This is a genomic window from Streptomyces sp. NBC_00273, from assembly GCF_036178145.1.
Lineage (GTDB): Bacteria > Actinomycetota > Actinomycetes > Streptomycetales > Streptomycetaceae > Streptomyces.
In genome coordinates, this window is the sequence record NZ_CP108067.1 from 7,765,001 (window position 1) to 7,822,457 (window position 57,457).

A 57,457-nucleotide genomic window follows, 5' to 3' on the forward strand; every position below is an offset into this window, starting at 1 on the left:
AGGAAAGTGGTGGAGCCGACGAACCAGACTTGTAGTAGGTAAGCGATGGGGTGACGCAGGAAGGTAGTCCAGCCCGGGCGGTGGTAGTCCCGGGGTAAGGGTGTAGGCCGAGGGGTAGGCAAATCCGTCCCTCATTAAGGCTGAGACCTGATGCCGAGCCGATTGTGGTGAAGTGGATGATCCTATGCTGTCGAGAAAAGCCTCTAGCGAGTTTCATGGCGGCCCGTACCCTAAACCGACTCAGGTGGTCAGGTAGAGAATACCGAGGCGTTCGGGTGAACTATGGTTAAGGAACTCGGCAAAATGCCCCCGTAACTTCGGGAGAAGGGGGGCCATCACTGGTGATCCGATTTACTCGGTGAGCTGGGGGTGGCCGCAGAGACCAGCGAGAAGCGACTGTTTACTAAAAACACAGGTCCGTGCGAAGCCGTAAGGCGATGTATACGGACTGACGCCTGCCCGGTGCTGGAACGTTAAGGGGACCGGTTAGTGACCTTTCGGGGTTGCGAAGCTGAGAACTTAAGCGCCAGTAAACGGCGGTGGTAACTATAACCATCCTAAGGTAGCGAAATTCCTTGTCGGGTAAGTTCCGACCTGCACGAATGGCGTAACGACTTCTCGACTGTCTCAACCATAGGCCCGGTGAAATTGCACTACGAGTAAAGATGCTCGTTTCGCGCAGCAGGACGGAAAGACCCCGGGACCTTTACTACAGTTTGATATTGGTGTTCGGTTCGGCTTGTGTAGGATAGGTGGGAGACTTTGAAGCAGCCACGCCAGTGGTTGTGGAGTCGCCGTTGAAATACCACTCTGGTCGTGCTGGATGTCTAACCTCGGTCCGTGATCCGGATCAGGGACAGTGTCTGATGGGTAGTTTAACTGGGGCGGTTGCCTCCCAAAGGGTAACGGAGGCGCCCAAAGGTTCCCTCAGCCTGGTTGGCAATCAGGTGTTGAGTGTAAGTGCACAAGGGAGCTTGACTGTGAGACCGACGGGTCGAGCAGGGACGAAAGTCGGGACTAGTGATCCGGCGGTGGCTTGTGGAAGCGCCGTCGCTCAACGGATAAAAGGTACCCCGGGGATAACAGGCTGATCTTCCCCAAGAGTCCATATCGACGGGATGGTTTGGCACCTCGATGTCGGCTCGTCGCATCCTGGGGCTGGAGTCGGTCCCAAGGGTTGGGCTGTTCGCCCATTAAAGCGGTACGCGAGCTGGGTTTAGAACGTCGTGAGACAGTTCGGTCCCTATCCGCTGTGCGCGTAGGAATATTGAGAAGGGCTGTCCCTAGTACGAGAGGACCGGGACGGACGAACCTCTGGTGTGCCAGTTGTCCTGCCAAGGGCATGGCTGGTTGGCTACGTTCGGGAGGGATAACCGCTGAAAGCATCTAAGCGGGAAGCCTGCTTCAAGATGAGTATTCCCACCTCCTTGAGAGGGTAAGGCTCCCAGTAGACGACTGGGTTGATAGGCCAGATGTGGAAGCCCGGTAACGGGTGAAGCTGACTGGTACTAATAGGCCGAGGGCTTGTCCTCAGTTGCTCGCGTCCACTGTGTTAGTTCTGAAATAACGAACAGCTGTGTCAACACCAGCGTTCAAATTTCATAGTGTTTCGGTGGTCATAGCGTTAGGGAAACGCCCGGTTACATTCCGAACCCGGAAGCTAAGCCTTTCAGCGCCGATGGTACTGCAGGGGGGACCCTGTGGGAGAGTAGGACGCCGCCGAACAATCATTGTGGGAAAGCCCCGCACCAACCCTTACGGGTTCGGTGCGGGGCTTTCCTGCGTTCAGGACAAGTGTGCGGTCTCCTGTAGGGTCAGGAGGCATCGAACGACCACATTTCTACAGTCACAGTGGAGGCCCCCGGGTGGAGGTCCAGGAGACTCGGGTTCAGACTGACCGAATTTTCACCATTCCGAACATCCTGAGCATGGCTCGCCTGGCCGGCGTGCCCCTGTTCTTGTGGCTGATCCTCGCAGAGTACGACGGGTGGGCCCTGGCCGTCCTCATGCTCAGCGGGATCAGCGACTACCTCGACGGGAAGCTCGCGCGGCGCTGGAATCAGATCAGCAAGCTCGGCCGGCTGCTCGATCCTGCCGCAGACCGGCTCTACATCCTGTCGACGCTCTTCGGTCTGACTTATCGCGGGCTTCTTCCGCTGTGGCTCACCGGAGCGTTGCTCGCGCGAGAGCTGATGTTGCTGGTCATGGTGTGGATCCTGCGCCGTCACGGATATCCGCCGCCGCAGGTCAACTTCCTCGGCAAGGCCGCCACCTTCAACCTGATGTACGCGTTTCCCTTGCTGCTGCTCAGTGACGGAAGCGGCTGGTTGGCCTGGTTGGCGTCAGTTTTCGGATGGGCGTTCGCTGTATGGGGTACAACCCTGTACTGGTGGGCAGGAATCCTTTACGTGGTTCAAGTCCGCCGTCTGGTGAAGGCTGACACCACGGCCGATTGAGCCCGCCCGGCGCCGGATGACCGCGGAGGAGTTGCGGAGTCACCGACCGAGACGGGTGAGGGTCGGCACGACCGTCGTCTCCCAAGGAGGACTCTTCCGACATGAAGGCCGTCGTGATGGCCGGTGGCGAAGGTACGCGTCTTCGCCCCATGACGTCGAGCATGCCCAAGCCGCTCCTGCCGGTCGCCAACCGGCCGATCATGGAGCACGTGCTCAGGTTGCTCAAGCGGCACGGGCTCAGCGAGACCGTGGTCACCGTGCAGTTCCTGGCGTCACTCGTCAAGAACTATTTCGGGGATGGCGAAGAGCTCGGAATGGAGCTCACGTACGCCCATGAGGAGAAGCCACTCGGGACCGCCGGCAGCGTCAAGAATGCCGAGGAGGCCCTGAAGGACGATGCCTTCGTCGTCATTTCCGGCGATGCGCTCACCGACTTCGACCTCACCGATCTGATCCGCTTCCACAAGGAGAAGGGCGCCCTCGTCACGGTGTGCCTGACCCGGGTGCCGAACCCACTCGAATTCGGCATCACGATCGTGGACGAGGAGGGCAAGGTCGAGCGGTTCCTGGAGAAGCCGACCTGGGGACAGGTGTTCTCGGACACCGTCAACACCGGCATCTACGTCATGGAACCCGAGGTCTTCAACTACGTCGATCCCGATGTCTCCGTCGACTGGTCCGGTGATGTCTTCCCCCAGCTGATGAAGGAAGGCCGGCCCATCTACGGCTACGTCGCCGAGGGCTACTGGGAGGACGTCGGCACGCACGAGAGCTACGTCAAGGCCCAGGCCGACGTGCTCGAGGGCAAGGTCCAGATCGAGATGGACGGCTTCGAGATCTCCCCCGGGGTGTGGATCGCCGAAGGGGCCGAGGTGAGCCCCGACGCGGTGCTCCGCGGGCCGCTCTACATCGGGGACTACGCCAAGGTCGAAGCCGGTGCGGAGATCCGCGAGCACACGGTCATCGGGTCGAACGTCGTCGTCAAGGGCGGGGCCTTCCTGCACCGGGCCGTCGTCCACGACAACGTGTACATCGGGCCCCACAGCAATCTCCGCGGCTGCGTCATCGGCAAGAACACCGACATCATGCGGGCCGCGCGGATCGAGGACGGGGCCGTCATCGGCGACGAGTGCCTCATCGGTGAGGAATCGATCGTTCAGGGGAACGTACGGATCTACCCCTTCAAGACCATCGAGGCCGGCGCCGTCGTCAACGAGTCGGTGATCTGGGAGTCCCGCGGCCAGGCGCACCTCTTCGGCGCGCGCGGGGTCTCCGGGATCCTGAACGTGGAGATCACTCCTGAGGTAGTGGTCCGGCTCGCCGGCGCGTATGCCACGACCCTGAAGAAGGGGGCGACCGTCACCACGGCCCGTGACCACTCGCGAGGCGCCAGGGCGCTCAAGCGCGCCGTGATCTCCGCGCTCCAGGCCAGCGCCATCAACGTACGGGACCTGGAGAACGTACCGCTGCCGGTGGCACGGCAGCAGACCGCGCGCGGCAGCGCCGGCGGGATCGTACTGCGGACCTCTCCGGGCGTACCGGACTCCGTGGACATCATGTTCCTGGACGAGCGGGGAGCGGACCTCTCGCTCCAGGGACAGCGCAAGCTGGACCGGGTGTACGCGCGCCAGGAGTACCGGCGGGCGTTCCCCGGGGAAATCGGAGACCTGCAGTTCCCGGGCAGCGTCTTCGACGCCTACACCGGCTCGCTGCTGCGGCGGGTGGACACCACCGGCATCGGTGACGCCGGGCTCAAGGTGGTCGTGGACGCCTCGAACGGAAGCGCCGGGCTGGTTCTGCCCAGCCTGCTGGGTCGGCTCGGGGTGGACGCGCTGACGATCAATCCAGGGCTCGACGAGTCCCGGCCGACGGAGACCAGGGAGTCCCGGCGGGCCGGTCTGGTGCGGCTGGGGGAGATCGTGGCCTCGGCGCGGGCGGCCTTCGGCGTGCGGTTCGACCCGGTGGGCGAGCGCATCTCCCTCGTGGACGAGCGCGGGCGGATCATCGAGGACGACCGGGCGCTGCTCGTGATGCTCGACCTGGTGGCCGCGGAGAAGCGCAGCGGCAAGGTCGCGCTGCCGGTGACCACGACCAGGGTGGCCGAGCAGGTGGCGGCCTACCACGGCACGCAGGTCGAGTGGACGACGACCTCGCCCGACGACCTGACCCGGGTGGGGCGGGCGGAGAACACCATCTTCGGCGGAGACGGCCGGGGCGGTTTCATCGTTCCGGAGTTCAGCAGCGTCTTCGACGGTTCGGCCGCCTTCGTGCAGCTGCTCGGGCTGGTGGCGCGCACGCAGCTCACGCTGAGCCAGATCGACGCCCGCATCCCGCGGGCCCATGTGCTCAGGCGGGACGTTTCGACGCCGTGGGCGGTGAAGGGGCTCGTCATGCGGCGGGTCGTGGAGGCGGCCGGCGACCGGCAGGTGGACACCACGGACGGGGTGCGGGTGGTCGAGGCCGACGGACGGTGGGCGCTGGTCCTGCCGGATCCGGCGGAAGCCGTCACCCACCTGTGGGCCGAGGGCCCCGACGACGGCACCGCGCAAGCCCTGCTCGACGAGTGGGCGGGCGTCGTGGAGGGCGCCGGGCAGTGACCGCCCGGCGTGCGATGACGTAGGGCGGAAGTCGGGTGGGCCGGGTGCGGTGAGTGCCGGCCCGGCCCACCGGATGGACGCATTGGGTGACTGCGCTGCCGACATGCGACGATGTGCGGCATGTCGCAGCCGCCCCACAACCGGACTCCGGCGTCTCCTGTGCCCGCGCGCCCGGACGCTTCCATGTCGCTGCTGACGCACGTGATGGACCACAGTCTCGACGAGGGCTACGCGGAGGCCGCGGCCCGGCGCGAGGCGGAGGGCACGGCGGGCCTGCCACGGACCCTCAAGGCCAAACTGGGGCTCGCCGCCGGGCTCGTCGTCACCGCCATGGTCGTCACGCTCGGTGCGGCCGAGGCGCAGATAGCCGCGCCGGTGCTGGCCAAGGAGCGTCAGGAACTGATCGACCGGGTGGAGCGGGCGGACGACCGCGCGCACGGCCTGGAGCGTGACATCGACCGCCTCAGGACCGATGTCGCGGGCCGCCAGCGTGCGGCGCTGAAGCAGCCGGGCGGGGGCCAGGGCGAGCTCGTGGCCCTGCTGGCGGGTGCCACGGAGGTCCACGGGCCGGGGATCAAGCTGGTGGTGGACGACGCGAAGGGCGCTTCGTCGGGCGGCGGTGGCAAGCCGCGCGAGAGCTCCGGTTTCTCGGACACCGGCCGGCTCCGCGACCGTGACATGCAGAAGATCGTCAACGGGCTCTGGCAGTCCGGGGCGGAAGCCATCTCCATCAACGGGCAGCGGCTGACGGAACTGTCGGCGATCAGAGCCGCGGGTGACGCGATACTGGTCGACAACAGGCCGCTGGTGCCGCCGTACGAAGTGCTGGCGGTGGGGGACAAGAAACGGCTCGGCACGGCCTTCCAGGACTCGGCGGACGGACAGTACCTGCACGTGTTGCAGGAGAGCTACGGGATCCGTTACTCCCTGTCCCCGGCGGACGACCTGCGGCTGCCGGCCGCGTCGAGCCTGACCGTACGTACAGCTACACCGGCAGAGCAGCAGAAGGGTGCATCGTGATCGCGGTACTGGGCCTCTTGGCCGGAGTGGTGGCCGGACTTCTGGTCCGGCCCGAAGTGCCGGCCGTGGTGGAGCCATATCTGCCGATCGCCGTGGTGGCGGCGCTGGACGCGGTGTTCGGCGGCCTCCGCGCGATGCTGGACGGCATCTTCGTGGACAAGGTCTTCGTGGTGTCGTTCCTGTCGAACGTGGTCGTGGCCGCGCTGATCGTCTTCCTCGGCGACAAGCTCGGGGTCGGCTCGCAGCTGTCCACGGGTGTGGTCGTGGTCCTCGGCATCCGCATCTTCTCCAACGCCGCGGCCATCCGCCGGCACGTGTTCCGGGCGTGAGGCCGATGAGTACGAACGACAGCCCCGAGGAGCAGGGGGGCGCGGGCCGGCCGCCTGAGCCCCCGAAGGCGCCCGAGACCCCGGAGCCCCCGAAGCCTCCGGAGTCCGTACGGCCGCCGCAGTCCTCGGAGCCCCCGGAGCCGTCGCAGTCACCGGAGCCCCCGAAGGCGCCGGCGCCCCCGCAGTCACCGGAGCCCCCGAAGGCTCCGGCGCCCCCGCAGTCACCGGAACCACCGGAGCCTTCGGAGTCGTCCAAGGAAGTACCGGCGCAACCCGAGGAGACCGGACGGCAGCGGCTCGCGGCCGGGCTGTGGCCGCCGCGGGTGAGCCGGGCCCAACTGATCGTCGCGCTGCTGCTGTTCGTCCTGGGACTGGGTCTGGCGATCCAGGTCCGGTCCAACAGCGACTCCAGCGCGCTGCGCGGGGCCCGCCAGGAGGACCTCGTGCGGATCCTCGACGAGCTCGACGGGCGGACCAAGCGACTAGAGGACGAGAAGCAGCGGCTGGAGGACCAGCGCAAGGAGCTGGAGAGCAGCTCCAACCAGGCCGAGGAGGCCCGCAAGCAGACGGTTGAGAAGGAACGCCAACTCGGCATCCTGGCCGGTACGGTGGCGGCCCAGGGGCCGGGCATCACGCTGAAGATCACGGATCCCACGGGTCAGGTGCAGTCGGACCAGCTGCTGGACACGCTCCAGGAGCTGCGGGCGGCCGGGGCCGAGGCGATCCAGATCAACGGGGTGCGCATCGTGGCGGGCTCGTACTTCTCGGACGAGAACGGCGGAGTCGCCATCGACGGTAAGAAGATCACACAACCCTATGAGTTCAAGGTGATCGGCAAGCCCCAGGATCTGGAGCCCGCGTTGAACATCCCCGGCGGTGTCGTCCAGACGCTGGAGAAGGAGCAGGCCACCGTCGCCGTCACACGGTCGGCGAAGATCGTTGTGGATGCCTTGCGGGCTGCGAAGCAGCCTGACTACGCTCGGTCGTCATCGTGATGAATCGGAGTGAAGGGTCGAGCGGCCCACGCGGGCGGATGCCTGCGGGGGGTCGGCGCACCGAAGTCGCGGTGCGTGGTGGAAACTGTCTGGTGGTTACGGACGTTGTCAGAATGTCCGGGTCGGCAGGTGTCTGCATTCGGAGTTCGTCCTGCCCCACGGGCGGGTCTGTTTCAGTCAAGGGGAATCGCCCGTGAAGTTGTTTGAGAAGTTGTTCGGCAAGAAGAACCGTGAGGAAGACGGCGCGGCACGGCACCGCGCCGGTCACGGTGAGGCGGAAGGGCAGGGCGACCGGCCGCTCTTCCGTGACGAGGTCGCCGGCGCGGGGGACGTTTCGGGTGCCCCCGGCGCGTCGGCTGTTGACCCTGCTGGTACCGGGCGCATAGGTTTCGGTGAACCATCAACCTCAAGTGCGGGTGGAGGGTTTGCCCCCGACCCGTATGCCACCAATGCATCCGCGGGGCATCCGCGGCGCGAGGAGCCGTCCATGTCGGCCGAGCAGATTTGCAGCAGGTGCGGACACCGCAGCGATGCGGCCAGTCGGTTCTGCTCGAACTGCGGTGCGCCGCTGCGGGCGGGTCTGACGCCGGAGCGTGCCTCGGAGACCACGTCCACGATCTCGATCTCGGGCCTCGAGGCCTACGAGGCCGAGGTGTCCGGACAACCGCACGTGTCGTCCTCCTCGCTGTCCCCCGAGGCGCAGGCCGCGGTGGAAGCACTGCCCCCCGGTTCCGCTCTGCTCATCGTGCGGCGCGGTCCCAACTCCGGGAGCCGTTTCCTGCTGGACGGTGAGCTGACCACGGCCGGCCGCCACCCGCAGAGCGACATCTTCCTGGACGACGTCACCGTCTCCCGGCGCCATGTCGAGTTCCGCAGGAGCCAGGAGGGCGGCTTCACCGTCGCCGATGTCGGCAGCCTCAACGGCACGTACGTCAACCGTGAACCGATCGACTCCGTCGCCCTGCAGAACGGCGACGAGGTGCAGATCGGCAAGTACCGGCTGGTCTTCTACGCGAGCCTGCGGGGCATCTGACCCTTTTAGGGAAGGTTCCATGCTGCGTACCCCGACCGGCGGTGCCCCGAGTAGTGGCGCCGCCGGCACCGCCGGCCCGGCCGGGCGGCTGGTGAGCATCGGCACGGTGCTCACCACGCTGCGTGACGAGTTCCCCGACGTCACCATCTCGAAGATCCGTTTCCTGGAGGCGGAGGGGCTCGTCGAACCCCGGCGCACACCTTCGGGATACCGCAAGTTCAGCACCGACGACGTGGAGCGGCTCGCCCGGATCCTGCGCCTGCAGCGCGACCACTACCTGCCGCTGAAGGTCATCCGCGAGCAGCTCGACGCGCTCGCCCGCGGGGAGCAGATCCGCATCCCGGCGCCGACCGTGCACGGGGACTCCGCCGATCCTGCCGGACCGGCGGCCGTCTACGGCGAAGTGGGGCGGGAGCGGCCCACCGTGGCCCGGGTGGGCCGGGCCGAGCTGCTCGCGGCCGCCGGGGTGGACGAGGCGCAGCTGGTCGAGTGGGAGTCGTACGGGCTGCTGGCCGAGGGCGCGGACGGCGGATTCGACGCCGAGGCGGTCACGGTGGCCCGCCTGGTGGCCGACCTGGGCCGTTTCGGGCTGGAGCCGCGGCACCTGCGCGCGATGAAGGCCGCCGCGGACCGCGAGGTCGGGCTGGTGGAGCAGGTGGTGGCACCGCTGCGAAGGCACCGCAATCCGCAGACGAGGGCTCATGCGGAAGCCACCCTGAAGGAGCTCGCGGGGCTCTCCGTACGGCTCCACGAGGCGTTCGTACAGACCGGTCTCGGGGTCCGACTGTCCTGAGGTGGGGGGCCCGACTACCCAAACCTGTCGAGCAGGTCCTAGGGTTACTGTGTGAACGAGCTCGACGTTGTGGGTGTCCGGGTGGAAATGCCCTCCAACCAACCGATCGTGCTCCTGCGTGAAGTGGGAGGCGACCGGTACCTCCCCATCTGGATCGGTCCAGGGGAGGCGACCGCCATTGCCTTCGCGCAGCAGGGCATGGCCCCTGCCCGACCGCTGACGCACGACCTGTTCAAGGACGTGCTGGAGGCGATCGGCGAGGAGCTCACCGAGGTCCGGATCACGGATCTGCGGGAGGGCGTCTTCTACGCGGAGCTCGTCTTCGCCAGTGGGGTAGAGGTGAGTGCGCGGCCTTCCGACGCCATAGCCCTCGCCCTGCGGACGGGGACGCCGATCTACGGCAGTGACGGCGTGCTGGACGACGCCGGAATCGCCATTCCGGACGAGCAGGAGGACGAGGTGGAGAAGTTCCGCGAGTTCCTCGACCAGATCTCACCGGAGGACTTCGGCACCGGCCCGCAGTGAGGTGTCGGCCGCGTCGTCCTCGGGGATCCTCAGGCCATTCGATTAGCCTTTCCCCGTAAAGGGATACGGGAAACCACTCTCAGGGTGATTATCACTCGGCGTGCCGAGTGTGGCGATCGTTGACGCACCCCTGGTGACTGCCTACCTTCGAGGTGGGCAGGTCAAGGACGGAGGGTCGGCGTGAGGATCACGGGCGACGGTACGACCGGGGGCACCCCCGCACGGAGTGAGGCTGGGCCGTACCCGCTGCACGGCGGTGCGGTCGGTTCCGCGCGCCGCCAGCCGGAGTCGACGCCGGTCGGACCGGTGGGCGCAGACCCGCAGCCCGAGCAGATCGGATACCGCGGGCCGACGGCCTGCGCCGCGGCCGGCATCACCTACCGGCAGCTCGACTACTGGTCCCGGACCGGGCTGGTGGAGCCCAGCGTGCGGGCCGCCTACGGGGCGGGGACGCAGCGGCTCTACAGCTTCCGCGACGTCGTGGTCCTCAAGATCGTCAAGCGCTTCCTGGACACCGGGGTGGCGCTGCAGAACATCCGCACGGCGGTCCAGCACCTGCACGACCGGGAGCTCTCGGACCTCGAGCGGATGACTCTGATGAGCGACGGCGCCACCGTGTACGAGTGCACCTCGCCGGACCAGGTCGTGAGCCTGCTCCAGGGCGGGCAGGGCGTCTTCGGCATCGCGGTGGGCGTGGTGTGGCGCGACGTCGAGAGCGCGCTGTCGCAGCTCCACGGGGAGCGCGTGGACACCGGCGAGACCCTGGTGCGGCACAACCCGACGGACGAGCTGGCCGCCCGCCGCAACCGCGCCGTCTGACCCGAGCCCGGGCATTGTCAGTGGCGTAGGGCAGCATCGGGCTGTGAGAGCCGCGCCGACCATCCTGCATCTGGACATGGATGCCTTCTACGCCTCCGTGGAGCAGGCGTCGAAGCCGAGCCTGCGCGGCAAGGCCGTCATCGTCGGCGGCCTCGGGCCGCGCGGGGTCGTCGCCACGGCCTCGTACGAGGCCAGGCGCTTCGGGGTGCACTCCGCGATGCCGATGGGGCAGGCGCGGCGGCTCTGCCCGAACGGCGCGTACCTGATCCCCCGCTTCAACCTCTACCGGCAGGTCAGCGACGTGGTGATGGCCATTCTGCGGGAACTGTCGCCCCTGGTGGAGCCCCTGAGCCTGGACGAGGCCTTCGTGGACCTGGAAGCGGGCGGGGTGGCCTTCGACTCGCGCAGCGCGCGGGAGACGGGGGAGCGGCTGCGGGCCGACATCCGGGCCGCCACGGGGCTCAGCGGGTCGGTGGGGCTGGCCGGGTCGAAGATGCTGGCCAAGGTGGCGTCCGAGGAGGCCAAGCCGGCCGGACTGCTGCTGATCGAGCCGGGGACGGAGCGCGAGCTGCTCGCGCCGATGTCGGTGCGGACCCTGCCCGGGGTGGGTCCGGCCACGGGCGAGCACCTGCGCCGGGCCGGGATCACCACGGTGGGGGAGCTGGCGGAGGCCGGGGAGGACGAGCTGGTCCGGATGGTCGGCCGCTCCGCCGGTGCAGGGCTGTACCGGATGGCGCTCGGGCTGGACGACCGGCCGGTGGTCGCGGAGCGGGACGCGAAGTCGGTGTCGGTCGAGGACACCTTCGACGTGGACCTGCACGACCGGGTACGGATCCGCGGCGAGGTGCAGCGGCTCGCCGACCGGTGCGTACAGCGGCTGCGGGGCTCGGGGCACTCGGGGCGCACGATCGTGCTCAAGGTGAGGCGGTACGACTTCTCCACGCTGACCCGGTCCGAGACCCTGCGGGGGCCCACGGACGACCCGGCGGTGGTGCGGGAGGCGGCGGCGCGGCTGCTGGAGGGCGTGGACACCACGGGCGGGGTGCGGCTGCTGGGCGTGGGGGTGAGCGGGCTGGCGGACTACACGCAGGAGGACCTGTTCGCGCAGTCACTCGCCGCTGAGCCGGACGGGGCTGACGGGACTGACGGGACTGACGGGACCGGCATGACTGACGGAGCGGACACGGCGGGCGGGGCCGCAGGGGAGGCGGTGGCTGCCGGTGCCACCGAGACGGCGGCCGAGGGGGCCCGGGGGGCCGCTGAGCCGCCCGGGGAGCCGGAGCCGGCCCCCGAACGGCGCTGGACGGCCGGGGGTGACGTACGGCATGCCGTGTACGGGCCCGGATGGGTGCAGGGCAGCGGCGTCGGGCGGGTGACCGTGCGGTTCGAGCAGCCCGGATCGGAGCCCGGCCGGGTGCGGACCTTCCGGGTGGACGACCCCGAGCTGGAGCCGTCCGATCCGCTGCCGCTCGTGGGGGAACGGCCCTGACGACCTAGGCACCCCCTAGCTCTCGTCAGCTCTCGTCACCCGCCAGGCGGCCGAAGTCGTGGTTGAAGTCCGACGGAAGGGTCGTGTCCAGCCCGTAGTGGTGGTAGAGCTGCAGCTCCTGTTCGGGGGAGAGGTGGCGCCCGACACCGAAGTCCGGGGCGTCCCTGATGAGGGCGCGTTCGAAGGGCACCCGCAGGGCGTCGCCCACCAGCTCGCTCGGCTCCAGCGGGACGAAGGCGTCCCGGCTGAAGAGCCCCGTCCGGACCGCGGCCCACTCCGGGACGCCCGTGGCATCGTCGAGGTAGACCTCGTCGATCGTGCCGATCTTGGTGCCATTGCGGTCGAACGCCTTTCGGCCGATCAGGCTGCGCGGATCGATGTCGGTCTGCACGGTCCCTCCAAAAGGTCGCAACTGCTCCGTAATGACTACAGAAGTGCATATCCGCAGCGGAGGCCACTCGGGGAGGGTTCAGATCCTCGCTGGTACGCTGGTGAACGGCTGTCGACCCTGTGCGGGAGAGTCCTCCGAGTGAACGAGACGGAGGCGCCGAAGGAGCAAATCCTCCCCGGAATCTCTCAGGCATACGTACCGCACGGACGAGGCCACTCTGGAAAGCAGGGCGGGTACCGGGCGTGCAGTGCCGGTCCCCCTCCTCACCGACGGTGAAAGCCGGAACAGCGGGATACCCCCGTGACTCCGGTGAAACTCTCAGGTGCAGATGACAGAGGGGGAGGCCGTCCGGGTGCCCGCGCCGTGGTGCCCCTCGCAGGTCATACGACCAGGAGGCCTCCGTACATGACCGCCAACCGCATTCCGCTCTCCCAGTTGGAGCGAGGCATCCCCTTCGAACAGCGCCACATCGGCCCGGATGCCGAGGCGCAGGCGAAGATGCTCGCCCAGGTGGGCTACGGCTCCCTGGACGAACTGACCGCTGCCGCGGTCCCGGATGTGATCAAGACCGCCGAGGCGCTCGATCTGCCCGAGGCGCGCACCGAGGCCGAGGTGCTGGCCGAGCTGCGCTCGCTCGCCGACCGCAACCAGGTCCTCTCGCCGATGATCGGTCTCGGCTACTACGGGACCTTCACGCCGCCGGTGATCCTCCGCAACGTCATGGAGAACCCGGCCTGGTACACGGCGTACACGCCCTACCAGCCGGAGATCTCCCAGGGCCGCCTCGAAGCGCTCCTGAACTTCCAGACGGTCGTCGCCGAGCTGACCGGGCTGCCGACCTCGGGCGCCTCGCTCCTCGACGAGGGCACCGCGGCCGCCGAGGCCATGACCCTGGCCCGCCGCGTGGGCCGGTCCAAGGGCAACGTCTTCCTGGTGGACGCCGACGCGCTGCCGCAGACGATCGCCGTCATCGAGACCCGCGCCGAGCCGATCGGCATCGAGGTCGTCGTCGCCGACCTGTCCGCCGGCATCCCGGCCGAGGTCGCCGAGCGCGGCATCTACGGTGTCCTGGTCCAGTACCCCGGCGCCTCCGGTGCCGTCCGTGACATCAAGCCCGTCATCGACCAGGCCCACGAGCTCGGCGCCATCGTCGCCGTCGCCGCGGACCTGCTCGCGCTGACCCTGCTGACCTCCCCGGGTGCGCTCGGCGCGGACATCGCCGTCGGCACCACCCAGCGCTTCGGCGTCCCGATGGGCTTCGGCGGACCGCACGCCGGTTACATGGCCGTCCAGGACAAGCACGCCCGCTCCCTGCCCGGCCGCCTCGTCGGCGTCTCCGTGGACGCGGACGGCAACAAGGCCTACCGCCTGGCGCTGCAGACCCGTGAGCAGCACATCCGCCGGGAGAAGGCCACCAGCAACATCTGTACCGCGCAGGTGCTGCTCGCCGTCATGGCCGGCATGTACGCCGTCTACCACGGCCCGGACGGCCTGCGGACGATCGCGAGCCGCACCCACCGCTACGCCACGCTGCTCGCCGCCGGTCTGACGGCCGGCGGGGTCGAGATCGTGCACGGCTCGTACTTCGACACGATCACCGCCCGCGTGCCGGGCCGTGCCGCCGAGGTCGTCGCCGCCGCCCGCGAGGGCGGGGTCAACCTGTTCCAGGTGGACGCCGACCTCGTCTCCGTCGCCTGCGACGAGACCACCCTGCGCGCCGACGTCGAGGCCGTCTGGGCCGCCTTCGGCGTCACCGCGGACATCGAGGCGCTGGACGCGACCACGGTCGACACGCTGCCCGAGGGCCTGCTGCGCTCGGACGCGTACCTGACGCACCCGGTCTTCCACCAGCACCGCTCCGAGACCGCGATGCTGCGCTACCTGCGCAAGCTCTCGGACAAGGACTACGCGCTGGACCGCGGCATGATCCCGCTGGGCTCCTGCACCATGAAGCTCAACGCGACCACCGAGATGGAGCCGGTGACCTGGCCCGAGTTCGGTCAGCTGCACCCCTTCGCACCGGTCGAGCAGGCCGAGGGCTACCTCACGCTCATCAACGAGCTGGAGGAACGTCTCTGCGAGGTGACCGGCTACGACAAGGTCTCCATCCAGCCGAACGCCGGCTCCCAGGGCGAGCTCGCCGGCCTGCTGGCCGTCCGCGCCTACCACCGGGCGAACGGCGACGAGCAGCGCACCGTCTGTCTGATCCCGTCTTCCGCGCACGGCACCAACGCCGCCAGCGCCGTGATGGCCGGCATGAAGGTCGTCGTCGTCAAGACCGCCGATGACGGCGAGGTGGACACGGCCGACCTGCGCGCCAAGATCGAGCAGCACCGCGACGAGCTCGCCGTGCTGATGATCACGTACCCCTCGACGCACGGTGTGTTCGAGGAGCACGTCGCCGACATCTGCGCCCAGGTGCACGAGGCCGGCGGCCAGGTCTACGTCGACGGTGCCAACCTGAACGCCCTGGTGGGCCTGGCCAAGCCGGGTCACTTCGGCGGCGACGTCTCGCACCTGAACCTGCACAAGACCTTCTGCATCCCGCACGGCGGCGGCGGTCCGGGCGTCGGCCCGGTCGGTGTCCGGGCGCACCTGGCCCCGTACCTGCCGAACCACCCGCTCCAGCCGACCGCGGGCCCGGAGACGGGCGTCGGCCCGATCTCGGCCGCTCCGTGGGGTTCGGCGGGCATCCTGCCGATCTCGTGGTCGTACGTGCGCCTGATGGGCGGCGAGGGCCTCAAGCGCGCCACCCAGGTGGCGGTGCTCGGCGCCAACTACATCGCCAAGCGCCTGGAGCCGCACTACCCGGTGCTCTACACCGGCCCGGGCAACCTGGTCGCGCACGAGTGCATCATCGACCTGCGGCCCCTGTCGAAGGCCACGGGCGTGAGCGTGGACGACATCGCCAAGCGTCTGATCGACTACGGCTTCCACGCGCCGACCATGTCCTTCCCGGTCGCCGGCACGCTGATGATCGAGCCGACGGAGTCCGAGGACCTCGCCGAGATCGACCGCTTCTGCGACGCGATGATCGCGATCCGCGGTGAGATCGAGCGGGTCGCGGGCGGCGAGTGGCCGGCGGACGACAACCCGCTGGCGAACTCCCCGCACACCGCGGCGGCGCTGGGCGGCGAGTGGAACCACCCGTACACCCGGGACGAGGCCGTCTTCCCGGGCGGGGTCACGGCCGCCGAGAAGTACTGGCCGCCGGTGCGCCGCATCGACGGTGCCTTCGGTGACCGCAACCTGGTGTGCTCCTGCCCGCCGCTGGACGAGTACGACGCCTGAGGTGTACCTCGTCGTACGACCGCCGTATGACGGTCGTACGACATGACGAAGGGGCCGGTCCGGGAGACTCTCCCGGGCCGGCCCCTTCGTCGTTCGCTACGGTCGGTCGGACGACTTCGCCTAGGCCGCCGCGAGCGGGCGGTGCGGGGCGATGATCTGGCCGTCCGGCAGCAGTTCACCGGTGTCCTCGAAGAGCAGGACGCCGTTGCACAGCAGGCTCCAGCCCTGCTCCGGGTGGTTGGCCACCGGGCGCGCGGCCTCCCGGTCGGCGGATTCGGCTGACGGGCAGGCTGGCTGGTGCTGGCACATGGATGCGTTCTTTCGCTGCGGTGTGGTCTGTGTGCTACGGCTCGATGCGTGATTCATGGCCGTCCCCCTGGGTCATCCCCGCACCCGCGGGGAGCGTGTCATCAGTCTTCCTCCATGGCAGCCGCTTCGCAGGTATTTCCCGGCAGCCGTCCTCACAGATTGATGACGCATCACTCGTGCGGGCGGTTCAGGCCAACTCCCCTGTCATTTCGGATGGTTCGCAAGTGGCCCGGGTGGACTAGGCCGGATGGGTGATTCGGGTCAGGCGGCGGGCGCGGCCAAGGAGGGAGGCGCCGCCGCCGGCGTCGGGGTCAGCCGACGGGTCAGTACGGGCAGCAGCTCGGAGACCGGATGCGGCCGGTACGCGGCGATGCCGGGCGGGGCCGGTGCGAGGGGCACCAGCAGGTCCTCGCCGGCCGGCAGCCCGGCGGCGGCGTCCGCGCCCACCGCCCCGTGCAGCCACAGGGTCAGCATGTAGAGCTCCGGAACCGACAGCAGCCGCGGCTGGTAGCCGGTGGTGAGGGACTCCGCCTGGCGCAGGGCGCGTTCGGTGGCCGCGACGTAGGGGCCCTCGAAGAAATGGGAGAAGACCCAGCCGTCGGGAGTCAGTCGGGTGTCGGCCGCCGCGACGTAGCGGTCCCCGCTGCGGATCAGGAACCGCCAGGCCGTGAGCCGGGTGCGCGGCGGCCTGCCGCCGGCCGCGAGGTTGGACATGCCCAGCCGGTCGAGGACGTGGACCGGAAGCGGGAGTTCGGCGGTCAGCGGCCCCTGGATCGCGCGCAGGGACGGGGTGTGCGCCTCGTGGACGGCGGTGGGGGAACCGAGTGCCGCGAGGACGCTGCGCAGGGCGGGCGCGGGAGCCGGAGGGACATGCAGCGGCATGGTGGGTCGCCTCTCACTTGGGAGACCGGTGGAACGGGGGCAGGTGCGGACTCGCATTCTGGGGCCAGAGGGGGGCCGAGGGGCAATGGCCGCGCGCCAACTCTCTGCCTCGTTTGCGGAGTTTATACGACATGTGTTCACGCAGTGTTTCGGCTAGCTGTCTCGCCTATTGCCGGCAAGGCGCTTACCGGACCCGCTGACATGGCTTTCATGCCGGATGCGCGCGAACATGTCGCGCTGACCTCGGAGGTTACCGGATGGGGGCTCGGCTGGAAAGCTTCGGTTATCTGAACGAGGCAAAGTCGGGGCGGAATTTGCGTAAAGCGACTTGCCAGGTGAATGTGCCGAAGCGCCCTTCGGCCAAACCGGCGCGCGCTCCACGTCGCGCACGCCGCCCGCGCGTTATGGATCACGCTGCCGGGGCATCATCGACCGTAACGCGCGCCTGGGTGTACCGGGCCAGGCCCACTCGAGGAGGGACGCTTCGATGGGGGAGAAGGTCGTGGCGGGCGGATTCGACCTATCCGATCGGCAGCGGTATCGAAGGAAGCTCCACGAGTGTCTGGAGGGACTGGAGCGGCTCCTGGCGGAGAAGAGGTTCGATCGCCCGAAGAACATGATGGGACTGGAGATCGAGCTGAATCTCGCGGGCGCCGACGGGTTGCCGAGAATGGTGAATGCGCAGGTGCTGGAGCGGATTGCGAGCCCCGATTTCCAGACCGAACTGGGAATGTTCAATCTGGAGGTGAACGTCCTTCCGCACCGGCTGGGCGGCCGAGTATTCGACCGGCTCGCCGAGGAACTCAGCGCCGGGCTGGGCTATGCCCACCGGAAGGCCGCGGAGATCGACGCCGGAGTGGTGATGATCGGTATTCTGCCGACGATCTCCCGCGCCGACCTGGTCACCGCGAACCTCTCGGCGGTGGACCGCTACTCGCTGCTCAACGAGCAGATCCTGATGATGCGCGGGGAGGACTTCACGCTCGACATCGACGGCGTCGAACGGCTGATCTGGACCTCCGGGTCGATCGTGCCGGAGGCCGCCTGCACCTCCGTACAACTGCACCTGCAAGTGACTCCGGCCCGGTTCTCGGCGGTGTGGAACGCGGCGCAGGCGGTGGCCGCGGCGCAGATAGCCGTCGGCGCCAACTCGCCCTTCCTGTTCGGGCGCGAGCTGTGGCGGGAGTCGCGGCCGCCCCTGTTCACGCAGGCCACCGACACCCGGCCGCCCGAGCTCCAGGCGCAGGGCGTGCGGCCCCGCACCTGGTTCGGGGAGCGGTGGGTGGACTCGGCGTACGAGCTCTTCACCGAGAACGTCCGCTACTTCCCCGCCCTGTTGCCCATATGCGACGAGGAGGAGCCGCTGCGGGTGCTCAACGAGGGCGGGGTACCGGGCCTGCAGGAACTGGTCCTGCACAACGGCACCGTCTACCGGTGGAACCGGCCCGTGTACGGGGTCGCCGACGGGGTGCCGCACCTGCGCGTGGAGAACCGGGTGCTGCCGGCCGGGCCGACGGTCGCCGACGTCGTCGCCAACGCCGCCTTCTACTACGGGCTCGTACGCACCCTCGCGGACGAACCGCGCCCGGTCTGGACCCGGCTGCCCTTCGCCGAGGCGGAGGCGAACTTCGACGCGGCCTGCCGGTACGGCATCGACGCGCGGCTGCGGTGGCCGCGCCGCGGCCGGGCCGGGGGGCTGGCGAGCGTGCCCGCCGTACGGCTGGTCCTGGACGAGCTGCTGCCCATGGCGGCGGCGGGGCTGGACGCCTGGGGCATCGAGCCCGCGGACCGGGACCACTACCTCGGCATCATCGAGGAGCGCTGCCGGCGTCGGGTGAACGGGGCGACCTGGCAGGTGGACACCTACCACCGGGCCCTCGCCGCCGGACTGGAGCGGGACGAGGCGCTGGCGGCGACGACCCGCAGGTACAGCGAGCTGATGCACAAGGGCGACCCGGTGCACACCTGGCCGGTGGGGCTGACGGAGGAGGTGACCGCCTCGGTGCCCGTCGTGCGCTGACCGGCTGCCCCGGCCCCGGCCCCTGCCCCGGCCAGGGCTGGGGCGCCCGCCCGGCGCCCGCCCACCGCGCTCCCGCCGTGCGTCCGACACCGTCCGGCGATCTTGCCGATGGCCCCGCAGTGATCCTTCCCGTCCGCCGAGGAGGCAGTATGGGGTGGTCACAACGGGATGGCAGGACGGAGTCGGGCGTGCGGACGGAGCCGGAGCCGGTGTTCTTGGAACTGGACGAGGACGGGCGGCGGCGCCTGCTGCGCACCGAGACGCTGCTCGTCCTCGCGCTGTCGCTGGGCGCGAGCGGGGTCTCGGCACTGATCAGCTTCATCGGCTCGCTCACCAAGCCCGGCGGCCTCAAGGACCAGGCGGCCACGCTCAACGGCTCCTACGCCCCGGGCCGGCCCTGGCTGGACCTCGCCTGGCAGCTGTTCGGCATCGCGAGCGCCCTGGTACCCGTACTGCTGGTCGCGCACCTGCTGACCCGCGAGGGCGCCCCCGGGCTGCGGGTGCTGGGCTTCGACCGCACCCGGCCCGGGTGGGACTTCGGCCGGGGCGCCCTGGTCGCGGCCGGGATCGGCAGCGCCGGGCTGGCCTTCTACCTGGGCGCCCGGGCCACCGGATTCAACCTCACGGTGGTGCCGGAGGCGCTGCCCGACGTGTGGTGGAAGTTCCCCGTGCTCATCCTCTCCGCACTGCAGAACGCCGTGGTGGAGGAAATCATCGTGCTGGCCTACCTGCTGCGCCGGCTCGGCCAGCTGGGCTGGTCGCCCATGGCCGCGCTGCTGGCCAGCTCCGCGCTGCGCGGGTCCTACCACCTCTACCAGGGCATCGGCGGCTTCATCGGCAACATGGTGATGGGCGTCGTCTTCGTCCTCGCCTACCGGCGGTGGGGCAGGGTCGCACCGCTCGTCGTCGCGCACGCGCTCCTCGACATCGTGGCCTTCGGCGGGTACGCCCTGCTCGCGGGCAAGGTGGGCTGGCTGCCGACCCCGTGACCGGCGGCGGCCCACCCGATCGGCCCTTCCGGGCGGTGACGGACGCGGGAGCGGTGCGACGCTGGAGGCCAGTGCTGTGACCGGCGAGGTCCACCGGGTCGCGGCGCCCGGCACGCCTGTCCGGCCACAGCACCAGTGAGGAGGCGCACCCGGTGGCTGTTATGGACTCCCTCGTGCCGTTCGCGCCGTTCCTGGTGCCCGTGGTCACCGGCCTGGTGGGCGGGATCAGCCTCCTCATCCGGGACCGACGGGAGGCGCGCAGCAGCGACCACCACTACCGCAGGCGCCTGGAGAAGGCCGCGCTGGAGATCCAGTTCCTCACCGGCTGGCTGCAGGCCAAGGAGCTGGCGCCGACCGATGCGCCGCCCCCGGATCCGGAACCCGGGCGCTGGCTGGACGAGTGCTACGCGTCGGTGCGCCGGGCCAAGGCGGACACGGGCGGCCGCCACCGGACCGGGCCGGTCTCGCTGCGCCGCCTCCTGCTCCTGGGAGAAGCGAGCGGCCCGGCGAAGAGCGTGCGGGTCGTCTACTGGCTCTCCCTTCTCCTGTTCAACGTCGCGCTCGCGTGGTGGGTGAACGCGCTCATCGCCGGCGTACCCGGCTTCATGCACGAGGACGGCGTCTCCGAGTCCGAGGAAATCGCCTCCTACCTGGGAGTGGCGGGCGTCCTCTTCGTCGTGTCGGCCCTCTTGTGGGTGTGGACGGTGCACCTGGGCGCGGCAGAGCCGAAGCAGGTGTACCGCAAGCGGATCGACTCGGCCGCCTGGGAGGAACACGAGCGGAAGCGGCGCAGTGCCGCACGCGAGAAGGCGGCTGCGAAGGCGCGATCGAAGGGGGACGCCGAAGGGGACGGCGAGGGGGACGCGGAGCGGGACGGGGGCGGGTCCACGGGCTGACCCGCCCGGACCGGCACGTCCGGCCCGGGTCGGCGTCCGCGTCCGCGCTCGCGTTAGTGTCCCGTGTGCTCACCCCGCCTGAACGGCCCCGGGCGGGGGCGCGAGGAGCTCGCCGTCGACGACCGTGACGGCCCGGCCGGTCAGCAGGGTGCGCTCGCCCGCCAGGGTCACCCGTACGAGCCCGCGGCGCGCACCGCCCTGGAGGCCGGTCAGTTCGGTGCGGCCCAGGCGCTCCGCCCAGAACGGGGCGAGCGCGGTGTGGGCGCTGCCGGTGACCGGGTCCTCGTCGATGCCGAAGGCGGGGAAGAAACCGCGGGAGACGAAGTCGTACCCGAGCGAAGGATCCTCGGCGGGCGCGGTGACGATCACCCCCCGTCGGGCGAAGGCGCGCAGGGCGCCGTGGTCCGGCTCCAGCTCGCGCACGGTCTTCTCGTCGGCGAGCTCGACGACGAGGTCACCGATGTGGTCGGCGGTGTCGTGCACGGAGAGGATCGGGGGACCGCCGAGCGCGTGGTCCACGGCGGCCGGCGCCGCCACCGGCGTCAGCGAGGACGTCGGGAAGTCCATGGTGACCGTGCCGTCCTCGGCCGTCTCGGCCGTGAGGATGCCGCAGCGCGCGGAGAAGCGGATCAGTCCCGTGGCGAGCCCGCTGGTGGCCAGTACGTGCGCGGTGGCCAGGGTGGCGTGGCCGCACATGTCCACCTCGGCGGCCGGGGTGAACCAGCGCAGCGCCCAGTCGGCGTCCCCGCCGGGCGGCAGGGGGTGGGCGAAGGCGGTCTCGGAGAGGTTCATCTCGCAGGCGACCTGCTGGAGCCAGGCGTCCGGGGGGAACGCGGCGTCGAGGAGCAGGACTGCCGCGGGGTTCCCCTGGAAGGGGCGGTCGGTGAAGGCGTCGACGATTCGGATGCGCATGCCCCGACGGTAGGGCGGTTCCTTGATCATCGACAAAGGTCAATCGGGGGTGACTGGCCCGGTCCGGTGTGGTGGCGGGTGCGCAGATCGGCCAGGTGGTGTGCAGGCGGAGCACGAGGCGGATGCGACGGTCGTCGGTGAGGAGGCGGTCGCCCGCCTGGAGCGGGGCCCGCGACGACCAGGCGCCGCCCGGTCGTGCCGAACACCGGTGCCCAGATCACTTCGGGCCCGCCGAGCGGTGCCATGTGCCGCCGGGCGACCGGGTACGGGGTGCCGAGCTCCGCCTCGAGCGGGACAGGGGCCGCGAGCCGGCGCGCAACGCCCCTTACCCAGGGCTCCGGTTCACCGTTGCCGCCGTGAACCGGATTGCCGGTACGCACTAGTGTGCGCAGTGTGCGCGTACTACTGGTGGAAGACGATGAGCCGGTCGCCGAGTCCCTGCTCCGAGGCCTGAGTCGCTACGGCTTCGACGTCGAGTGGGTCACCACGGGCGGCGCGGCGTTGGGCCACGGGGGCCCGTACGACGTCGTCCTGCTCGATCTCGGGCTGCCGGACACCGACGGCCTCGACGTGTGCAGGGCGCTGCGCGAGCGCAGTGCCGTGCCGATCATCGTGATCAGTGCCCGCAGCGACGAGACGGACCGGGTGGTCGGCCTGGAACTGGGTGCCGACGACTACGTGTCCAAGCCGTTCGGGGTCCGGGAGGTCATCGCGCGGATACGCGCGGTGATGCGACGCGTGCAGCCGCGCACCCCGTCGTCCCCGGAGAGCATCCCCGACCGGTACGGCTCCCGGCTCACCATCGACCGCAGGGCCGCCCGCGTCCGGCTGGACGGCCAAGAGGTGGCGCTCGCCCCCAAGGAGTACGACCTGCTCGCCTTCCTCACGGAGGAGCCCGGCGCGCTGATGTCCCGCGAGCAGATCATGGAAGCCGTCTGGGACGCGAACTGGTTCGGGCCGACCAAGACGCTGGACGTGCACGTGGCGGCGCTGCGGCGCAAACTCGCCGGGGCGATCACCATCGAGGCGGTACGGGGGGTCGGCTTCCGGCTCGAGGCCGCCAAGGGCGGGAACGACGACGCTCCGTGATCCGCCAGCTGATCCGCAGCTACATCTTGCTCGTCGCCGTGGCGATCCTGCTGTTCACCGTGCCGGTGGCCTTCACGCTCACGGCCCAGCTGCGCGACGACACCGAGGCGTTCGTCAAGCGCGAGGCGACCACCATGGCCCTGCTGCTGGGCAACGGCAACGCCAGCTCCTGTCAGGCGCTGGAGGAGGTGGTGCGGGCGTACGAGCAGGAGACCCACGACCGGGTGCAGGTGACCATCACCGACACCTGTGCGCCGGACATTCCCGCGCCGGCTTCCGACGCGGTCCTGACCCGGGCGCTGAAGGACGGGGAGACGACGACCGACTGGGGTTCGGACCTCATCTGGGGCCGTGACCTGGTGATCACCGTCCCCGCGAAGGACGGGGGCCGGATCGTCGGCGCCGTGCGCATCGTCTACTCGACCGGCAACCTCACCCACCGGCTGTGGACGATCTGGGGCTTCCGGGCCGGACTCGCGGTGGCGGTGCTCGGCGTGGCCGCCCTGATCGGTGCGGTGGTGGCCCGCCGGCTGACGCGGCCGCTGCGCCAACTCAACGACGTGGCGAGCAGGTTCAGTGACGGCGACCTGTCCGCACGCTCCCCGGTGGAGGGTCCGCAGGAGACCCGGACCCTCGCCCGCACCCTCAACCAGGCGGGCGAGCGGCTGGACACGCTGATCGCCTCGCAGCGCATCTTCGTCGCGGACGCCTCCCACCAACTGCGCACGCCGCTCACGGCGTTGCGGCTGTCGCTGGACAACATCGCGGACGGCGTCGACGACGAGTTCGTGCACGAGGACGTGGAACTGGCGACCGCGGAGGTCGTTCGGATGAGCCGCTTGGTCAACGGCCTGCTGGTGCTGGCCCGGGCGGAGGCCAAGGTGTCCGCGGCGGAGCCGCTGCCGCTCAGGGACATCGTGGAGGAACGGCTGTCGGTGTGGAGGCCGGCCGCCGACGAGCGCGGGGTCACCATTGCGTTCGGGGAGGGCGCCGACGGCCGGCCGGCCGTGCTGGCCAGCCCCGGCCATCTGGACCAGGTGCTGGACAACGTCCTCTCGAACGCGCTGGAGGTCTCACCGGACGGCGGCACGATCACCGTCCGGATCGACCTCCGCGGTGCCGAGGCCGTGCTCTCCGTCCTCGACGAGGGACCCGGCATGTCCGACGCGGAGAAGTCCCGCGCCTTCGACCGGTTCTGGCGCGGTCAGGGCCTGACCGGGCGCTCCGGTTCGGGCCTCGGCCTCGCCGTCGTCAAACAGCTGGTGACGGACGACGGCGGCACGGTGACCCTGCAGGACGCTCCCGGATCCGGCCTGTGGGTGGTCATCACCCTTCGGGCATCTTCGAGGAGTGGTGGTTGACGATCAGCCACTTGCCGTTCCGCTTCTCGTACTCGTACGTGTAGCGGGCTTTCACGGTGCTCTTCGCGCCGGTCTTCGGGTCGGTGAGCGTGAACGCGTAGACGCCGGTGTCGATGGCGGAGTTCTTGTCGAGGACGTTGACTATGGTCTCGACCTTCGCGCCGGCGGGCTCGTTCTGCAGGAAGTGCTCGAAGTAGTCGACGATCTCGGCACGGTCGGTACGGATCTTGTTGGAGACCGTGGGCAGGAGGACCGCGTCGCTCGCGTAGAGGTCGGCCACCTTCTTGGGGTCGCCGGTCTGCAGTGCCTTGTTCCAGGTGTCGAAGAGGCCTGCGATCTGGGCCTTTCCGGGTCGGGGGTCCCGGTGCTGGGGTCCGGCCGTCGCGGCGACGGTACCGACGGTACCTAGGGTCAGGACCGCGGTGCCGGCGACGACGGCTGCGCGCTTGCTGAGGGAACGACGGGTCAACGCATCTCCAGGGTGTGGTGGGTCGGAGCGTCTGCTTCCCGTCGGGCAGTCCCTGCCGGGAAGCCCTCGGGGGGAAGCGGCTCCAGACTCGCCGTCCACGGGCCAGCAACGGTGCAAGCGAGCTACAGCGCACGGCCAGGACACGGCCAACCCACGGGGAGTGGCCGTCGCGTCACTCCGTCCGCTCCGTACTGGCGCGCTTGACCTGTCTCGGCGAAGACGGGCGGGTGCCCGTGAGTTTCACCGACGTTGGGCCGATCGGTGTCTGATCTGGTGGGAGCGTCGTGGGGCGTCGTGGGGGCACCGGTGGGTGCGTTAGCTGCTGCTGGGCTTGAGGGATCTGAGCCGCGGAGCGGCAGTCGACGCCATGGGTCAGCAACTCCTCGTGCCCGGCGCGGGAAGGGCGAGAACGCGGGCGAGGGCGGCGGTCAGAGGAGCGGAGTGGTCAGGGAGGTGCTCGGAAATCCAGTCCGCTGCTGCCGCGAGGAACTCGGTCAGGTCGCGCTCGGCGCTGGCGAGCAGATGGCGGAGCTCGGTGACCGACAGCTCGATCACGGGACTGTCGATCCGGTCGGTGGCGACGGTGAGGCGGATGGTGTCCCCGAGGCGCTCGGCCAGCGACGGCTCCGGATCGTGGCCGTACCCGATTGCGCCGCTGCCGTCGACGACCTGGTACCAGTCGTGCCAGTCCTCCAGTCCGTCGCAGCAGCCGGGCGAGAAGGCGACGCCCGTGGAGTTGTCCGTGACGCGCAGGCCGCCCGCCGCGTAAAGGCTGTCGAGGTTCAGCAGTCCGTGGAGGAAGCCGCTGAGAGGCTCGGCCGGCCGTGGTGGGAGGTCGTCATCGTCTGCGGGGTCCACGTCGTTGCAAGCGGCGATACGCATGAGCGCCGTCCCGATCTCGGCGGGTGAGAGCCCACCGCTGAGCGGCAGGAAACTGAACTGTTCGGTCTCGGCGACGGGCCAGAGGTCGAAGCCGTCAGGGGTGTTCATCTCCAGGACGGGCTGCATCACGATCACCTGGCGAAGTGTTCCCCATCCGTCGCCGATCTCGCCTCCCGATTACGCCGAGCATGCGCGTCTTCGCCGGTCCTCGACCAGCTGGCGACTGTTCAGCGGCCAGGGGCGAGGCGTACGGGCAGATGCTGCCCAGGCCGGCTGGGGCCGGACAGTTCGGCCCAGCTTCGATGAGACAAGTCAACCCTTCCACCGGTCGTGGGCGCACTGTCGGCGACAGGTTCCGATATATCGTTGACACGTCGCGATCCGTCGCCGATAGTGGAGACATCGGACAACCGATGAAGCAACGACAACGTGACGAAAGGAGCGCAGTCATGCGTTCACACGGACAGCACGGACACGACCACGGCCATGACCACGGACGGGGCCACGACCACTGCGGGCCCGATCGTCGGGAGGGTTTCAAGGGGCGGCGAGCCGCCTTCGGCCCGTTCGGGCCGCCCTTCGGCGCAGGCCCCTTCGGTGGTCGCGGCGGACGTGGTGGACCGCGGGGCCGGGCCCGGCGCGGCGATGTGCGCGCCTCGATCCTGGCGCTGCTGGCCGACCGGCCGATGCACGGCTACGAGATGATCCAGGAGATCGGCGAGCGCAGCGGCGGGGCCTGGAAGCCCAGCCCGGGCTCGGTCTACCCGACCCTGCAGCTGCTCGAGGACGAGGGGCTCATCACGAGTGCGAGCGAGGGCGGCAAGAAGCTGTTCACGCTCACCGACGCCGGCCGCACCGAGGCCGAGTCGGGCCCGGACGCCCCGTGGGCGGACGCCGGGCGCGGCTTCGACTTCGAGGCGATGCAGGAGGTCCGGACGGCCGGCATCGGCCTGATGGAAGCCTTCGGGCAGGTCTTCAAGACCGGATCGCCCCAGCAGCGGGAGAAGGCCCTCGGGGTCATCAACGACGCCCGCAAGAAGCTCTACCTGATCCTGGCCGACGAGCACTGAGCCCGACCGGCCCCGGCACGTGGCGGCGCGCCCCGCGAGTTCCTCTCGCGGGGCGCGCCTTCGCTTGCGGGCCGGGCGGTCCGGAGGTCAGACGACCAGGCCGGCCAGCTTGCGCAGCGACTCGTTCAGTGCGGCGGTGGCCGAGTCCTTGAGCTTGCCCGCCATCAAGGAGACGGCGGCCCCGGTGAACTCGCCGTCGATGCGGACCGTGGTGGCCTCGCCGTCCGGGATCAGCGTGTACCGGGTGAGGACCGCCACGCCCATCGGGCCCTTGCCGGTGATGGCGAAGAGGCGCTCGGCCTCCAGCTCCGAGACGGTCCAGAGGACCTCGGCCGGGAAGCCCATCATCTTCATGTTCTCCGCGAAGGTGGCGCCCACCGCGAGGGTCTCGGGACCGCCCCCGGGGAAGTTCGTGTGGGTCATGCTCCACTGCCCGTACGCGTCCCAGTCCGTCAGCTGGGACCAGAGCAGCGCGGCGGACGCCTCGATGCGTGATTCCGCGGTGACTTCGGCCATGCGACCACCCCTTCTCGTCGGGTACGTGCGGCGGAAGGTAGCCCCGGCGGGCGGAACATTCAATACTGACGACCTGTCAGATGTGGCCGGCGTCGACGGGCCGTGATCTCGACTCCGTCTCAACAGGTGTCATCCCCGTGACGGTCCTGACCCGCCCTGTCATGATGGCGGGATGCAAGCGTCAGGGAGAAATGCCGGACTGGGCCTCGCCCTCGTCTCGGCGTTCGCGTTCGGTGGTTCCGGAGTGGCGGCGAAGCCGCTGATCGAGGCGGGTCTGGATCCCCTCCACATGGTCTGGCTCAGGGTGGCCGGGGCGGCGCTCGTGCTGTCCCCGCTGGCCTGGCGCCACCGTGACCTCGTATTGCGCAGGCCCGCGCTGCTCGCCGGCTTCGGGCTGGTCGCCGTCGCGGGTGTGCAGGCCTTCTACTTCGCCTCCCTGTCCCGCATCCCCGTCGGCGTGGCCCTGCTGCTGGAGTACCTGGGCCCGGCGCTGCTGCTCGGCTACATCCGCTTCGTGCAGCGCAAGCCCGTGACGCGCGGTGCCGCCGCGGGCGCGGCCGTGGCCGTCGTCGGACTGGCCTGCGTGGTCGAGATCTGGGCCGGGCTGAGCCTGGACCTGCTCGGCGTGCTCTTCGGCCTCGCCGCCGCCTGCTGCCAGGCCTTCTACTTCGTCTTCGCCGACCAGGGCGCCGACGGGGACGACGCCCCCGACCCGCTCGGGGTGATCGCGTACGGCATGCTCGTCGGCGCCCTGGTGATGACCGTGATCGCCCGGCCCTGGGAGATGGACTGGCAGGTGCTGGGCGGCGACGCCTCCGTGGGCGGCACGATGGTGCCCGCGCCGGTGCTGCTCGCCTGGGTGGTGCTGGTCGCGACCGTCTTCGCCTACCTGACCGGTGTGGTCTCGGTGCGCCGGCTGTCGCCCCAGGTCGCCGGCGTCGTGGCCTTCCTGGAGGCGGTCGTCGCCACCGTGTTCGCCTGGATCCTGCTGGGCGAGCACCTTTCCACCTGGCAGATCGTCGGCGGCGGCCTGGTGCTGGGCGGTGCCTTCATCGCGCAGTCCTCCCGGCCGGCCCCGCCGGCAGTGGCCCCGCCGGTCGTGGCCGGGCAGGCCGCAGCGGATCGTGAGCCGACCACGGTCGGCAAGGGCTAGGGTGGCGGTCATGCATTCGACCGTGCTTCCGCCTCCCGCCGCCTAGCGCGGGCGGCGCCACCACGACAGGTACCCGGCCCGGGAGCCCCGGGCGGGTCCGTGCTGCCCGCGAAGCGATGACCTGCTTCTTTCATCCTTCATGCATGCGCGGAGACATCTCGTGTCGAACCATTCGCCCGCTGCCGGGCGCAGTCTGCTGTACCTCGTCGTCGCCGGAGCCGCCTGGGGCACCGCCGGGGCGGCCGCCTCCCTCCTCTTCCTGGCCAGTGACCTCGGCCCGCTCGCCCTGTCCTTCTGGCGGTGCGCGGGCGGGCTCGTGGTGCTGCTCGGAGTGCTCGCCGTGCGCGGGTCCCGGCCCGCCCCGGGGCGGGTGCGGCCCTCGGTGGCCTCGCTGGTCGTCACCGGGCTCCTCTTCACCCTCTTCCAAGCCGCGTACTTCGCCGCCGTGCGCGATACGGGCCTCGCGGTGGGCACCGTGGTCACCCTCGGCGCCGGGCCCGTGATCATCGCGCTGGGGGCCCGGTACTGGATGGGCGAGCGGCTCGGTCGCGGCGGCGCGGTCGCCGTCGCGGGGGCGTTGGCCGGTCTGGCCGTACTGGTGCTGGGCAGCGGCGGCGGCGAGGTGCGGCCGCTCGGCGTCGGCTGGGCGTTGCTGTCGGCCGCCGGGTACGCGGGGATGACCCTACGGGCGCGCTGGCTCGGGCAGCGCGGGGCGGGCGGAGACCCGCTGGTGACCACCGCCTGGTCGGTGGCCGTGGGCACGGTGTGCCTGCTGCCGCTCGCCGCGGTGGAGGGGCTGCTGCCGCACACCGCCGATCTCGGACGGGTGCTCTGGCTGCTGGTGTACGTCGCCACCGTGCCGACCGCGCTGGCGTACGCGCTCTACTTCACGGGGGCCGCCGCGGTACGGGCCGCCACCGTGTCGGTGATCATGCTGATCGAGCCGGTGAGCGCGGCGGTGATTGCGGTCCTGCTGCTCGGGGAGCGGCTGACCGGCGCCGTGGTGCTGGGCACCGTACTGCTGCTGACGGCGGTGGGCGCGCTGATCGTGGCCGAGGCCCGTAGGCCGGCGGCCGCGCCCACCCCCGTGCGGCGCAGCCCTCAGAGCGCGCTGAGGTAGTCCGGGACGGCGATGCCGGGGGCCAGGTCCGCGGCGGGCACCGGGGTGCCGTACGCCGGGGCCACCGGCACCACGCCCGCCCAGTGGGGCAGGTCCAGGTCCTCGGCGTCGTCGTTCACCGGGCCGCTGCGGATCTTGGCGGACACCTCGGCGAGGTCCACGCGGATCACCGAGGTCGCGGCGAGTTCCCTGGCGTTGGCCGGCCGGGTGTCGGCGGAGCGGCCCGGGGCGACGGCGTCGACCATGGCGTCCAGGGCCGTGCGGCACTCCGCCTCGTCGGTGACCTGGTGGGCGGTGCCGTGCACGACCACCGAGCGGTAGTTGAGCGAGTGGTGGAAGGCCGAGCGGGCCAGGACCAGTCCGTCGACGTGGGTCACGGTCACGCAGACGGGCAGGCCCGGGTCGGTGCGGCGGGCGGCGAGCAGCGGGCGGGAGCCGGTCGAGCCGTGCATGTAGAGCGATTCGCCGACCCGTGCGTACAGCGTGGGCAGGACCACGGGCGCGCCGTCGCGGACGAAGCCGAGGTGGCAGACGTAGGCGCCGTCGAGTATCGAGTGCACCGTCTCGCGGTCGTAGCGCGCCCGGTCGCGGGAGCGGCTGGGGACGGTGAGGTCGGTGGGCTCGTAGCTTCCGGTCGATCCGTTCCTCGCGGGCCCCTCGGTCCGTGCGGGCGTCTCCGTGGTGGGCGTGGCGGTCATGGTGCCGACTCCATTGCACTAGTGCATACTGGTGTTTGTGCTAGGAGACTATCGAATCACAGGGCGTCGCGCAGCGGATATCGCCGCAGGCGTGGAGGCGGGCGTGGCTTCGGGCGCGCTCCCGCCGGGTTCACTGCTGCCGCCGATGCGGGAGCTGGCGGGCGAGCTGGGGGTGAACCCCAACACCGTGGCCGCCGCCTACCGGACGCTGCGCGAGCGCGGGGTCATCGAGACCGACGGGCGGCGCGGCAGCCGGGTGCGGGCCCGACCGTCGAGCACGCCGCGGGACGCGCTGCGCATGGTGGTGCCGGAGGGCGTACGGGACCTCGCGGAGGGCAGCCCGGACGTGTCCCTGCTCCCCGCGCTGGAGGGGCCGCTGGCGGCGGCCGCCCGCCGGTACGCGCAGGCGCCGACCCTCTACGGGGCGGACCCGGTCGCCCCGGAGCTCGCGGAGCTGGCCCGGGCCGGTTTCGATGCGGACGGGGTGCCGCCGGGGCCGGTGGCGGTGACCTCGGGTGCGCTGGACGGAATCGAACGGGTGCTCACCGCCCATCTGCGGGCGGGCGACGCGGTGGCGGTCGAGGACCCGGGATGGGGCGGGGCGCTGGACCTGGTCCCGGCGCTCGGGCTGCGCGTGCTGCCGGTGGCGGTGGACGACGACGGGCCCCGGCCCGAGGCGGTGGCCCGGGCGCTGGCGGCCGGGGCGCGGGCGCTGGTGGTGACCTCGCGGGCGCAGAACCCGACCGGGGCCGCGGTGGGCGCGGAGCGGGCGCGCCAGCTGCGGGCGCTGCTGGCGGACCACCCCGAGGTGCTGCTGATCGAGGACGACCACGGGAACGGGATCGTCGACCTGCCGCTGCATCCGCTGGGCGGGGTGACCCGGCACTGGGTGCTGGTGCGGTCCACGGCGAAGGCGTACGGGCCGGACCTGCGGCTCGCGGTGCTGACCGGCGACGCGGTCACGCTGGACCGGCTGCGGGGTCGGCAGCGGCTGGGGCCGGGCTGGGTGAGCCGGTTGCTGCAGTACGTGGTGGTGGAGCTGTGGGCCTCGGGCGCGGTCGACCCGGTGGCGGTGTCCCGCTCGTACGCGGCGCGGCGCGACGCGCTGGTCGAGGCGCTGCGGGAGCGGGGGATCCGCGCGCACGGGCGCAGCGGACTGAACGTCTGGGTGCCGGTGGTCGACGAGACGGTGGTGGTGACCAGGCTGCTCGCCGCCGGATGGGCGGTGTCCCCCGGGGCCGTCTTCCGGGTCGAGGCGGGGCCGGGGGTCCGGCTGACGGTCTCGCAGCTGTCGGTCGACGAGGTGCCGGGCCTGGCGGACGCGGTGGCCGCGGCGGCCAGTGTGGGGGCGGCGGGCGTGCGGTACGACTGACGGGCGCCCGGCCGCCCCGCGCCGCGGAGCCGGGCCTCGGACCCCGGGCAGGGGAACCCGCGCGGTGGAACCCGGGGCTCGGGAGTCGGGCTCGGACGGGATGTGCCCGGTCCTGCCGTGACGGCGCGCCGCGCGCCGCGGGCCGAAGCGGAAGGATCCGTCGGGCCCGACGGGATGCCGATTCCGGACGGGGTGGACACCGAGCCCGGCGTCGGCGGCCGCCGGGGGGCCTGCGTGCCGGGTGGACACCGGTGGGTCCGGTGGTCGGCCGACCCGTCGGGGTGGGGCACGCGCCACCCGGAGGGATCAGGGAAGGTCAGGCGGGCTTGCGGGCCCCGGGGCGGGTCTGGGTGAGGGCCGCGCCGGCCAGGACGATCGCGGCGCCGACCGGGGTGTTCCAGTGGAGCTGCTCGCCGAGGACCAGGACGCCGGCCGTGGTGGCGATGACCGGGATGAAGTAGGTGACCATCTGGGCGGTGGTCGGGCCGACCTCCGTCACCAGCCCGTACTGCATCTGGAGGGCCATGCCCGTACCGAGGGCGCCCAGCGCGATCACCGACAGGGTCGGCCAGAGCGGGAACGAGCTCGGGGCCGAGCTGAACGCGGCGCTCGCGAGCGCGAGCTGGAGCGTGGAGACCATGAGCTGTCCGCCGGTCAGGGCCACCGGGGAGCCGGGGGTCCCGGCCAGCGTGCGCCGGACGTAGATCCAGCCGACGGGGTAGCACAGGGACGCCAGCAGGGCGAACGCGGTGCCCTTGGCGTCGACGCCGGAGAAGCCCTGCCAGGCGCCGAGCACGGTCAGGACGCCGAGGAAGCCCAGGCCCAGCCCGGCGACCCGGCGGCGCGTCGGGCGGTCCTCGGACAGGGCGACCAGCGACAGCGCCATGCCCCACAGCGGCGAGGTGGCGTTGCAGATGCCGGCCAGACTGGAGGGGATGCTCAGCTCCGCGTACGCGAAGAGCGAGAACGGGGCGGTGTTGAGCAGCAGCGCCGCCACCGTGAGGTGGCCCCAGGTGCGCAGTCCCCGGGGGAGCGGCTCGCGGCGGACCAGGAGCACGGTGAGGAGGGCGAGCGCGCCGAACAGGACCCGGCCCAGCGCCACCTGGAAGGGCGCGTAGGCCTCCGTGCCGACCTTGATCAGGAGGAAGCTGAAGCCCCAGACGACCGAGAGGATCGCGAACCGGACCCGCCAGTCCAGGAGGCCGCCCCGGCGCCGGCCGGTGGTGGAGGCGGCGGCGGTCGTGCTGGGGGAGACCGCGGACGGGGAGGCGGCCGGGAGGGTCGGCCCGGGGGTGGTCGGTGCGCTCATGCCACTTACTGTGCTCGTATCAACTTCGTAGGACAAGCGAGAGTTTCTCGTGGTGACGCCGTAGCATTGCTTACATGTTGAACCTGGAGCGCCTGCGTACCCTGGACGCCCTCGCCCGCCACGGCTCGGTCAGCGGCGCGGCCGACGGCCTCCACGTCACCACCTCTGCGGTGTCCCAGCAGCTGGCCAAGCTGGAGCGCGAGGTCGGACAGCCGCTGCTGGCCAGGAACGGGCGCGGGGTCCGGCTCACCGACGCCGGCCGGCTGCTCGCCGATCACGCCGCCCGGATCATCTCCCAGGTGGAGCTCGCCCAGGCCGACGTCGAGGCCCAGCGGGGCTGCGCCGTCGGCGAGTTGCGGATCGGTGCCTTCCCGACCGCCATGCGCGGGCTGCTGCCCCAGGCCCTGGCCGCGTTGCGGGCCGGGCATCCGGATCTACGGGTCCGGGTGCGCGAGCAGGAGCCCGAGGAGAGCATGGCGGCCGTCGTGCGCGGGGACCTCGACCTGGCCCTGGCGATCGACTGGCACAACAAGCGGATGCCGGTGCCCGCCGAGCTGACCCGGACCCACCTGCTGGACGACACCGTCGACATCGCGGTCCCGGCCGGCCATCGGCTGGCCGACCGGACCGCGAGCTCCGGGAAGTCCGGGATCTCCCTCGCCGAATTCGGAGACGACGACTGGATCTCCTGGAACGAGGGGCAGTTCTGCTACGAGTGGCTGGTCTTCAGCCTGCGCGGTACGGGCATCGAGCCGCGCATCGCCCACATCGCCGAGGAGCACCACACCCAGCTGGCCTTCGTGGAGGCCGGACTCGGCGTGTGCGTGGCACCGAAGCTGGGCCGCGGCCCGGTGCCGCCGGGCGTGCGGCTGCTGCCGGTCGGCGACAGCGTACGCCGCCACGTGTACGCCGTCTGGCGCGCGGACGCCGACCGCCGGCCCTCCATCCGGGCCGCGGTCGACGCGCTGCGACAGGCGGCCGCCGGCCTCCGGTAGGTCCGCCGCTCCGCGGCCCGAGGCACCCCCTACAGCTTGCGGAAGTCCCAGGAGACGATCGAGTCGGGCGTCAGTCGGATCCAGGCGTGCCGCCCGTCGTGCGGCATCTCCTCGATGCCGAAGTTCTTGACCGGGAAGATCCGCTCGGCCTCCGCGAGCTCGGGGCAGGGCTCGCCCGTCCGCGGGGCTTCGCCCACGAAGACGGCGCTGCCAGACAGCTCCACCCCGCGCAGCTCGTCGTACGACTCGCCGGAGTCCACGACCACCGAGATCCGCGGATCCCTGCTCAGGTCGGACCAGCGGCGGCTGCGCGTGATCGAGTACAGCCACAGCGAGCTGCCGTCCCACGCGAACCACAGGGCGCCCACGTGCGGGCGCCCGTCGGGGGAGACCGTCGCAACCCGGCAGGTCTTCTGCTCGCGCAAGAAGGAGTCCACTTCCGCGTCGCTCATCATGATGCGCCGGCCCCGCCGCTGCGAGGTTCCGGTTCGTGCCCCGTCCACGTCCATCCGTCCTGCACCCCTTCACATCTGACTATGTGTCAGGAATCATGAGGGGTCTTCCGTCGCCACGCCAGGGGGAGCCATGCCGGATCTCGATCCCGCCACCACCGCGCTGCTCACCGTCGAGTGCCAGAACGGTGTCGTCGGCGAGGAGAGCGCGCTGCCCGAGCTGGCGAAGGAGGCACGGGACTCGGGGATGTTGGAACGGGTGGCCGCGCTCGTCGAAGCCGCGCGCGGGGCCGGCGTCCAGGTGCTGCACGCGGTCGCCGAGCGACGTGCCGACGGGCTCGGCGCGAACACCAACGCCCGGCTGTTCCGGGCCGCGGAGCGGCTGCCCGTGCGCCAGCTGACCGGGAGCCGTGCGGTGGAGGTTGCCGCGCCCATCGTCGTCGCCGACCAGGACCTGGTGGTCCGCCGGCTGCACGGGCTCTCCCCGATGGCCGGTACCGATCTCGACCCCTTGCTGCGCAATCTCGGCATCCGCACCCTCGTCGTCACCGGGGTCTCCTCCAACATCGCCATCCCGAACACCGTCTTCGACGCCGTCAACCTCGGTTACCGGGTGGTGGTCCCGGCGGACGCCATCGCCGGGGTGCCCGCCTCCTGCACCGCAGAGGTGATCCGCAACTCCCTCGCGCTGGTCGCGGCCGTCACCACCGCCGAAGAGCTCCTCGGTCAGTGGGCTCCCACGACCACGCTAGGAGACGACGGCCGGTCGTAGGGCGGACACCACGCTCGCGAACGTCTGCGCGGCGAACTCCGCCTCCTCCGTGGACATCGTCAGAGGAGGCATCAGCACGACGGTGTCGGGCGTGTAGTGGATCAGCAAACCCCGGCGCCGGCACGCCGACTCCAGATGGCTCCGGGCCTGCATCGAGAGCGGATTGCCGGCCTCGTCCACGAGGTCGATCGCCACGTACGCGCCGACGGCCCGCACACCCCCGAACGTCGGCACCCCCGTGAGCAGCCCGTCCAGCCGATCGCGAAGGAGCTCGCCGAGCACCCGGCCGCGGGCGACCAGATCCTCCGAGGCGTATGCACGGATGGTGGCGAGCGCCGCGGCGCAGGCGACCGGGTGGCCGTCCGTGGTCGACGCATGGGCGAACACCGTACTGCTGGTGCCGAACGCCTGGTAGATCCGGTCCGTCGCCAGGACGGCCCCCAGCGCCGAGTAGCCGGCGGTGATGCCCTTCGCTAGGCACATGATGTCCGGCGAGACGCCGGAGATGTCGGCCGCGAACATCTCTCCCATCCGCCCGAACCCCGTGAACGCCTCATCGAAGATCAGCAGGATGTCGTTCTTCGTGCAGTACTCGCGTGCGGCGCGTAGGTACGCGTCGGGGAGGGGCTGTCCGTTCCTGCCCTTCACCGGCTCGAGGATCACCGCCGCGATGCGCTCCGGCCCCAGCGCATCCAGCTGACCGGCGAACTCGGCGCCGGAGCTGTCGGTCGGCTCCGGAACATGGCAGAACCCTTCCGGCATCGGACCGAAGAGCCAGTGCATCATGCGCTGCCCGCTCGCCGCCATGGCTGCCATCGGACTGCCGTGGTAGCTGTCGCGGAGGCCTACGACGAGCCGTTTGGCCGGCCGGCCGCTGTTCCGGTGGTAGGAGCGGGCCATCAGGATCGCGCTCTCGACCGCCGCGCCGCCCGTGTGGCAGAACCGCACCCGGTCGAGGCCCGGAGGGGCGATGTCGGTGAGTGCCCGCGCCAGTTCGACGACCACGGGAGCAGGCAGTTCCCACCGCACCATGCAGACGTAGGGCAGCTCGCGCGCCTGCCGGCTCATCGCTTCCACGACGTCGGTCCGGCCGTAGCCGAGCACCATGTTGCCCACCCCGGCGCGGGCGTCGAGGGCGCGGTGTCCCGAAGCGTCGATCAGCCAGGACCCCTCGCCCTTGACCCAGAGGTCCTGGGGCCCGCTCTGGTCGAGGATCGTGGACGTGGGCACCGTCCCGTGCCAGAGGGCGTACGTTCCGTGGTCCCATGTGCTCGGCGTCATGGCCGTGCCTCCCCGGTTCCGCGTTACTTCTCGGGCGCCTGGACCACGGCACACGTGAACGTGTATCCGCCGGTGCCCTGGATGAGCATTCCGTACTCGCCGGGGTTCAGGCTGTCCTCGATGTCCACCAGGTTCGCCAGGAAGTCTCCGGCGCCGAGGCAGCCGGTCCCGTACTCGACGTAGCGGGGATCGCCTCCTATCAGCTCACTGATCGCGGGCTTGAACATGCCCTCGCGCATCGTCCGGGTGAGACGCGGCAGCGCGATGCTGCTGAGGTCCCCGGGCTCGATGCCCGCCGTGCGCAGAGCCCGCCGGATGAGATCGTGGAGTTTGGGAACGCCGAGCTTGACCATCCGCGCCGCCGCACCGGACTCCCTGAACTCCTTGTTGGCGGGACGGAGATCGATCGGAGCGCCGTGCCCCAGCGGAACGGAGGTGAACTCGGCACTCCCGCGGAGCTGGACCTCCCACTCGGAGTCCGTCACCATCTCCAGCGCACGGAGATGGAGGAAGTCGTCGCCCCCTCCCGTCCGGCCGAGCAGGACCGCCGTCGCCGAGTCCGAGTAGGCCGCGTCGTCGTCCGACGACCACCGATCGAACCCCGGTCCGGAGAACCGGTCTCCGCTCGTGACGAGAACCGTGCTCGTGGAAGGGGTGGAGCCCAACCACTTGGCCGCGATCTGCAGGGCCACGGCGCCACCGTTGCAGAGCTGCTGGACATTGATGGGAAGCCCGTCGACGATCCCGGCCTGATACGCGACGTAGTGCGCCGGCGACCACATGTCGAATCCCTGGTGGTAACTGAACGAATGGATCAGGCAGCCTATGGAGTTCGGCTCGATCCCACCCTTCTCCAGGGTGCTCTTGGCGGCCAGCACGGCCATCTGGGGCGGCGCGATGTCGTCCGGAGCGACGTGCAGTTCCGAAACACCGATGCGCTCGATATCCGCTGGGGTGAGCTCGCCGTCAGCGGGACCTTCCTTGCCCGGCGGAAGCCAGAGGGTCGCTGCCTTGATGCTCAAGCCGGTCGATGTCACTGGATCCGTGCCCTTCTCTCGTCTGCATTCGGGGTGTTGATGGCTGACAGGAGCGCCTTCCGGTCCACCTTGCCCGAGCCCGTCAGCGGCAGGCCGTCACGCACATGAATCTCTCCGGGCAGCATGTAGCGGGGAACCTTGGTGGCCAGGTGGTCGTGGCACGCCTGGGGTGTGCAATCCGCGTCGGCCGGCACCACGAAGGCCACCACGACCTTCTCGCCGGATTCCTTCTCGGTCGTGGTGACGTAACTCTGCTTGACGTACGGCACTTCGTTCATGAAGTGCGTGATCTCGCCGAGTTCGATCCGGAAGCCATTGACCTTCACCTGGTCGTCCAGGCGACCCTGGAAGACGACGTTGCCGTCTTCTCGGCAGAACCCGCGGTCTCCCGTGTGATAGAGGACGATCTTTTCGCCGTCGATGTCGTACTCGACGTACTTCTCCGTGGTCAGCTCGGGCATTCCCAGATAGCCCGGAGACAGTCCGGGGCCGCCCAGGCACACTTCGCCGGCCTCGCCGGGCGCGCACAGCCTGCCGTCCGAGACGACGTACAGGAGCGTATTCTGAATGGGCGATCCGATCGGCAGCGCGGATTGGCCCTGGACCGAACTGCGAACCGGATAGTACGTGGCGAACACGGAACACTCGGTCGGCCCGTAGACGCTGACGACCTTGCCGTCCCCGTAGTGGTCCCGTGCTCGTTCGATGTGCCCCAAGGAATGCGCTTCGCCGCCCGTGAGGATCGTCCGCACGCTGTTGAGCGTGCCAGGGGCTTCATCCACGATCACATTGAACAGAGCCGTCGTCACGAAGAGCACGGTGACGCCGTTCTGCTCCACGACGCGCTTCAGCTCCGAGAGCCGGACGTGGTCGGACGGGTAGAGCACGCATGTCCCGCCGTTCAGCAGCGCTCCCCAGATCTCGAAGGCCGCCGCGTCGAAGTACACCGAGGCCAGCTGCGGGATGACGGCGTCCGCGTCGAGGGGGGCGAAAGTGGCGTCGGACACCAGCCGGACGACGCCCCGATGCCGGATCGGAACGCCTTTGGGGGATCCCGTCGAGCCCGACGTGAAGACGATGTAGGCGAGGGAGTCCGGATCGACCCGCAAGGGCGGGTCCTTCTCGTCCGAGTCCAGCGTCCGCAGTTCGACGGGTACGACCCGCGCCCCCGCGAAACGCACCGTCAGCTCGTCGGGCGCGTCGGTCAGCAGGGCCGAGCAACTCGCCTGGTCGAAGATTCTCCTCAGCCGTTCATCCGGCCAGGTGCGATCGAACGGAAGGTACGTGGCGCCGCATTTGATGATCGCCAGCATGGCGACGATCATCTCCGGTGAGCGCTTGACGGACAGTCCCACGACGTGACCGGGTTCCACTCCGGCCGTGCGGAGCCGCACGCTCAGGCTGTTCGCAAGGCCGTTGAGCTCGCGGTACGTGAACCTCCGCTCCCCGTGGACGACCGCGACGGACCCCGGACGACGGCCGGCAGCGGCCTCGAAGAGCTCCTTCAGGCTCTCTGCCGGATACGCGGAACCGGTCCGGTTGATCTTCCGATGAATAGAGAGAGCCTCTTCCGAAACGGCGATCTTATTCATCCACATTCCTCAGACGTGTGTTGACGATTCTTGTCACGTGCTCCGGGTGGCTGTCCACGAAGAAATGTCCGCCAGGAACTTCGACCAGCTCGCAACCTTGCGTGGTGAACGCCCGCCAGCCGTGCATCGTTCTCCAGCTGTCAATCGCATCATCGATGCTGTATATGGCGGTGATGGGAACGTCCACACCCGAGCTGTGGCGGTGATCCCATGTCTCGGCGAGCTGGATTTCGCTGCGCACCGTCGGAAGGAGCAGCCGCAACAGCTTCTCCTGGACGAAGAGTTCCGCCGGCGTGCCGCCCATCTCAGCCACCGCATTCCGGAAATCCCTCTCCGTCATCCGGTGCATGTAGGGGCGCCTCTGCGGCACGTCCGGGCTCCGGCAGCCGGAGACGAAGAGCCGGCGCGTCATTCCGGGGTACGCGGCCGAGGCCAGGTGGGACAGCTCGTAAGCCAGCCGTCCACCGAAGCTGTGACCGAAGAAGGCGTGGCGGCGGTTCAGGTACGGCGAAAGTGCCTCGAAGACGTCGTCCACCAGGGGATCCCACCGCTCGTAGCGCGGCTCCGTGAGACGACGTCCCCGGCCGGGCAGCACGACGCACAACACCTCGACGTCGTCCGCGATCCCGTCGCACCAGGCGCGGAAGGTCTCGGGGCTCCCGCCCGCGTAGGGAAAGCAGAACAGCGTGCTGGCCGGCTCGGCCACCGCCTTGAGGGTCATCACCCACTTGTCGTGCGCCGCCGCCACGCCCACCCTGCTAGTCCGACACCGGGCCGGCGTGCTTGCCGTTCCGCTGGATGCTGGCCACGATGTCCGAGATCCGGCTCGTGGTGAACAGCTCGTCCGCGGGAAGCGAGTCGTCGCCGAACTCCCGCTCCGCCCGCTCGATGAGCTTCACCGCGGTGAGCGACGTGCCTCCGGCTTCGAAGAAGTCGTCTGCGCCGTCCGTCACCCGCAGGCCGAGCTGCTTGCACTCGTCGATGACCCACGCCTGCAGTGTTTCTGGTGCCATGCGGTTGTCCGTCTCGCTCATGTGTCGTCTCTCCTAGTGCACGGGGAAGCGGAATCCATTGACGGTGCTGTCGACAAAACGGTTGTGGTGATACCGGTCCGCACCGGACACCAGCACATTGCCGAACTTCTCAAGGCTGGCCCGCGCTCCGAATTCGTGGAGCTCGTCGGAGAACGGGTAGACCTTGACCTGGGTCGGAAGGTAACGGGAGGCGAATCCGAGACGCATCTGGTCTGTCTTTCCGCTGTGCGGATGAGATGCGTGCATGAGCGTGGACCAGAAGAGGATGAACTGCCCGCGGCGCATGACCTGGGAGACGGCCTTGGACTCGTCGGGGGTCCAGTTCGGGTCCTTCTGCAGCTGCCGGTAGTCGTAGCCGAAGAGCCCTCGCTTGACGCCGTCCTTCTCCACGTTGTTGATGACGTCCGGGTTGTATTCCATGATCTTGGACTCGTCGTAGTTCATCGACGTGTGAGTGCCCGGGATGAACTGGAGGCAGCCGTTGTCGACCGATGCCTCGGTGAAGGCGGTCCAGGCCGTGATGGTTCCTCCGAACTCCGCGTCCTCCGGCCACACGATGTGCGGGTGCTTCGCACCGTCGACGCTGGAGAAGTTGTCCGCCTGGTGCCAGTCCGTGCCCTCGTCCCCGGGGTACTTGGGGAAGAGCTCGGTACGCCAGCAGAGCGTGTCGGGTCCGAGGATGCTCGACACCCGGTCCACGATCTCCGGACGCGTGATGTGTTCGGCCAGGAAGTCGACATCGAGATGGCGGTCGTAACTGGCCGCCAGGTTCGTGTTGCCGGATTCCGTCTGCCCCTCGCTGTAGATCGACGTCTTGGTACGGAGCAGCTTCGGCCTGACCGCCTTGAAGTGTCCTTCCATCTCATCTTCTGTGTACAGATCGAAGGGGCCGATGTAGCCGTCGCGGGCGAACTGTTCAAGCTCCTCGGCGCTCAGTGCGAACGCTTTTGTGCGAGCCATTGATTCTCCTCGATCCTCATCGCGCTCGAAGACGTCGCTTGGAGCGGAACACGTCTGGATTTTCAGGTGCCGGCGGCTCGTTGGCCAGTGCACTGCCCGGAATCGCGCTTCAGGATTTCTCATCGGGCTTCCAGGCGATCACGTTATCTGCCGACGTGGTATTCGCGCGATATTAGAGTGACACCACGGCCTGTGAATTTCACATGTCTACGGGGGTGTTTCTCTTCCCCCGGCGAGTGGACGAGGCCGGTTCGACGCCGCTCAGGAGGAACTGCTCTTCGTCGCCATGGAGCGGGCTGTTGCCAGGCCGGCCCGCCCGGTGCCGCGGCGCCGCTCCGCGCGGTCGACGAGGCTGAGCAGCGGTCCCGTCATCGCCGTGGTCGCCAGGGCCATCACGATCAGGGCCAGCACCAGTTGCGCGGACAGGATTCCCGCGCGGTGGCCGGCCTCGAGCACGATCAGTTCCGTCAGGCCCCGGGTGTTCATCAGGGCTCCGACCCGGCAGGCCGAACGGGGACTCATGCCGCCCAGTCGGGCTCCCGCGTAGCCGCCGAGCAGCTTGCCCACGCACCCCAGTACGAGCGCGGCGGCGATCAGCGTCCAGGACGCGGCGGTGAACGCCTTGATGAGCACGGTGACGCCGGTGACCACGAAGAAGACGGGCGTCAGCGCCCGCCCGGCGCGCGACACGGCGGCCACCGGGCCGGCCCAGAGAGCCATGGCATCACCCGTGATCGCCAGGCCGACCATCGCGGCACCGACGATGGCGGTCATGCCCAGGTGCTCGGTCAGCAGCGCCGTACCCAGCGCGGCTGCACCGAGGAGGACCGCTGACGTCTTCGGCATCCGTACGCACAGTCGGCGCGCCGGCCCGGTCCGCAAACCCACGCGCAGCAGGAACGCGCAGGCGCCGCCCACGAGGAGCGCGATGCCGGATTCGCCCAGTCCCGATAAATTGCCCGCGCCGAGGCCGATGGCGAGCGTGAGCATGATCCAGCCGAGTCCGTCCATGGCCACGGCGGCGGCCAAGGAGGACCGCCCTTCGAACGAATCGCTCATGCGCCGGTCGCTGAGGATGCGGGACAGGACGGGGACCGCGGTGATGGACATGGCCACCGCGACCATCAGCAGGAAGGCGGGAAATGACGCTTCGCCACGGGCCCCCGAGTCGTCGGTGACCTCGATGACGCCCACCAGCACCAGCCCGGTGACGAGGGGCAGCGCGAAGGCGCCGGCGATGAGGGCGGAGAGGGTGCGCTTCGAGGGTCCGTCGGAGCCCAGCCGTAAGTTGTGGGCGAGTCCGACCAGGTAGAGCACGAGCCCGGTCTGGCCGACCAGTTTGAGCAGGCCGAGCACGCCGGGTGGCAGCAGCGCGTCGAGCAGTTCGCGGTCGGAGAACGCGAGCACGACGGGGCCTATGAGCAGCCCGACCGTGACCTCCCCGACGACTTCCGGCTGCCGCAGCCACCGGGCGCAGGACCGTCCCGCACGTGCGAGGAGCAGGACGACGGCGAGCGCTGCGATCACATGCAGCGGACGTGTCAAGAACTCTGATGTTTCCATGGAGTGAGGCCCTTCGTGGCTGCCCTATCGTGGATGGGCAAGGAGGCCGGGCCGACGCCGCGGTGCCTCACAGCTCGGCCTTGACCTGCATGTGTGTATCGACCGACCAGCGGGAGACGGCTCGACAGGCGCGTCACGGTGGCGGGCGTGGGAGGGCAGGGGAAACCAGCCCACCGGCCGGACTTCCGCCCAGTGACTCGTCCCCCGCGCGGCGCCGGAGCAGGAAGGCTCAAGTGCTGTGCGCGGGGGACGAGTTCACAGTGGCCAGCTCACAAGGGACGGCGGGTCGATCGGCCGTACGGAATCCGCCGGGGCCGACCGGGGGAGGACGCGGCGAGCGTGCCGGGAGCCTTCAGGAGGCGTGGCGTCCTCGGAGAGCGGTACGGCGGACGGGTGGTCCGCGGCGGTGAGCGCGGAAATCAGATCCAGTTCGACTTCTGGGCTATCCGCAGTGCGTCAATTCGGTTGCGTGCGTGCAGCTTTGCCACCACGGACGAGAGGTAGTTGCGTACGGTCCCTCGCGATAGGTGCAACTGCGCCGCGACCTCGTCGATCGTGTCGCCTCGAGAGATGTTCTCCAATACGGAGAACTCCCGTTCGGTCAGCGGGCAGTCCTCGTTGATCAGCGCGGCGACCATCAGTTCCGCGTCGAAGACCCTCTCCCCCTGATGCACACGGTGGATGGCTTCGAAGAACTGGCGTGGCCGCATGCTTCGCTCGACGATTCCGCCGATGCCGGCGGCGAATGCCTGGCGGACGATCGACCGGGTGGACGCAGTGACGAGCAGCATGCTTCGACAGCCCGGGATGCTCGCAATCTTTTCGGCGATGACGATTGCGTCGTTGTCAGCGCCTTCTAAGCTGAGGAGCACTACGTCGGGGCTGTGTAATTCGGCGAACTCCAGTGCGCTGAGGTTGTTATCCGCAGATCCGACGAGGCGGATTTCCTCGTGCCGCTCCAGTAGTGCCGTGAGCCCGAAGCGTGATAGATGCAGGCCGTCTGACATGAATACGTCGATTCCCACTCGTCCCCCAACGTAAATTTTCGATCGTCAGCCGAGTGGCCCGCGGCGACCCGACTCGTGGCAGGTAAGCAGCGTCGAGAATAGCACTCCTGTGCGAAATGTTGGTGCTCCACGCCGCCCGTGCCGGGGCCTGTATGACATGCGCAATGCATCAAAGGTGAAAGCCGGCGAGGCTGGTCGATTACTCCCGGATCAGCCCTTTCGAAAGCCTTGGAAGTTTGAAGTCGCACCGGTTGAACGTGCTCCGATGCAGCCGGCGCGCGCAGGGTCGAAGCCGCGGTGTGCCGCACTCTGTCAGGTCGGCTCCTCCGGAGGTGCCGAGTGAAGACCCGTTGCTCATGCCGCTGTTGCGGCCGGGGAGCAGGGGCTCGGTTTGCTCTGGGGCGGCACGCCGTTCCACATGCGGGGGTCCGCGTGTGTGGTGGGGGCTTCGGTTCGGTGGTCCGAACGGGGTTTGTCCCGATTCGGCCGAGCGCTTGGCCGGTTCCGAGCGTCTTCCCTCGGGCGTGGAGAGCCCGAACTCGGCAGTCGCCGTGCCCACTCGAACTCAACAACCCGGACGGTCGGCCCTTTTTTGCGGCTCGACACTCGGCGGCGTCGTTGAAGGAGTGGGCCCCGGGAGGGCTACCGGTTACGGTCGGAGTCGCCCGTGTCGCATGTCAACTCAGAGATGCGGTACGTGTGAGTGGGCAGAAGGTCACAGTGTTGGTGAACATTTTTCCCCCGTCTTTACCCGTTAGTGGCAAACACGTTAGCAGCGGCCCGACGGGTTGTCACCCGGCTAACTCAGGCCACATGGGTTACGTGCGGAACTCGAGCCTCCGTTTCATCGCAGCGGGACTGAACAGCCCGGTGGCGACGGCTCGGGGGAGGTGCCCCGCATGACACGCGGCATCCACTGTGCCACGTGTGCGGGGGCGCCGACACCACGCCGGCGTTCCCCGAGCCGATGCAGGGAGGTCGGCCGCGCCCGGGCAGGCCTCGCCGCCATGTCGGATCCGGCCCGCGCCGTGCGGGGCCTGAATTTTTAACCGCAAGTCGTGAGAACTGCTTATGCGAGGGCCGGGGGTGCGCGTTGTAGCGTGCCGGTGTCGGCGGCCCGGTCCGGCGCTCGGTTGCTCCGCCGTTCGCGTGGGGATCGTCGCAACGGGGTCGCGGAACACCGACACTGCCCCCCCCGCACCTGGTGCGGGCGATCGTCCGTCCTCCCGCACGGACCTGACGGGCAGTAGTGCGCGACGGAGCTGCACCCGCCTTCGGCGCGGGTCGCCGCGATCGTACGACGGACCGATGCGCCGTACTCGGCGAACCAGGGGTACGGACTCCGCGGTTCTGAACGTACTGACCACTTGGCTGGTGTGACCCCGAGGAGAGTCTCGTGCCCATGGACCGCTTCATCCGCGCCTTGATCCAATGGCAGGCGGTCGACCCCCAGGCTCCGGCGCGCACCCTCACGGTCGACCAACTGCGCCGGAGGTACGCGGAAGGCGCGGTGAACTCCCGCCGCGGTGCTGCACCGGAACCCGTCGGCGCCGTGACCGATCAGCGGATCGACGGCGTCGAGGGCCGCTTCGGCGTGCGGACGTACCGGCCGGTCTCCGACCGGAAGCGCCTCGTGACGTACCTGCACGGCGGCGGCTGGACCGTCGGAGACGTCGACACCCACGACGGGGTCTGTCGGCGCATCGCCGCCGCCCTCGGCGCCGTCGTGGTCTCCGTCGACTACCGGCGTGCGCCGGAACACCCCTATCCCGGCCCGCTCCATGACGGGATCACGGCGGCGCAATGGGCGGCCGGCGAGTTCCCCGGTCGTGAGCACGTGATCGCGGGCGACAGCGCGGGGGCGGCGCTGGCCGTGGGGGTCGCCCTGCACCAACGGGACCACGCAGCCGTCGACTTCCGAGCGCAGCTCCTCGTATACCCGCCGGCCGACCCGGAGATGAAGTCACCGTCCATCCGCACCTACGGCTCGGGCTATCTGACGGACGTCGACGATCTGCGGTGGTACTACGAGCAGTACGTGCAGGATCCGAGGCAGAGCACCGACCCGGCGATCGATCTGCTCCGCGCCGATCTGCACGGGATGCCGCCGACGGTGATCGGCACCGCGGAGTGCGATCCGTTGCACGACGAGGGGGTCGAACTGGCCGGCCGGTTCGCCGCAGCGGGCGTCCCGGTGGAACACGTCGAGGGCCGGGGCCTGGTGCACGGCTATCTGCTCCTGGCCGATGTCGTCCCTGCGGCCGCGAAGGTGACCACCGCCGTGCTGGACGCATTGGAGAGGACCCTGACGGCAGCAGCACGACCGCACTCGGCCCCCGAACTCCGGGTCAGCGCAACGAACGACGCCGAACCCTTCGCGGGCGGCGTCCGGACCGCGGCGATTTCGGGCTGATCTCCTCGCACGACCCGGGTGGGGCCGCTCGCGCCGCATGCGAACGGCGGGCACCACGACACGCCCGGCCGGCCGTCGCCGCCCCGGCGAGCGCCGCACCTCAGGGCACCGCCGCCGAACTTCCTTCCGTGCACGACCGGCCGACAAGGAGTCCTGCCTGTGAACAGCATCGGACCGCATGCGAATGCAGACGTGCGTACCGTTCCCGACGCGCTGCGGTTGCGCAGTGAGAAACAGCCCGACGAGACCGCCTTCGTCTACCTGCTCGACGGTGAGGTTCCCCACGAGACCCTCACCTATCGCGAGCTCGACGAGATCGCCGCTCTCCGGGCCGCCGCCTTCGCCGCCGTCGGCCTCGCCGGCCGCAGCGCCGTCCTCATGTACCCCACGGGCCTGGAGTTCGTTCGGTCCGTCGTGGGGTGCATGTACGGGCGGGTGGCCGGTGCGCCCGTCCAGGTGCCCCGGCGCCTCGACGAGGTGGAGCGGATGCGCCGGATCGCCGACGACGCCGGTACCTCGATCGTCCTGACCACCGCGGAGGTGGCCCGCGACCTCCAGGAGAGCTACGGCGACGAGCCGGCCCTGGCCGGGCTCACCCTGCTGGCCACCGACACCCTCGCGTACGGCGCGGACCTACCCGAGCCGCCGCGGCCGAGCCCCGAGGACATCGCGCTGCTGCAGTACACGTCCGGTTCCACGGGGCGCCCCAAGGGAGTCGTCGTCACCCACGCGAACTTCCTCGCCAACGCGGCCGAGACCGACGAGGCGTTCCCGTGCGAGCCCGACGGCACCGTGGTGAGCTGGCTGCCCCTCTTCCACGACATGGGCATGCTCTTCGGCGTCGTCATGCCCCTGTGGGCGGGCATCCCCGCCTATCTGATGGCCCCCGAGGCGTTCATCCGCCGCCCGGCGCGCTGGCTCGAAGCCCTCGCCCGGTTCGGCGGAACGCACGCGGCGGCGCCCAGTTTCGCCTACGAACTGTGCGTGCGCGCCGCCGCGGACGGCAAGACCGGCGCCGTGGGCGACCTGTCGCGCTGGCGGACGGCCGCCAACGGAGCCGAGCCGGTGCGCTGGGCCGCCATCCGGTCCTTCATCGACGCGTTCGCGCCGTACGGCTTCAACCCTCGTGCCATGAGTCCCGGTTACGGTCTGGCGGAGAACACCCTCAAGACCACCGCCTCACGCGCGGACCAGGAACCCACCGCGCTCTGGGTCTGCGGTCAGGCCCTCGGCGAAGGCGTCGTGCGACCCGTCGGCGAAGGTACCGACGGCTCCGTTCCCCTGGTCAGCAACGGGAGTACGGCGGGCCGCACCCGGGTGCGGATCGTGGATCCCGTCACGCGGCACGCGTTGCCCGAGGGCCTGGTCGGGGAGATCTGGATCGACGGCCCCTGCACGGCCGCCGGTTACCTCGGGCGGGACGAGGAGACGGAGGAGACGTTCCGAGCACGTCTCGCGAGTGCGGGCGCCCTCGGCCGGCCCCACCTGCGCACGGGCGATCTCGGCTTCCTGTACGACGACGAGCTGTACGTCGCCGGACGCCTGAAGGACGTCATCGTCCGCAAGGGCCGCAACCACTACCCGCAAGACTTCGAGCTCACCGCCGAGCGCGCCGTGCCGGGCCTGCACCCGAACAGCGTGAGCGCGTTCTCCTGCGACGACGGACGGGCCGAGCGGCTCGTGCTGGTGGTGGAGGTGGACGGCAGGCTCCTCAACTCCCCGGGCGCCGGGGCCGTGCGCGCGCAGGTGTTCGAGGCAATACGGAGCGGGCACCGGATCACACCGGACGACATCGTGGTCGTACGGCGCGGGGGGCTGCCGAAGACCTCCAGCGGAAAGGTGCAGCGCAGGGAGTGCAAGCGGTGCTACGAGAACGGCGAGCTGCGGATCGTGGCCTCGGGCGTCGTCGCCGTGACGCGTGAGGAATAGACGTGCAAAACGCATGGGGGAGCGTGTGAAATCGGCCTGTTGCGGCGCAATTGCAGAATGGTAGCGTCGTGCCCGTTCCGGGGATTCACGCAGGAGCCGGGGGTTTCGACCGCGCACGGCGGGCCCCGAATCGTCGGCGTGTTCTTCTTTCTGGAGGGGTAGCCCGTGTCAGACCGAACCGAAAGCCTGGGCCTCCCTTGGGAAAAGGTGGCGGACCTCATAGAATTCGTTCCCGCCGAGTACTCCAACAAGACCCAGTCGGAGTCCGTGGCGCGCGAATTGCTGCGCTGCGACTCGGCGGACATCGACAGGCTCGTCGATGCGTCCTTGCCGTTCGAAGAGCGTGCGGGAGTGCGCTATTTCGACATGAACGACCTGTATAACCTCGGGATGTACTCACAGAGGTCCGACACGCAGCCGGAATTGACGTTCCGAATGCTGTTCCGATTCGCCGGCCGTTCGGTCGAAAGTCTGCTGCGTCCGAAGTCCTGGGGGTTCCGCGTCCACCTGGAGTGCACCGCCTGCGAGGGGCCGGCGCCCTGGCGCTTCGAGGCGCCCGACGTCGCCCGCTTCGGCGGAAGCATCGTCGGCGGGTCGGCCCCCGAGCCGGGCTCCGGGACGGCCACGTACGAGGCGACCGTCACCACGACGGGCGCACGCACGCCGCTGGTCTCCCCCGAGCTGCGCACCCTGACCCGTGACTACCTCGATTCCGGCTACCGCTGGCAGATGGTTCCGGTCGCCATGCAGGCGGACCACCAGCTCGTGCACTCACTGGGCGCGACCAGTTGCATCGCCGCGAGCCTGCTGCTGGCCGAGCGGTTCCGCGCGGCCGGATACCGGGCCGAGGCGAAGCGGGGCTGGTTCTGCGGCGTGCTCGGCGGCGCCCTCGACCTGCCGCACGCGTGCGTGGAGGTGGAGGACGAGGACGGAGTCCTCAAGAGCGTCGACATCGCCAAGGCGCAGTTGGCCGCGCGGCTTTCTTCGGACACCGAGGACTTTCAGGAACTGTGCCTGGGGTCGACGTACAACAAGGTGATCCAGTCCACCGCTTCGGGTAACGCCTCCTTCGGCTACCACGCATGCGGTTCTCCGGTGCCGGCCCACGTGCGCGCGGACATCCGATCGGCTCGTTGAAGCTGAACTATTTGCATCACTGTGTGGGAGGGCGAGTAAATGGCAGTGCCTGAGATCGAACCGATCGTGCTTGAGCTGGACCGGCTGGAGAACATGGCCGAAGCTGGTTACTACAACCCGTACACGATGTTCGACTGGCCTGACGCGATCGAGCCGGACATGCCCTGGATGAGCGAGAACCTCACCACGCTGGCGGGCACCCCCATGTGGGACGAGCTCACGCGTGAACAGCAGATCGCGCTGACCCGGTACGAGGCGATCAATTTCTTCAGCCTCAACATCCACGGAATCCGCGAGCTGCTCAGCGAGGTGGTGATGCGCATTCACGACCGAACCTACGCGGACGCCTCGGAGTTCCTGCACCACTTCATCGGTGAGGAAAACGAGCACATGTGGTTCTTCGCGCAGTTCTGCCTGCGCTACGGCGGCAAGCTGTATCCGGCGCAGCCGACGCTGAAGGCCGACTCCGTGGAGCACCTGTCGCCGGTGGCCCGCGAGCTCATCGTGTTCGCGCGCATCCTGATCTTCGAGGAGATCGTCGACTACTACAACGCGTACATGGCGACCGACGAGTCGTTGCCGCACATCGCCCGTGAGATCAACCGGGTGCACCACCAGGACGAGAGCCGGCACGTCGCGTTCGGGCGGATGATCTTCACCAACCTGCTCGGCCAGGTGGTCAAGCGCGACCCGGACGAGGTGCCGGTGGTCGCCGAGTACCTGGAGAACTACCTCCAGTACAGCATCGCGACCCTCTACAACCCGGCCGCCTACCGCGACGCGGGCATTCCCGACGCGCTCGCGCTGCGGCGCCGTGCACTGGAGCACCCGGCCCGGGCGGAAGCGCACGACCAGGTACTGAAGCGGACGAGGAAGTTCCTGTCGAAGGCGGGCGTAGGCATGGAGTTGATCAAGTGAGGGCCGAACCGATGCAGGCGCTCCGGGAGTTCATCTTGAACCGCAACCCCAAGCTGGAGGACCTGCCCGACGATCTGGACCTGATCGACAGCCGGGCCATCAACTCGCTGGCGTTCGTCGAGTTCATCTTCCTGCTCGAGGAGCTGACCGGCGAGCCGATCGATCCGGAAGACGTGGACCTGGACGATTTCCGCACGCTCGTCGCGATCGAGGCGACATTCTTCATGAAGGAAGCGGCACGATGACCACAGCAGCGATCGACAACGGTCTGGGCGTTCTCGACGGGAGCCAGTTGCGGCTGCTGCGGGCGTTCGACGCGCTGGTCCTGCGCTGGGCCGATGCCTGGGGCGCGCCGGAGTTCCGGTTCCCGTTCTTGATGCGTTGTCAGGACCTGGACACCTTCGACTACTACGACAACTTCCCGCATCTGGGCCTCACCGCGACTCGACTCGATCCCCAGCGCCTCGGCACCCACCTGGCGCAGAGCTCCCGGCCGGTCGACCGGATGCCCACCGAGGTCATGGAGCCGACGGCGTTCGCGCTGCCCTCGGCGGCGTGCTACTCGATCTACCTGGACCTGGCCGGCTCCACGCTGGCCGCCGAGGGCACGTTGCGGACCACGGTCGGTACGTGTTTCCGCAACGAGGACCACTACCAGGGCCTCCAGCGCCTGCTCGGATTCACCATGCGGGAGATCGTCTGCGTGGGGCCGGAGGAGGCGGCGAAGGGACATCTGATCCGCGCCAAGGACGCCGTGACGGCCCTGTGCGCCGAACTCGGTCTGGACGTGGAGGTGGAGGTCGCCACCGATCCGTTCTTCGACAAGAACGGCGGCAAGGCGAAGATGCAGCGGCTGTTCCCGGTGAAGGAGGAGTTCGTCGTCAACGGCGTGGCGATCGGCTCCGTCAACTACCACCGGAACTTCTTCGGCGAGCGGTGCGAGATCCGGGCCGGCGACGAGACGGCGCACACCAGCTGCCTCGCCTTCGGCATGGAACGTTGGGTACACACCCTGACCGACCGGTTCGGCACCACCGCCGCGGCGGTGTCCGCGCTCGAAAGCGTCCGTTGATGCGTTCCACCGTGGCGGCGGTACTCGGTACGCAGGTGAGCCTGCTCCAATCGGGCATGGGCGGTGTCGCGGGAACGGAACTCGCCTGCGCGGTGTCCCGGGCCGGCGCGGCGGGTTGCGTGGGCGGGTACAAGCTGGTCGGCGACGCGCTGTCGGCCGTACTGGAACGGCTGGTCGCCGGCACCGATCGGCCCGTCGGAGTGAACCTGATCCCGGAGGTGGTCGGGCCCGAGGAGCTCGACCGCCAGGTGGCGCAGGTGCTCGCCGAGACGCCGCGGCACGTGTACGTCTCGCTGTTCGGCATGCCCGAGGACGCGGTGTTCGAACGGGTCGCCGCGGCGGGGCGGCAAACGGTGGTGCAGGTGGGGACCGTCGAGGACGGTGTGCACGCGGCCGAACGCGGCGCCGTGGTGGTGGTCCAGGGCATCGAGGCCGGTGGCCACCTGCTGGGCACGTCGCGGCGGGACGACCTGGTCTGCGCCCTGCGGGACCGGCTGCCCGACGCCTGCCTGGTAGCCGCGGGCGGCATCGGCGGGCCGGTCGAGGCCGAGCGTGCCGTTGCCGCAGGAGCCGACGGCATCCTGCTCGGCACGGCCTTCGTCGTCGCACACGAGTCGCGCGCCCACGGCCGCTTCAAGTCGGCGGTGACCGCGGCCGAAGCCGGCGACACCGTGATCACCGACGTCTACGAGATCGGATGGCCCGGCCGCCGGCACCGGGTGCTGGCGACGGCCGTGACCGCCGACCCCGCGCAACCCAGGAAGTTCATCGGGCGCACGGTGGTCGAGGGGAAGCCGTACCTGGTACCGCGCTTCAGCGCGGCCGTACCGACCGAAGCGACCAGCGGGCGCATCGACGAGATGGCGTTGTACTGCGGGCAGTCCTGCACCGCGGTCTCCGCCGAAGCCTCGGCGGCCGACGTCGTCGCCGCGTACGCAAGCGTGCTGCGGAGTCCGCAGACCACACAGACCCAGAGAAGGACGGAAATCCGTGTCGGACAGTGAAGCCCAGCAGCCGAGTGAATTCGAGAATCCGTACGATCTGTCGTACCGCGAGGACACCCCCCGCATACGCACCAGGGAGGGCGTCGAGCTCTACTACGAGTCCAGCGGTGAGGGACCGGCCCTGACGCTGCTCAACAACTACTTCTTCACGGCCCCGTTCTGGCGGCCACACACCCAGACGCTCGTCAAGGACCACCGCGTCGTGAGCTTCGACCAGGCCAACCACGGCGCGTCCACACGGCTCGATCGGGAGCCGACCTGGGAAGAGCACGCGGCGGACGTGATCGGGCTGCTCGACGCGCTGGAGATCGACGCGACCTACCTGGTCGGCACGTCCTCCTCCTCGCAGCTGGCCAGGGACTTGGCGCTCGCACACCCGGACCGGGTCAAGGGCATGGTGCTGGCGGGTCCGGTCTTCGGGGTCAAGAACATGCGGCGCCACCGGCAGTTGAACCGCTCGTGGCTCCAGACGCTGCAGAGCCACGGCATGGCCGGCCTGTACAACCAGATCTACCCCGAGGTGGTCAGCGGGCAGATGAACGAGGAAGGCGGCACACCGGGATTCCTCGGGCTCCGGGAGAGCTTCCTGGCGATGTGCACCCCCGAGGTGGTCACCAACGGGGTAGCCCTCGTCCAGACCGGCGACCCCAGTTCCACGCTGCTGTCCCGCGTGACCGCGCCCACCATGCTCGTCCTCGGGGACGACGACATCCTGCTGAGCCCGCAGCGCGGTCACGAGGTCGCTGCGCTGTTCCCCGACGGGCGCTGCGAGATCATTCCGAACGCCGGGCACATGCCGTTCCTCGACGCCCCCGAGCACTTCGAGACGCTCGTCGCCGAGTTCGTAGAGGAAGTGGAATCGCGTGTCTGATGCGGAGTCCGAGCTCCGGCAGCGGGTTCGCGGACTGCTGGTCGACCTCTTCGGCAGCGAGCGCTTCGCCGGCCTCCCGGACTCCGTGTCGCTGCGCGAGGCCGGACTGCCGTCCACCGGGCTGGTGAGCCTGCTGGTGGCGATGGAGGACGCGTTCGGGTTCGAGTGGGACGACGACGTCGAGCCGGAGGTGATGCGCTCGATCGACTCACTGGCGCGTCACGTCCTGGCCCTGCGGAACTGACGGCCGTAGGGCTCCCCGGGGGTCCCGGGACGGGACTTCCCGACGGGGTCGGCCCGGAGGTGACGGCGGTGTTCCGCCCGGTGGCACCCCCCTACGGACCGGCTCAGCAGTCCGCGGCGGGCCGTCGCGCGTCCGCTGCGGCCCTCACGTCCGCCGGGTCGGCAGACCGGACCGTTCCCCGCGAAGCTGACGGGCGGCCGTGCTTTCCCAAGGGATTCGCCGGATCGATCTCTCACACAGAGTGCTGGGCGGTCGCGGTGGTGGTCCCCGGGGCCGAGGCGGTCGGCGTCGACATCGAGAACGGGGTCATCACGCCCCGCGCGGCCGGGTTCGTCCTGGCGGAGCGGGAGCGGCACACGCTGCTCGGGCCACCCGGGGGGTACACCGCGCGCGATCTGTTCGCCGCGAAGGAAGCGGCCTTCAAGGCCCTGAGCAGCATGGGAAGACTCGGAGATTTCACGTTCTGGCGGATCGGGCTCCGCCGGTTCGGCGACGGGCTGCTCGCCTCGTACCGCGGCGAGCCGGTACCGGTGTGGGTCCGCTCCGAGGCAGATCTGTCGTTCGCCGTGGCGATACGGCGATGAACCGCGCAACACGTCCCCCCACGTCCATGCGCAGGAGGACGCACTGATGGAGAAAGTCACCGAACCGGAGGAATCCATGACGACCGAGAACAGGCAGAACAGCGTGCCCAGCATGGATCGAATCATCAGCCACCTACAGGAACATTGCCCCGACTTGGGGAACGTCCGCCACCTGTACGAGGCGGTCGTCGCCAAGTACGACGGTGTGCACGCCACCTTCGAAGACGGTCGGTCGAGCCTGGTGCTGACCACCTACGACTATCTGGGCCTGCTCGGCGACGAAAGGCTCAACGACGCAGCGAAGGAGGCAGTGGACTTCTTCGGGACGGGGTGCTTCGGCTCACGGGTCCTGGGGGGAAGCCTCGACCTCCACCGCCAGCTGGAGCAGGAACTCGCTGCCTGGGTGGGCAGGGAGGACGCCATGGTGCTCAGCTCGGGTTTCATGACGAACTACACGGTGCTGGCCGCCATGGCCGGTTCCGGCACCTGGGTGCTCGCCGACGAACTCAACCACATAAGCATCGACGACGGGTGTCAGGCGGCCAAGAACGCCGGAGCGACCGTACACGTCTACCGCCACAACGACATGGGTCACGTGGAAGAGCTGCTGCGCCAAGCACCGCGGGACGCACCCAAGATCGTCGTGTCGGACGGCATCTTCGGCATGGAGGGGGACCTCCTCGACCTTCCTGGTCTGTCCGAACTGTGCCGGCGCCATGGAGCGCTGCTCTTCGTCGACGAGGCCCACAGCCTGGGCGTGATCGGGCCCAACGGCGGAGGCGTCCAGGACTACTACGGATTGCCCCACACCGTCGATCTGGTCATGGGCACGCTCAGCAAGGCCATCCCGGCTTCCGGCGGCTTCATCGCCGGTTCGCAGGAACTCATCGCAGCACTTCGGCTCGCTGCGCGGGGGTACCTGTTCAGCGGCGCGTCATCACCGATGGCCGCAGCGGCCAGCCTTGCGGCACTGCGCGTCATCCAACAGGAGGGCGCTGACCGCCGCTCCTTGCTGCAGCGCAACACGAAGCACCTCAGAAGGCGTCTGGAAGCCGCGGGTCTCCACCCCGAGGACGTACCGGGACCGATCACCCCCCTGGTCCTCGGAGAGGACCACACCGCCCTGGAAGCGGCGAGGCTCTGTCATGAGCGAGGAGTCTTCGTGCTCTCCATGGTGCCTCCGGCGGTGGCTCCCGGCACATCCGGCTTGCGTCTGAACCCGACAGCCGCCCACAGCCCGCAGAACATCGATTTCGCCTGCGACGTCATCATCGAGGCCGTGCGAGCGGCCACGGAACGGGCCGAAGACTGAAATCCAGACCGTTCCCGGCGAAGCTGACGGGAGGCCGCGATTCCCAGGGGATCCGCCGGCTCGGTGATTTCACGTTCTGGCGGATCGGGCTCCGAGGCAGATCCGTCGTGCGCCGTGGCGATACGGCGATGAACTGCACAACCCGTCCCCCCACGTCCATGCGGAGGAAGACGCACTGATGGAGAAAGTCACCGAACCGGAGGAATCCATGGCGACCGAGAACAGGCGGAGCAGCGTGTCCAGCTTGACGCGAATAGTCAGTCACCTGCAGGAAAGGGCGCCCAAGCTGGGCCACATCCGTCATCTGTACGAGGGGACCATCGCCAAGTACGACGGTGTGCACGCCACCTTCGACGACGGCTATTCGAAGATGGTGCTGACCACCTACGACTATCTGGGCCTGCTCGGCGACGAGCGGATCAATGCGGCAGCGAAAGAGGCAGTGGACTTCTTCGGGACGGGGTGCTTCGGCTCACGGGTTCTGGGGGGAAGCCTCGACCTCCACCGCCAGCTGGAGCAGGAACTCGCTGCTTGGGTGGGCAGGGAGGACGCCATGGTGCTCAGCTCGGGTTTCATGACGAACTACACGGTGCTCGCCGCCCTGGCCAAGCCCGGCACCTGGGTGCTCTCCGACGAACTCAACCACGCGAGCATCGTCGACGGATGTATGGCGGCCAAGAGCGCCGGAGCGACCGTACGCGTGTACCGCCACAACGACATGGGTCATGTGGAAGAGTTGCTGCGCCAAGTGCCGCAGGACGCAACCAAGATCGTCATCTCGGACGGCATCTTCAGTATGGACGGGGACGTCGTCGACCTTCCCGGTCTGTCCGAACTGTGCCGGCGCCATGGAGCGCTGCTCTTCGTCGACGAGGCCCACAGCCTGGGCGTGATCGGGCCCAACGGCGGAGGCGTGCAGGACCATTTCGGATTGCCCCACACCGTCGATCTGGTCATGGGCACGCTCAGCAAGGCCATCCCGGCTTCCGGCGGCTTCATCGCCGGTTCGCAGGAACTCATCGCAGCACTTCGGCTCGCTGCGCGGGGGTACTTGTTCAGCGGTGCGTCATCACCGATGGCGGCAGCGGCCGGGCTTGCGGCACTGCGTGTCATCCAGCAGGAGGGCGCTGACCGCCGCTCCTTGCTGGAACGGAACACGAAGCACCTCAGAAGGCGTCTGGAAGCCGCGGGTTTCAACCTTCCGGACGTACTGGGACCGATCACTCCCGTCATCGTGGGGGATGACTACGTCGCCCTGGAAGGAGCCAGGCTCTGCCAGGAGGACGGCGTTTTCGTGCTCTCGGCGCTGCCTCCGGCGGTAGCCCCCGGCACGTCCCGCTTGCGCCTGAACGCGACAGCCGCCCACAGCCCGCAGAACATCGATCTTGCCTGTGACGTCGTCATCGAGGCCGTGCGAGCGGCCACTGAGCGGGCCGGAGGCTGAAGTCATCGGGCGTATCGAGCCGGCCAGCGCGGCGGGCAGGCCGCAGAGCCTTCGGTGACGGCGCTCTGCGGCCTGCCCGCGCGGCGGGGTGAGGTCACCGTGGCGCACCCCATTGATTCTGGGCGCCCACCCCTTCCCGCCGGTCGAACTGCGAGCAGGCGGCGGAGGCCGTGCCCGGTGTGCGGCCGGGCCCACTGATCGCAGTCGGCGGCAGTGCGGTTGACGGGAGCCGCCCGCAGGGCCCCGAGACACCCCTCTCCGACGTCACGTGACCACGGGACACCCACCGGGAGTTGGTTCGTATGCATTCCGGAACACACATAGACGCCGCTTCCGGGGAATTCAACGCGCAGGTCGCGCTGCTCGATCCGTTGAGCCTCGACGTCGACCTGCGACGCCTGCCCAAGATCAACGAAGCGGCGGACGTCGACGCCTTGGCGCGTGTCCTCTGCGAGGCCCTCCCGACGGAGCAGCGCATCGCCGGTTTCACGCTGCCGGAATGCCTCGCCGCGATGCGTGATCTGGGCATGTACCTCGGCAGCCTCACGCGGCACGGAGTGGTGGCCTTCGACGCCGTCGCGGACGCCGCCGGACCGTTCGAACTGTTGGGGCGGCGTGCGCACATGATCCCGCGCGACACGGTCTACCACTACACGTGCTGGAATCCCACGGGCGAGCGCGAGCGGCTCTACACCGGGCACCCCATGGAGCGCGGCCTCATCGACGCGGTGCGCACGTGCGTGCCGGAGCTGGCGCGGGCGATCGACATCGGCCGTTCACTGGACGAGGCGGATCCGCGCAGTGCCGGGCGGGCCGGCGACTGGGCGTCCTTCGTCGAGTGCGTCACCGTCATCGACACGGCGATGAGGACGGTGCTCGGGAACGTCTCCCACGAGTTCTTCGCCCTCGAGCTCCGACCGTACTTCGAGGAAGTCCGCCTGGGGGGACGCACCTACATGGGCCCGGCCGCAGCCCATGTGCCCCTCTTCCTGATCGACCTGCTGCTGTGGGCGTCGGACGGGGGCAGCGAGGAGTACCTGTCGTTCTGCGA

53 protein-coding genes, 2 rRNA genes, 1 pseudogene and 1 riboswitch (2 of these 57 cut by a window edge) are annotated in these 57,457 nt (G+C 69.5%); of the genes and pseudogenes, 38 read left to right on the forward strand and 18 right to left on the reverse strand.

Annotated elements, in window-relative coordinates; translation table 11 throughout:
• The 12 genes from OG386_RS34775 to OG386_RS34830 form a co-directional block, all read left to right on the forward strand.
• Positions 1-1,532, forward strand: a 23S ribosomal RNA gene (locus OG386_RS34775); it begins 1,591 nt to the left of the window's first position.
• Between the two features lie 76 nt (positions 1,533-1,608).
• Positions 1,609-1,725: ribosomal RNA gene (rrf, locus tag OG386_RS34780) — 5S ribosomal RNA — on the forward strand.
• A 140-nt stretch (positions 1,726-1,865) separates the two neighbouring features.
• Positions 1,866-2,456 carry a CDP-alcohol phosphatidyltransferase family protein gene (locus OG386_RS34785; protein ID WP_328791335.1) on the forward strand — a complete coding sequence of 197 codons (591 nt, stop codon included), beginning with the start codon at positions 1,866-1,868 and terminating at the stop codon, positions 2,454-2,456.
• Positions 2,457-2,557: 101 nt separating this feature from the next.
• Positions 2,558-5,053 (forward strand): mannose-1-phosphate guanyltransferase, encoded by a 2,496-nt coding sequence (locus OG386_RS34790; RefSeq protein ID WP_328791336.1) that lies wholly within the window; start codon positions 2,558-2,560, stop codon positions 5,051-5,053.
• 111 nt (positions 5,054-5,164) lie between these two features.
• Positions 5,165-6,073, forward strand: a complete 909-nt coding sequence (locus OG386_RS34795; protein WP_266598912.1) for a DUF881 domain-containing protein — start codon at positions 5,165-5,167, stop codon at positions 6,071-6,073.
• On the forward strand, positions 6,070-6,402 hold the full coding sequence (locus tag OG386_RS34800) for a small basic family protein (protein WP_030010496.1): 333 nt from the start codon (positions 6,070-6,072) through the stop codon (positions 6,400-6,402). The genes OG386_RS34795 and OG386_RS34800 overlap by 4 nt, the downstream gene beginning before the upstream one ends.
• A gap of 5 nt (positions 6,403-6,407) precedes the next feature.
• Positions 6,408-7,397, forward strand: coding sequence for a DUF881 domain-containing protein (locus tag OG386_RS34805; RefSeq protein WP_328791337.1), 990 nt, complete (start codon positions 6,408-6,410; stop codon positions 7,395-7,397).
• Between the two features lie 85 nt (positions 7,398-7,482).
• Positions 7,483-8,430, forward strand: a complete 948-nt coding sequence (locus tag OG386_RS34810; protein WP_328793475.1) for an FHA domain-containing protein — start codon at positions 7,483-7,485, stop codon at positions 8,428-8,430.
• Between the two features lie 19 nt (positions 8,431-8,449).
• Positions 8,450-9,223, forward strand: coding sequence for a transcriptional regulator FtsR (gene ftsR, locus OG386_RS34815; protein ID WP_328791338.1), 774 nt, complete (start codon positions 8,450-8,452; stop codon positions 9,221-9,223).
• A gap of 51 nt (positions 9,224-9,274) precedes the next feature.
• A complete protein-coding gene (locus OG386_RS34820; RefSeq protein WP_030009777.1) occupies positions 9,275-9,748 on the forward strand; it encodes a bifunctional nuclease family protein in 474 nt (157 codons plus the stop codon).
• 180 nt (positions 9,749-9,928) lie between these two features.
• Positions 9,929-10,567, forward strand: a complete 639-nt coding sequence (locus OG386_RS34825; RefSeq protein ID WP_328791339.1) for a MerR family transcriptional regulator — start codon at positions 9,929-9,931, stop codon at positions 10,565-10,567.
• A gap of 43 nt (positions 10,568-10,610) precedes the next feature.
• The gene (locus tag OG386_RS34830) at positions 10,611-12,056 is read left to right on the forward strand and encodes a DNA polymerase IV (protein WP_328791340.1); all 1,446 of its coding nucleotides are present in this window, start codon (positions 10,611-10,613) and stop codon (positions 12,054-12,056) included.
• A gap of 25 nt (positions 12,057-12,081) precedes the next feature.
• Here OG386_RS34830 and OG386_RS34835 read toward each other — a convergent pair whose 3' ends face one another.
• The gene (locus OG386_RS34835; protein WP_328791342.1) at positions 12,082-12,447 is read right to left on the reverse strand and encodes a PRC-barrel domain-containing protein; all 366 of its coding nucleotides are present in this window, start codon (positions 12,445-12,447) and stop codon (positions 12,082-12,084) included.
• Positions 12,448-12,559: 112 nt separating this feature from the next.
• Positions 12,560-12,658, forward strand: a riboswitch (glycine riboswitch).
• 194 nt (positions 12,659-12,852) lie between these two features.
• Between OG386_RS34835 and gcvP the strand changes: the two genes are divergently transcribed.
• A complete protein-coding gene (gene gcvP, locus OG386_RS34840; protein ID WP_328791343.1) occupies positions 12,853-15,738 on the forward strand; it encodes an aminomethyl-transferring glycine dehydrogenase in 2,886 nt (961 codons plus the stop codon).
• Between the two features lie 120 nt (positions 15,739-15,858).
• On the opposite strand, the gene OG386_RS34845 is transcribed toward gcvP, so the two are convergent.
• Together OG386_RS34845 and OG386_RS34850 are read right to left on the reverse strand one after the other, a co-directional pair.
• Positions 15,859-16,047 carry a DUF5999 family protein gene (locus tag OG386_RS34845; protein WP_030009772.1) on the reverse strand — a complete coding sequence of 63 codons (189 nt, stop codon included), beginning with the start codon at positions 16,045-16,047 and terminating at the stop codon, positions 15,859-15,861.
• A gap of 261 nt (positions 16,048-16,308) precedes the next feature.
• Positions 16,309-16,929 carry a hypothetical protein gene (locus tag OG386_RS34850; RefSeq protein WP_328791344.1) on the reverse strand — a complete coding sequence of 207 codons (621 nt, stop codon included), beginning with the start codon at positions 16,927-16,929 and terminating at the stop codon, positions 16,309-16,311.
• A gap of 487 nt (positions 16,930-17,416) precedes the next feature.
• Here OG386_RS34850 and OG386_RS34855 point away from each other — a divergent pair, with 487 nt between their 5' ends.
• The 3 genes from OG386_RS34855 to OG386_RS34865 all read left to right on the forward strand — a co-directional run bounded on the left by OG386_RS34855 (position 17,417) and on the right by OG386_RS34865 (position 20,834).
• Positions 17,417-18,949, forward strand: coding sequence for a glutamate-cysteine ligase family protein (locus OG386_RS34855; protein WP_327386526.1), 1,533 nt, complete (start codon positions 17,417-17,419; stop codon positions 18,947-18,949).
• Between the two features lie 149 nt (positions 18,950-19,098).
• Positions 19,099-19,938 (forward strand): CPBP family intramembrane glutamic endopeptidase, encoded by an 840-nt coding sequence (locus OG386_RS34860; RefSeq protein ID WP_443053246.1) that lies wholly within the window; start codon positions 19,099-19,101, stop codon positions 19,936-19,938.
• 152 nt (positions 19,939-20,090) lie between these two features.
• A complete protein-coding gene (locus tag OG386_RS34865; RefSeq protein WP_328791346.1) occupies positions 20,091-20,834 on the forward strand; it encodes a hypothetical protein in 744 nt (247 codons plus the stop codon).
• Positions 20,835-20,903: 69 nt separating this feature from the next.
• Here OG386_RS34865 and OG386_RS34870 read toward each other — a convergent pair whose 3' ends face one another.
• The gene (locus OG386_RS34870) at positions 20,904-21,746 is read right to left on the reverse strand and encodes a PhzF family phenazine biosynthesis protein (RefSeq protein WP_328791347.1); all 843 of its coding nucleotides are present in this window, start codon (positions 21,744-21,746) and stop codon (positions 20,904-20,906) included.
• Between the two features lie 393 nt (positions 21,747-22,139).
• On the opposite strand from OG386_RS34870, the gene OG386_RS34875 reads away from it, so the two are divergent.
• Positions 22,140-22,835, forward strand: a complete 696-nt coding sequence (locus tag OG386_RS34875; protein ID WP_328791348.1) for a response regulator transcription factor — start codon at positions 22,140-22,142, stop codon at positions 22,833-22,835.
• The gene (locus OG386_RS34880; RefSeq protein ID WP_328791349.1) at positions 22,832-24,196 is read left to right on the forward strand and encodes an ATP-binding protein; all 1,365 of its coding nucleotides are present in this window, start codon (positions 22,832-22,834) and stop codon (positions 24,194-24,196) included. The genes OG386_RS34875 and OG386_RS34880 overlap by 4 nt, the downstream gene beginning before the upstream one ends.
• On the opposite strand, the gene OG386_RS34885 is transcribed toward OG386_RS34880, so the two are convergent.
• Both OG386_RS34885 and OG386_RS34890 read right to left on the reverse strand, forming a co-directional pair.
• On the reverse strand, positions 24,162-24,665 hold the full coding sequence (locus OG386_RS34885; RefSeq protein ID WP_328791350.1) for an SgcJ/EcaC family oxidoreductase: 504 nt from the start codon (positions 24,663-24,665) through the stop codon (positions 24,162-24,164). The two genes, OG386_RS34880 and OG386_RS34885, sit on opposite strands and share 35 nt — an antisense overlap.
• Before the next feature lie 372 nt (positions 24,666-25,037).
• Complete coding sequence (locus OG386_RS34890) at positions 25,038-25,673, reverse strand: hypothetical protein (protein ID WP_328793477.1); 636 nt, start codon at positions 25,671-25,673, stop codon at positions 25,038-25,040.
• A 323-nt stretch (positions 25,674-25,996) separates the two neighbouring features.
• On the opposite strand from OG386_RS34890, the gene OG386_RS34895 reads away from it, so the two are divergent.
• Complete coding sequence (locus OG386_RS34895) at positions 25,997-26,617, forward strand: PadR family transcriptional regulator (RefSeq protein WP_328791351.1); 621 nt, start codon at positions 25,997-25,999, stop codon at positions 26,615-26,617.
• An 87-nt stretch (positions 26,618-26,704) separates the two neighbouring features.
• Here OG386_RS34895 and OG386_RS34900 read toward each other — a convergent pair whose 3' ends face one another.
• The gene (locus OG386_RS34900) at positions 26,705-27,133 is read right to left on the reverse strand and encodes a type II toxin-antitoxin system Rv0910 family toxin (protein ID WP_328791352.1); all 429 of its coding nucleotides are present in this window, start codon (positions 27,131-27,133) and stop codon (positions 26,705-26,707) included.
• Between the two features lie 172 nt (positions 27,134-27,305).
• Between OG386_RS34900 and OG386_RS34905 the strand changes: the two genes are divergently transcribed.
• Complete coding sequence (locus tag OG386_RS34905; protein ID WP_328791353.1) at positions 27,306-28,286, forward strand: EamA family transporter; 981 nt, start codon at positions 27,306-27,308, stop codon at positions 28,284-28,286.
• 160 nt (positions 28,287-28,446) lie between these two features.
• Entirely contained in the window at positions 28,447-29,406 is a 960-nt protein-coding gene (locus OG386_RS34910; protein ID WP_328791354.1) for a DMT family transporter, read from the forward strand.
• On the opposite strand, the gene OG386_RS34915 is transcribed toward OG386_RS34910, so the two are convergent.
• The gene (locus OG386_RS34915; RefSeq protein ID WP_328791355.1) at positions 29,388-30,104 is read right to left on the reverse strand and encodes a pyridoxamine 5'-phosphate oxidase family protein; all 717 of its coding nucleotides are present in this window, start codon (positions 30,102-30,104) and stop codon (positions 29,388-29,390) included. The two genes, OG386_RS34910 and OG386_RS34915, sit on opposite strands and share 19 nt — an antisense overlap.
• Before the next feature lie 37 nt (positions 30,105-30,141).
• Here OG386_RS34915 and OG386_RS34920 point away from each other — a divergent pair, with 37 nt between their 5' ends.
• The gene (locus tag OG386_RS34920) at positions 30,142-31,476 is read left to right on the forward strand and encodes an aminotransferase class I/II-fold pyridoxal phosphate-dependent enzyme (protein ID WP_328791356.1); all 1,335 of its coding nucleotides are present in this window, start codon (positions 30,142-30,144) and stop codon (positions 31,474-31,476) included.
• 316 nt (positions 31,477-31,792) lie between these two features.
• Here the strand turns inward: OG386_RS34920 and OG386_RS34925 are convergent, their stop codons facing one another.
• Positions 31,793-32,821 carry a DMT family transporter gene (locus OG386_RS34925; RefSeq protein WP_328791357.1) on the reverse strand — a complete coding sequence of 343 codons (1,029 nt, stop codon included), beginning with the start codon at positions 32,819-32,821 and terminating at the stop codon, positions 31,793-31,795.
• Positions 32,822-32,859: 38 nt separating this feature from the next.
• On the opposite strand from OG386_RS34925, the gene OG386_RS34930 reads away from it, so the two are divergent.
• The gene (locus tag OG386_RS34930) at positions 32,860-33,780 is read left to right on the forward strand and encodes a LysR family transcriptional regulator (protein WP_328791358.1); all 921 of its coding nucleotides are present in this window, start codon (positions 32,860-32,862) and stop codon (positions 33,778-33,780) included.
• A gap of 29 nt (positions 33,781-33,809) precedes the next feature.
• Here the strand turns inward: OG386_RS34930 and OG386_RS34935 are convergent, their stop codons facing one another.
• Positions 33,810-34,235 (reverse strand): pyridoxamine 5'-phosphate oxidase family protein, encoded by a 426-nt coding sequence (locus OG386_RS34935; RefSeq protein WP_328793478.1) that lies wholly within the window; start codon positions 34,233-34,235, stop codon positions 33,810-33,812.
• Positions 34,236-34,365: 130 nt separating this feature from the next.
• Here OG386_RS34935 and OG386_RS34940 point away from each other — a divergent pair, with 130 nt between their 5' ends.
• Positions 34,366-35,004, forward strand: a complete 639-nt coding sequence (locus tag OG386_RS34940; protein WP_328791359.1) for a cysteine hydrolase — start codon at positions 34,366-34,368, stop codon at positions 35,002-35,004.
• Here the strand turns inward: OG386_RS34940 and OG386_RS34945 are convergent.
• The 8 genes from OG386_RS34945 to OG386_RS34980 form a co-directional block, all read right to left on the reverse strand.
• Entirely contained in the window at positions 34,981-36,285 is a 1,305-nt protein-coding gene (locus OG386_RS34945; RefSeq protein WP_328791360.1) for an aminotransferase family protein, read from the reverse strand. The two genes, OG386_RS34940 and OG386_RS34945, sit on opposite strands and share 24 nt — an antisense overlap.
• A 23-nt stretch (positions 36,286-36,308) precedes the next feature.
• Entirely contained in the window at positions 36,309-37,307 is a 999-nt protein-coding gene (locus tag OG386_RS34950) for a ketoacyl-ACP synthase III family protein (protein ID WP_328791361.1), read from the reverse strand.
• A gap of 11 nt (positions 37,308-37,318) precedes the next feature.
• Positions 37,319-38,914: an amino acid adenylation domain-containing protein gene (locus tag OG386_RS34955; RefSeq protein ID WP_328791362.1), complete on the reverse strand. Its 1,596-nt coding sequence runs from the start codon at positions 38,912-38,914 to the stop codon at positions 37,319-37,321.
• Complete coding sequence (locus OG386_RS34960; protein WP_328791363.1) at positions 38,907-39,662, reverse strand: thioesterase II family protein; 756 nt, start codon at positions 39,660-39,662, stop codon at positions 38,907-38,909. The genes OG386_RS34955 and OG386_RS34960 overlap by 8 nt, the downstream gene beginning before the upstream one ends.
• A 10-nt stretch (positions 39,663-39,672) precedes the next feature.
• On the reverse strand, positions 39,673-39,948 hold the full coding sequence (locus OG386_RS34965; RefSeq protein ID WP_328791364.1) for a phosphopantetheine-binding protein: 276 nt from the start codon (positions 39,946-39,948) through the stop codon (positions 39,673-39,675).
• A 12-nt stretch (positions 39,949-39,960) separates the two neighbouring features.
• Entirely contained in the window at positions 39,961-40,908 is a 948-nt protein-coding gene (locus OG386_RS34970) for a chlorinating enzyme (protein WP_328791365.1), read from the reverse strand.
• A gap of 261 nt (positions 40,909-41,169) precedes the next feature.
• On the reverse strand, positions 41,170-42,453 hold the full coding sequence (locus OG386_RS34975; RefSeq protein ID WP_328791366.1) for a cation:proton antiporter: 1,284 nt from the start codon (positions 42,451-42,453) through the stop codon (positions 41,170-41,172).
• A gap of 437 nt (positions 42,454-42,890) precedes the next feature.
• The gene (locus tag OG386_RS34980) at positions 42,891-43,478 is read right to left on the reverse strand and encodes a response regulator transcription factor (RefSeq protein ID WP_328791367.1); all 588 of its coding nucleotides are present in this window, start codon (positions 43,476-43,478) and stop codon (positions 42,891-42,893) included.
• Positions 43,479-44,880: 1,402 nt separating this feature from the next.
• Between OG386_RS34980 and OG386_RS34985 the strand changes: the two genes are divergently transcribed.
• From OG386_RS34985 to OG386_RS35045, 14 genes and pseudogenes are all read left to right on the forward strand, one after another.
• Entirely contained in the window at positions 44,881-45,891 is a 1,011-nt protein-coding gene (locus OG386_RS34985) for an alpha/beta hydrolase (protein WP_328793479.1), read from the forward strand.
• A 192-nt stretch (positions 45,892-46,083) separates the two neighbouring features.
• A complete protein-coding gene (locus OG386_RS34990) occupies positions 46,084-47,820 on the forward strand; it encodes a fatty acyl-AMP ligase (protein ID WP_328791368.1) in 1,737 nt (578 codons plus the stop codon).
• Between the two features lie 165 nt (positions 47,821-47,985).
• Positions 47,986-48,957: a hypothetical protein gene (locus tag OG386_RS34995; RefSeq protein ID WP_328791369.1), complete on the forward strand. Its 972-nt coding sequence runs from the start codon at positions 47,986-47,988 to the stop codon at positions 48,955-48,957.
• A 39-nt stretch (positions 48,958-48,996) separates the two neighbouring features.
• A complete protein-coding gene (locus tag OG386_RS35000) occupies positions 48,997-49,875 on the forward strand; it encodes a diiron oxygenase (RefSeq protein WP_328791370.1) in 879 nt (292 codons plus the stop codon).
• The gene (locus tag OG386_RS35005) at positions 49,872-50,120 is read left to right on the forward strand and encodes an acyl carrier protein (protein ID WP_328791371.1); all 249 of its coding nucleotides are present in this window, start codon (positions 49,872-49,874) and stop codon (positions 50,118-50,120) included. The genes OG386_RS35000 and OG386_RS35005 overlap by 4 nt, the downstream gene beginning before the upstream one ends.
• Entirely contained in the window at positions 50,117-50,947 is an 831-nt protein-coding gene (locus tag OG386_RS35010) for a hypothetical protein (RefSeq protein ID WP_328791372.1), read from the forward strand. The genes OG386_RS35005 and OG386_RS35010 overlap by 4 nt, the downstream gene beginning before the upstream one ends.
• Positions 50,947-51,951, forward strand: coding sequence for an NAD(P)H-dependent flavin oxidoreductase (locus tag OG386_RS35015; protein WP_328791373.1), 1,005 nt, complete (start codon positions 50,947-50,949; stop codon positions 51,949-51,951). The genes OG386_RS35010 and OG386_RS35015 overlap by 1 nt, the downstream gene beginning before the upstream one ends.
• The gene (locus tag OG386_RS35020; protein WP_328791374.1) at positions 51,938-52,822 is read left to right on the forward strand and encodes an alpha/beta fold hydrolase; all 885 of its coding nucleotides are present in this window, start codon (positions 51,938-51,940) and stop codon (positions 52,820-52,822) included. The genes OG386_RS35015 and OG386_RS35020 overlap by 14 nt, the downstream gene beginning before the upstream one ends.
• Positions 52,815-53,066, forward strand: a complete 252-nt coding sequence (locus OG386_RS35025) for a hypothetical protein (protein ID WP_328791375.1) — start codon at positions 52,815-52,817, stop codon at positions 53,064-53,066. Before OG386_RS35020 ends, OG386_RS35025 begins: the two co-directional genes overlap by 8 nt.
• Positions 53,067-53,146: 80 nt before the next feature.
• A pseudogene (locus OG386_RS47030) lies at positions 53,147-53,317 on the forward strand (hypothetical protein); the annotation flags it as partial.
• A gap of 6 nt (positions 53,318-53,323) precedes the next feature.
• Positions 53,324-53,650, forward strand: coding sequence for a 4'-phosphopantetheinyl transferase superfamily protein (locus OG386_RS35030; RefSeq protein WP_328791376.1), 327 nt, complete (start codon positions 53,324-53,326; stop codon positions 53,648-53,650).
• Between the two features lie 46 nt (positions 53,651-53,696).
• Positions 53,697-54,962: an aminotransferase class I/II-fold pyridoxal phosphate-dependent enzyme gene (locus tag OG386_RS35035; protein WP_328791377.1), complete on the forward strand. Its 1,266-nt coding sequence runs from the start codon at positions 53,697-53,699 to the stop codon at positions 54,960-54,962.
• A 178-nt stretch (positions 54,963-55,140) separates the two neighbouring features.
• On the forward strand, positions 55,141-56,406 hold the full coding sequence (locus OG386_RS35040) for an aminotransferase class I/II-fold pyridoxal phosphate-dependent enzyme (RefSeq protein ID WP_328791378.1): 1,266 nt from the start codon (positions 55,141-55,143) through the stop codon (positions 56,404-56,406).
• A gap of 302 nt (positions 56,407-56,708) precedes the next feature.
• Positions 56,709-57,457, forward strand: the 5' portion of a protein-coding gene (locus OG386_RS35045; RefSeq protein ID WP_328791379.1) for a monodechloroaminopyrrolnitrin synthase PrnB family protein. 337 nt of this gene lie beyond the right edge of the window; the window shows 749 of its 1,086 coding nt (coding positions 1-749); the start codon lies at positions 56,709-56,711; the stop codon falls past the right edge of the window.

Coding starts and splice junctions, on each gene's coding strand:
- OG386_RS34790 (WP_328791336.1), top strand. CDS start 2,558: ATGAAGGCCGTCGTGATGGCCGGTGGCGAAGGTACGCGTCTTCGCCCC.
- OG386_RS34795 (WP_266598912.1), top strand. CDS start 5,165: ATGTGCGGCATGTCGCAGCCGCCCCACAACCGGACTCCGGCGTCTCCT.
- OG386_RS34805 (WP_328791337.1), top strand. CDS start 6,408: ATGAGTACGAACGACAGCCCCGAGGAGCAGGGGGGCGCGGGCCGGCCG.
- ftsR (WP_328791338.1), top strand. CDS start 8,450: ATGCTGCGTACCCCGACCGGCGGTGCCCCGAGTAGTGGCGCCGCCGGC.
- gcvP (WP_328791343.1), top strand. CDS start 12,853: ATGACCGCCAACCGCATTCCGCTCTCCCAGTTGGAGCGAGGCATCCCC.
- OG386_RS34845 (WP_030009772.1), bottom strand. CDS start 16,047: ATGTGCCAGCACCAGCCAGCCTGCCCGTCAGCCGAATCCGCCGACCGG.
- OG386_RS34850 (WP_328791344.1), bottom strand. CDS start 16,929: ATGCCGCTGCATGTCCCTCCGGCTCCCGCGCCCGCCCTGCGCAGCGTC.
- OG386_RS34855 (WP_327386526.1), top strand. CDS start 17,417: ATGGGGGAGAAGGTCGTGGCGGGCGGATTCGACCTATCCGATCGGCAG.
- OG386_RS34860 (WP_443053246.1), top strand. CDS start 19,099: ATGGGGTGGTCACAACGGGATGGCAGGACGGAGTCGGGCGTGCGGACG.
- OG386_RS34870 (WP_328791347.1), bottom strand. CDS start 21,746: ATGCGCATCCGAATCGTCGACGCCTTCACCGACCGCCCCTTCCAGGGG.
- OG386_RS34890 (WP_328793477.1), bottom strand. CDS start 25,673: ATGCAGCCCGTCCTGGAGATGAACACCCCTGACGGCTTCGACCTCTGG.
- OG386_RS34895 (WP_328791351.1), top strand. CDS start 25,997: ATGCGTTCACACGGACAGCACGGACACGACCACGGCCATGACCACGGA.
- OG386_RS34900 (WP_328791352.1), bottom strand. CDS start 27,133: ATGGCCGAAGTCACCGCGGAATCACGCATCGAGGCGTCCGCCGCGCTG.
- OG386_RS34905 (WP_328791353.1), top strand. CDS start 27,306: ATGCAAGCGTCAGGGAGAAATGCCGGACTGGGCCTCGCCCTCGTCTCG.
- OG386_RS34915 (WP_328791355.1), bottom strand. CDS start 30,104: ATGACCGCCACGCCCACCACGGAGACGCCCGCACGGACCGAGGGGCCC.
- OG386_RS34930 (WP_328791358.1), top strand. CDS start 32,860: ATGTTGAACCTGGAGCGCCTGCGTACCCTGGACGCCCTCGCCCGCCAC.
- OG386_RS34935 (WP_328793478.1), bottom strand. CDS start 34,235: ATGATGAGCGACGCGGAAGTGGACTCCTTCTTGCGCGAGCAGAAGACC.
- OG386_RS34940 (WP_328791359.1), top strand. CDS start 34,366: ATGCCGGATCTCGATCCCGCCACCACCGCGCTGCTCACCGTCGAGTGC.
- OG386_RS34945 (WP_328791360.1), bottom strand. CDS start 36,285: ATGACGCCGAGCACATGGGACCACGGAACGTACGCCCTCTGGCACGGG.
- OG386_RS34955 (WP_328791362.1), bottom strand. CDS start 38,914: ATGAATAAGATCGCCGTTTCGGAAGAGGCTCTCTCTATTCATCGGAAG.
- OG386_RS34965 (WP_328791364.1), bottom strand. CDS start 39,948: ATGAGCGAGACGGACAACCGCATGGCACCAGAAACACTGCAGGCGTGG.
- OG386_RS34970 (WP_328791365.1), bottom strand. CDS start 40,908: ATGGCTCGCACAAAAGCGTTCGCACTGAGCGCCGAGGAGCTTGAACAG.
- OG386_RS34980 (WP_328791367.1), bottom strand. CDS start 43,478: ATGTCAGACGGCCTGCATCTATCACGCTTCGGGCTCACGGCACTACTG.
- OG386_RS34985 (WP_328793479.1), top strand. CDS start 44,881: ATGGACCGCTTCATCCGCGCCTTGATCCAATGGCAGGCGGTCGACCCC.
- OG386_RS35000 (WP_328791370.1), top strand. CDS start 48,997: ATGGCAGTGCCTGAGATCGAACCGATCGTGCTTGAGCTGGACCGGCTG.
- OG386_RS35010 (WP_328791372.1), top strand. CDS start 50,117: ATGACCACAGCAGCGATCGACAACGGTCTGGGCGTTCTCGACGGGAGC.
- OG386_RS35015 (WP_328791373.1), top strand. CDS start 50,947: ATGCGTTCCACCGTGGCGGCGGTACTCGGTACGCAGGTGAGCCTGCTC.
- OG386_RS35035 (WP_328791377.1), top strand. CDS start 53,697: ATGGAGAAAGTCACCGAACCGGAGGAATCCATGACGACCGAGAACAGG.
- OG386_RS35040 (WP_328791378.1), top strand. CDS start 55,141: ATGGAGAAAGTCACCGAACCGGAGGAATCCATGGCGACCGAGAACAGG.